This window comes from Gemmobacter sp. (assembly GCF_046292685.1).
In the GTDB taxonomy this organism is placed as follows: domain Bacteria; phylum Pseudomonadota; class Alphaproteobacteria; order Rhodobacterales; family Rhodobacteraceae; genus Wagnerdoeblera.
The window spans coordinates 1-52263 of the sequence record NZ_JBKBQM010000018.1; the positions used below are offsets into that span (position 1 = coordinate 1).

Here is a 52263-nt window from a genome sequence, read left to right on the forward strand (position 1 = left end):
ACACGATGCCGAACCCGCACAGCGCCGGGTTCTCGCCCGTGACCGTCACCACTGGAATGACACCGGCGGCGAAGGGGCTGGGGAAGGTCCAGGTGATGTCGCCGCTGCGGAACATCTGCCCCTCGGCGGTCGAGACGCTGGCGGCCGACAGGTCGGTGCGGATGCATTCCTGCCAGCCCGAGGCGCGCCGCTCGAACGCGCCGTTCGCGTTCGCGCCGAACTGCATCAATGCCCCGGTGGGTTGCCCGCCGGACTGGCTGACGGTGCCCAGCGCGTTGCCGGTGCCATAGGCGGTTTGCCAGGCGCCCCAGGTGCCGGCCTGGCTGGTGCGCCACGCCAGCCGCCCGCCGGCGCTGGAGGTGCGCTCAATGGCAATCTGCTGCGGCGCGCGCGTGCCCGCACCAAGCGCATGCACCACGATCACCGCGCCCTGGCTGAACCCCGGCCCGGTGCCGCTGGTGCCCCCCGTCATGTTGAAGCGGTAAAGCCCCGCCGGGGTCAGGGTATCGTCGAGGTTGGCCAGCAGCGGGGCATAGCTGCCCCCCAGCCCGAAGGCGCCGGTGGTGCCCGCCAGCGCCAGCAACCGGCCCGCCGTGCTGTCGGTCGAATTGGCGATCACCTCGCCCGACCGCAGCGCGCGGCCCTGATCCAGCATGGCGCCCATCACGAAGGTGCGCCAGCGCGCCGCGCTCCAGGTCAGCAGCACGGCCGAACCGGGCGGCAGGCTGCCGGTGGCGACATAGTCGATCAGGTCGCCCCCTTGGGGTTGCAGCGTGATCGTACCGGCGCCCTCGTTGCGGATCAGCACCGACCAGCCGGCATCGAGCGACGACAGCGCCGGCAGTGTCAGCGTCCAGCTGCCGGACAGGGCGTGCACGGTGCGCCCGCGGTCGGCCGCGGTCAACGTCGTCGCCACGCTGCGGAATAGCGCGCCGGCCTGCCCGACGCTGCCCAGCGCGGCCAGCGCGGCGGCCGGCGTGCCGTCGGCGCCCAGCAGGTCGGCGAGGAACGCCCGCAGGTCAGCGAACGTGGTTTTCATCTGCGCATTGGTGCGGGTCGATCCGGTGAAATCGGAACTCGGGGGCAGCGCGGGCATCAGGTTCTCCAGTAGGGGTCGGGGTCGGCGCCCCAGTGGGTTGCGGCTTCGGCCAGCCAGAACAGCCCGACCAGCGCGCCGACCGAGGCGACGGCCCAGGGCCCGGGGGCGAGGCCAAGGCCCCGCACGCGCACCAGCGTGCTGGCCGCATCGCCCACGGTCACCACCTGCTGGCTCGCGGTGGTATCGGCAACGCGGGTCCAGCTGACGGTGGTGTCGGCGAGGTCGAAGCCGTCGGCCAGCTCCACCTGATAGCTGTCGGCCCCCGGGGCCGGGCGCCAGGCCAGAACGGTCAGCCCCGGCCCGTCCGGCAGGCTGCGGGCCATCAGCTGGCCCACCACCGGCTGCACCGGCACGCGCGGCAGCGCCGAATAGCTGACCGGCTCGGCCACCGCGCCGGTTTCGGCGGTGTGCACGGCAGGATCCTCGACCACCGCTTCGATCAGCACGCGGTAATGCGTGCGCGGCGTGACGCTGGCCACCTTGGCCAGCGCGCGCCAGGTCTCGGCCTGCCCGAAGGCAACATGGGTGCGCTCGGCGTCGGGGCCGGTGAACGGGGCCGGGTCCGGCGCCTCGGCGAATTGCAGCACGTCGTCGGCGCCGCCGCGGGTGACGGGGTATGCACCTTGCACGCTGCCGTCGCGGGCGCGCAGGCCGGCAACGTGGCCGGTGCCCGACCAGTCCAGCGGCTCGGTGACGCGCAGGCGCAGGGTGGCGGCGTCCCAGGCGACGGCCTCGGCCTGCTGGCCCCAGCCGGGCATCGAATGCTGCACCGCGATCAGGTCGCCGATGGAGGGGATGAACCCCTCCATCTCGGTCTCGAACCGCACGGTCTCGCGGCGGTAGCGGTTGGCGGCGGCCTGATACAGCCCCTCGCGCAAGGCCTGGGCTGCGCTGGTCACGCCGAACAGGTCCATCGGTGCGGGGCGGGCAGCCGTGCTGCCGGGCAACCGCGCCTTGATCCGGCGCGGCTGCCAGACCTGACCGTCGAAAATCTGCACGTCCACCGCGTCGGCGGTTTCCGGGCCAGGCATCGCGAAATCCAGCGCGAAAGTGCCCTTCAGGATGTTCCGCTCCGAGAACATCTGCACCGGAACGCTGGCCGGGCCGTCGCGGGCGATCCTGAGCTTGCCGCCTTGCATGAAGATCCGCGACCGGCCTGCCATGGCAATCTTGCTGGCCGAGTCCCACCAGGTGCCGGCGCTGTCGAACCGACCGTTGAACGTGTCGCCGCGTTCGGCCCAGATCGCGTCCAGCGCCAGCAGCGCCGGCAGGTCAAGCCGGCTGTCCGGCAGGCGCGCGCCGTAGTCGGCGTTCCGCGCCGCGTCGGCCAGCGCCCAGGCGATGGACCGGGTGGCCTGCGGCGCCGTCCACGTGCTGCCGGTCCAGACCGGCAATTTGCGGGTGGCCAGAACCGCGATTTTTCGGCTGGCCTGCGCGCTGAGGTTGTTCGAGGCGCGCATGCGCAGCGCGATCAGCGTCACCGGGCCGAAATCCGCCGGCTCGGCCAGATAGGCGCGCAGGCCCGCCCAGATCACCTCGTGCCCGTCGGCGTCGACGGTCGATTTCTCGTCCAGCCGCCAGGCGCGCACGCGGTATCGGCCCGGCGTGGCCAGATCGTAGGTGAAGGTGCGCCGCTGCGGCGTGTTGGTGCGGTCGGTGATCGTCTCCTCGCCCAGCAGCACCCACCCCCCGATCGGCAGGCCGATGTCGTCGACCCGCTGCGCCTCGATGCGCACCGACAGGCTGATCGTGGCAAGACCGCCGCCGCTGGATTTGTAGATCCCGCGCGGCATCACCAGATCGATTCCGATGCGGTGCGCCACCGACTCCGGCGCCGATGCGACGAATCCGCTGGCGTTGCCCATCACGCTGGCGACCACAGCCTTGCCGGCCGCGGTCAGGCTGCCCGGGCTGGTGACGGTGTAGCTGTCGGCGCCCGGCACCGTGGCGATCTGGTAGACGCCTGACGGGTGCAGCGCGCTGCGCACCTCCAGCATGCCGCTGCCCGATCCGCTGCTGCCCAGCGTCACCGTCCACGACCCTGCTGCCACCGTCGCAATCGTGCCGGTGGTGTAAGGCAGTTCGCCGTTGGGAAAACTCAGGAACACCGTCTGCCCGGCGGTGCGGGTGTGGCTGGCCTCGGTCACGGTCAGCGTCGTGCCGGATCGCGTGAATGCCGCCTCGACGAACAGGTCGAGATGCACCGCCTGCCCGGTCGCGCGGTTGTGGGCGGTCTCGGTCACGGTGATCGTGGTGGCCGACTGCGCCCAGGTGCCCAGCGCGCGCCCGCGCAGCTCCTGCCCGGACACCTCGACCGAGGTCACGACCGCGGTCGGGAACAGGGTCACCTGCCCACCCGGCCCGACAACCTCGACCGTGATCTCGTCGAAAGCGCTGATCGGGGTGTCCTCGATCCGCAACTGTTCGATCTCGAATTCGCCGGCGCCCAGGCACAGCAGCTGGTAGAGGTATTGTTCGTTGCCGGCATACTCGGCATAGGGCTGTGCGGCGAAATCCGGGTAGCTCAGGACACGGCCGTATTGCACCGGGATCGGCGCATCCAGCCGGCCGACGTTGCCCTGGGCCTGCAGGTTGTAGGTCGGCGACGGGTTCGGCATCACCGCCTGTTTCGGCGGCGGCAACAAAGCGTTGATCAGCGCGTTCCCGGCCATGTAGATGCCAAGCGTTGTAATCTGGCCGAGAAAGGTCTTGCCGACAAGCGCGGTCGTTGTCCCTAGTAGGCCCGCAGCCGCCCAAGGCGCAAAGGCCATCAACGCCAAGCTCAGGACCAGACGCAGCGGGTTCGACCCGCCCTTGCTGCTGCCACCGCCGCGCGGCAGCACGATCACCGCCAGCCGGTCGCCGTCGCGCAGGCGCCGCCGCCAGCCGGCGCGCAGGACGGGGCGGCCGTTCAACACCGCCACGGCCGGGCGCCCCTGCGGCATCAGACGGCGGATGCGCAGCGGCCGGCGCAGGACGGCAACCGCGCGGCTGCCGATCGGGTCGAACGGGTTGCGGATCGCAACGACCTCGGCCCTCACGCTGCCACCCTCCGGTAAATCCCCGCGATCCGGTAGCCAAGGTCGGCCAGCCGCGGCAGCGGCGTCACGATCACGCCCGCCCCCTCCACGCTGTGCAGGCAGGCAGGCCCTTCGGGCAGCAGCACCAGCACGCCGACGTGGCAGGGCCATCGGCCTTTGGCCATCAGCACCGCATCTCCCTCGGCCAGCGGGGCGACGGCAGGTGCCCAGCCGGTGGCCTGATAATCGACAGCGAAGGCCCGGCGCGCGGCGCGCGGGTCGGCGGCATCGACCGGCACCGGCGGCACATCCCAGCCCCACCGCTCGCGCCAGACCGCGCGCGCGAAATTCCAGCAGTCGGAAACCCCGGCCACCCAGGGCCGACCGACCAGCTCTGCCGCCCAGTGACTCACGGCAACAGCCCCTTGAATTTGTCCAGATCGTAGACCAGCCGCGGGAACGCCTCGTTCAGCAGGTCCGGGAAGCCGGCCGTGGCGCGGATGCGCTGCGGCGTGGCGCTGACCGATTTCAGGTGCAGCACCAGCGGGGGGTCGTTTTCCGGCCCCGACAGCGGGTCGGACGACAGGTAGGCGCGATAGATCAGCTGCACGGGGTCGCCGGCCAGAACGGCCGCGCGCACCTGCGCCAGGATTTCCGGCGAGACGTTGTCGATCTCCAGCACGCACTGCGGCGCCCCGGCGCTGGTCTGATCCGGCGGCACCAGGTCGAACGCATAGGCCGCGAACTCGACCACCTGGCCGGCGTCGATCGGCGCCGACGCTTCCAGCCGCGCCGACAGCGACACGCGGTCGCGCACCACGCGCACCGGCACGGCGAATGCCGGGTGGTGCAGCTCGACCGTGTGCAGGATCACCTCGTCCACCGGCGCGCTGGCGTAGGCTTCGGCAATCGCGGCCGACAGGGCGGGGTCAGGCATAGCGCACCTCGACAGGGGCGGTCACGTGCACGTTGAGGCCGGACAGGATTTCCGTTTCGAACATTCCCTCGAATCGCGCTTCGACCGGCGCAATCGCGCCGCCGGTCCACAGCGGGATCAGCGCCCAGGCGCCGCCGCGACCGGCGCCGGTGACCGATCCGTCGGCGCCGGTGGGCAGAAACAGGTTGAAATCATTGGCCAGCGCGGCGTTGACCTCGCAGATTTCCACGCCCTTCGAGATATCGCCGGCGTAGCTCTGGTTGCCGGAATCGTCCAGCGCCAGCACCCGCAGCGCCGCCGCCGCGCCGCCGGCGCCTACGGGCGCGCGCAGGTCGACCCTGTGCCAGCCCGACGCCAGCGGCCGGACCGCGGCCGACACGACCCCGGACTGCCCCAGCACAACGCCCGCGGCGAGGTCGATATTGGCAAACCGGCTGGTTCCGTCACGGCCCACCAGCGCGACCCTGGCCCGGTTGCGCCCCGCTGCGCGCAGCGCGATGGTGACAAAAGCTGTCACCCCGGACACCAGCGCGGGCAGCGACCTGTCGACCCGGTGATCCCCCGTGGTTGCGGTTTCGGCCAGTTTTCCGGTGATCTGGCCGCCGGGGCCGACCCCGGCCGATGGGGCCCAGGAGGCGCCGGTCAGCGCCCAGGCTGACAGGTCGTCGGAATCGCCGGCCAGAGACCAGGGCAAATCCTCGAACCAGGCCCGAAACCCGTGGAACTGCAACGCGGTCATGCGCCAGACCGCCTGCACCCGGTCGCGGCGGGCGCGGGTCAGCACCCGGTTGCGGGATGCGCCGACCTCCATGTCGCTGCGCAGGAACGGATCGGCGGGGCTCAGCTGGTAGCCAGGGCCAATCGGCGACGGCAATGTTTCGGGCCAGTAGCGCGTCATCGGCCGACCCGCGCCAGGCCGTAACGGTCGCCCAGCATTCCGGCCAAAGACCCGACACCGCGGGCGGCGCGCTCGGTGATTGCGGATTCCACCTGTTCGATCATCACGTCCATCGTCATGGTCTGCCCGTCTGCCCGCTCGCGCCGCTCGATCCGGGCGTTCGGGTGGTTGTTGATGATGTTGACGATCTGGCGCGGCGGCGTGCCGGCGGGTTCGGCAGCGAGGGCGGCGTTCTCTGCCACGCGCGGCGCCTCGGCCATGCGGCCGATCACGCCGCCTTGCGCAAAAGCCTGCGGCGGGCGCATCCGCTCGCGCAGGTCGGGCAGCGCCACGCCCAGGGCCCCGCCGGGCGCGCGCTGCAGCGGCAGCACCGTCGCCCCGCCGGGGCCGGTGGCCAGCACGCCGGGCCCCTGCGGACCGGGGCGCAGCGGCAGGATGGCCTCGGGTCCGGCCTCGCCCATCAGCCCGGTGTCGGCGCCGCCGCGGATCGCGAACAGCGTCGGGCGGCCGACCACCTGGTTGCGGTGCGCGGCCAGCGGCGGCAGGTCGGGAACCCCGCCGGTGGCAAAGGGGATCACCCCGCGCGCGCCGACCACGCCGCCTTGCGCGAAGGGGAACAGGCTCATCAACCCGTCGATCAGCGGCGTAATGAACGGCGTCAGGTATTTCCTGGTAAACGCTCGCGTCAGCTCCATCAGCACGTGGTCGGCAAACGCGGTCATCGCGCTTTTGCCGCTGGCGATGCTGCGCGCAAAGTTCTCCTCGAAATTCTCGATCAGCGAGCGGCGTAGCTCCTCGCCCACGGTCTGCGCCTGAACGCCGAGGTCGGCCAGCGCCTGGCGCGCGGTTTCCGCCGCCGCTTTCCCCGCGGGCCCGAGGCGATCGAGCCGCGCAATCAGCTCGGCCAGCTGGTCGGCCGCGCGGGCCTTGGCATCGGCCACCGCATCCGAACCCTCGGCCACCGACAGCAGGCCCGCGCGCACCTTTTCGGCCACGGCCGCCTGCGCCAGCGACAGCTCGCCCAGGATTTCCGTGCCCTGCGCGGCCAAGCCGGCCACGGTGACGCGCGATGCCCCGCCGCCAACGGCGCCGCTGCCAACGGCGCGCCTGGACGGCGGCGGGGCGTTGCGGGTGGCAATCGCCTGCTGCGCCGGCGTCGGCTGCGGCGAGCGGCTGCCGTAGGCCACCATCGCCTGACCGCCCGGGCTGAATTCCACCTTCATCGCGTCCAGCGCGGCCTGAGCCCTGATCTGGACGGCGACGTCCAGGGCCACGCCCAGTTGCCGAGCCAGCCCAACCGCCTCGGCACGGGCGGCGGCGATTCCGGCGGCGATATCGACGTTGCTCAGTTTGACCTTGGCATCGTAGGCGTCGAGGATGGCGCGGGCCAGATCGGCGGAATAGTTGGCGGCCTTGATCTGCTCCTCCAGCGCGGCGCGCTCGTGGGCGGCGCGCAACGCGGCGACCTGGGCGCTGGCTTCGCCGTGGGTTGCGATGGCGCGCCGCAGCTCTGCCTCGCGCTCCAGCTCGCCCAGCAGCTTTTCGCCGCCGGCCTGCGCGCGCGCGGCGGCAATCTGACGCTGCAGATCGAGGATTTCCTGATACCGCGCGACGTTGCCGGGCAAAGACGGGTCCACGCCGGCCTCGCGCGCGCGGTTCAACGCGTCAAGTTCGACCTTGGTCAGGCCGGCCTGCTCGGCCTCGCGCTGCAACGCTGTGATGACGCCCTGATAGCGCTCCTCGGCAATCCGGGCCTGTTCCTCGGCCGAGCGGCGTGCAATCTCCTCCTGCTCGGCCAGACGCCGCGCGCTGATGGCGCGGAGTTCCGCCTCCATCTCCTCGATGTCGCTCAGGATCGTGGCACGCTGGCCCGGCGTCAGGCGGAACGGGTGCCAGGCGGCCCGGGCGTCGTCCTGCGCCAGCTGGTCGCGCGCGTCGTTGATCTGCCGCACCAGATCGGTGACCGCAGCAAAATCAGCGTCCTCTGGCGCCAGCGCCTCGCTGATCCTGCGCGCACCGTTCGCAATCGTGCCGACCACATATTCGAGCCTGGTGAGTTCCGCCACGCGGCTGCCGAGCACCTCGAACAGCCGGCCCGAGTTTTCGGCCAGCGTGTCAAAGGCCCCGGCCAGGCCCCCGCCGGCGGCAGCCCCGGCGCCGCCGACCTGCGCCTCGATCTGCTGCAGGATCAGCCCCTGCGCCTGCGCCGCCTGTCCGGTGGCCATCAGCTGTTTGATGACCTCTTTCTGCGCGGCGCTGAACGAAACTCCGACTTTGGTCAGCGCCGACAACCCCTGCTCGGGGTTTTCCAGCGCCTTGCCCAGCTGCACCGCGGCGCTTTCGATCGTGCCGAATCCGACGGCGGCCAGATCCTGCGCGGCGCGGATCGTGCGGTCGAACGTCTCTCCGGCGATGCTGCGGAACGTCAGCAGTTGCGTCGCGGCGGCGCGCACTCCGGTCGTGCTGGCCAGCGTGTTGCGGCCCAAATCCAGCGCCAGCCGGTTGATATCCTCCCACGTTCGGCCGGCCGCGCCGCCGGTGGCGCGGATCACCTGTTCCGTGGTCAGCATCTGCGTTTCCATCGCGGCAAAAGCCGCGACGGATTTCGCGCCGACCGCGGCCAGCGCCGCGCCAAGCGCCGCGCCTGCCAGCGCGGCGGCCCCCATCAGCGGCGGCAACCCGGCGGTCACGCCGCCGATCTGCTGCAGCTGCTGCGCTGCCCCGCCGATGGCCGGCACCGAACTGGCCAGGTTGGCCCCGAACAGCTGCGCCGCGCGCGCGGCCTGCTGGCCCGCGCTGCCTGTCTGGCTGAGGCCCGCGCCCAGATCGCGCAGGCCGCCGGCACCGCTGCGCCCCGCATTGCCCAGGCCGCGCAGGTCGTCGGCCACGCGCCGGATATCGTCGCGGGCGCGGCCGGTGTCGGCGGTGATGCGGAACGAGAGGTCTTGCGCGGTCATGGAGATTCTTTCAGGCCAAATCCGGCCAGCGCGGCCGCCAGGGCCGCGCCGTCATCGTCGCCGTCGTCGTCGTCTGAAACCGGACGTTCGGCCGGGGCGAGCCAGGCGTCGATCTCCTCGGCCGTGCCGGCCTGCGCCAGCCGGATCGTGGTGATCCGCTGGCGCGCTTCCATCGCATCGACCGCCAATGCCCCGTCGATCAGCGCCGAAACCTGCACCATCGTCAGGTCGAGCACGTCGTTCAGGGCGTAGCCGCGTCGTCCGAGCCAGGCGAAGACGACGCTCCAGCGCTGGAAACCAGCGCCGCCATCGCCGCGCGCGCCGCCTCGATCTGCGGACGCACGCGGGCGACGAAAAAATCCGCATTCACCTCGACCACGGCCCTCGCCAGCTGAATGAACTCGTCGGCCCACAGCTCGGCCAAATCGGCCTCGGGCAGGCCGCTGCCGATCGACACCGCGCGCAGCATCGCCGCCTCGTGGTCGACCGCTGCGGCCAACAGGTCGCCGGCCAGCACCAGCGGCAACGCCGGCTCGATCGCGCGCAGGAACCCGGCGTATTGGCGCAGGCGCAGCGGCAGCAGGTCGACGTGCCGCCCCCCGACCGTCACGCGGCGAGGGGCGGGGGCGAAAATCTCCAGATCCTGCATCACGAGAACGCGATCCTGATTTCGTCGTTGCCAGCGACGGGCAGGAACCGCAGGTCGGGTGCCACCAGGTGCCGGCCCTCGTAATCGACGATCTCGGGCGTGATCCGCTGGACCGCGCCGGCATGGATGGCCACGCGGCTCCCCGCAGCCGATCCGTGTCGGAAAGACATGGAGGTCAGCTCGTTGGCGTTCAGCGCCGTGCGCCATGCCACCTCGTCGTCCGCGGTCAGCGCGCCGGTGAATTTGCCGGTGGTCTCGCGCGCCGTGATGTCGATCGACTCGCCACCCAGCAGCTTGATGTGGCTGACGGTGTTGCCGAGGTCGATCTGCAACCCGCGCGACGGCAGGATCGTGCCGCCGCTGACCCAGCCGCCGGAGTAGGTGCCGCCGATGGAAATATCTCCGCTGTTCTCGTCGCTGATCACGAGCGGGCGCTGCCAGGCCGAGAAGTTCGTGTTGGGCGTGGACTGGGTGAAGGCGTTGGTGTCGAACCCGTGGAACGTGAAGTTCAGCATCGGCCGCTCATAGGCGGTCATGTCGATCTGCACCGTGCCGCGGCATCCGCGCGACACATACATCACGCCGTCGACGAAGTAGCGCAGCGTCACCGACTCCTGCGCCGTGGTGATCGGGTTGTAGCTGACGTTCGCCGGCGGGCCGACCGTGATGGTCTCGGCCATGCCGCAGGCCCGCAGCAATTTTCCGAAAGCGGGCGGCGTGGCAGCCGCGCCGCTGCCGGCCAGTTCCACAGAAAACTCGATCACGGCCTTGCGGCTGGCGATCAGATGTTCCGACCCGCCGAAGTAGTTGCGGATCAGGTCGCGCGGAACGGTATCGCGCTCGATCCGGTGGCGCGGCGTGCCGGCGATCAGGATTGCCGAGGATCCGTTCCAGGTGATGCCGGCGCTCGACCCGTAGGTCGTTTCCAGCTCGGCCTGGATCACGGTGTTGCGGACGTGACGGCTCATTGGTCAGGCTCCTGTGTGGCAGCGCGCAGCGCGCCGGTGGCGGGGTTGAAGACGTAACTGCCGCCCTGCGACGGCAGCGGCGGGTCGACGATCGGCGCCGCCACCGGCGGCTTTTCCGACACGGTTTCGGGCGCCGCGGGCGAGGGCCCGGGCGCAGCTTGGGTCTTGACCATTGGCACCTCTCAGATTTTCAGGATTTCGTGGGTGGTCGAAAAATCCTCGCGCCAGCCGGCGATCCCTGGGCGCCACTGGTCGAGCCTCCCGCCAGCCGCGGCCAGCGCGGTGAACTCTGCCGCCGGCGTCCAGCCGATCAGCGCGGCGCGCAACTCGGCGCGCAGATCGTCCAGGTCGTCGGCGGCGCCGGCATCGGTGTCGCCGTCGCGGCGGCGCTGCAGCAGGATGAACACGCCGAAGGTCAGCACCTCCTCCTGGCTGTGCACCCCCAGCAGCCTGGGCGGCTGCGGCGTGGCCAGAACGGGCGAAACCAGCGCGGCCGGATAATCCAACTCCTCGGCACTGCTCAGCGCGTGATCGACCTGGGCGAACCCCGGGCATTCGCTGCGGACGCGGGAAATCACGTCGCGCAGCCTCACGGCAGTTCCTCCAGTTCGAACGCGACGAACGCATCGGCGGCCGGCGACCCGCTCGGGATCGGCCGCAGCAGCCGGAAAGTGCGGCCCGAAACGGCGCAAAGCGCGCCTTTCCCGACCAGCGCCGCATCGGGCGCCCGCAATCGCAGAACGGGCAGGATCGCCAGCCCCGGCCTGCCGTCGCCAACGGGATCGTCCACCGGGATTTCCCGGAACACGCCCCGAACGGCAACAGGCGCTCCGCCGACCGGGGTCAGCGTGACCGGGCCACCGAACACACCGTTCAGCAGCCCGGTCAGACCGTCGAACGGGCTCGTCACAGCGTGAACGCGCCCGTCAGCAGCACGCGGCCGGTCGTCTCGCCAGCGCCGGAACCGACCACGGCAACCGCCACCCCGATCAGCTTGTTGGTGCTGGCGGTCGTGGTGCAGGCGCTGCCGTCCCAGTAGATGCGCGCGCCGACCGTCCAGGCTTGCGAGCCAACCTTAGGCAGGTCGAACACGCCGTTGGTGGCAATCTCCACGGGCTCGCCGCTCAGCGCGTCGTGCACGGCAACACCGAACAGGCTGCCGACCAGGACGCCGGCGCCGGATGCGACGTTGGCAGGGGCGGCGACCGAGATGCGGTCGCCGGGTTGAACGTAGTTTTTCATCTTGAACTCCCGAGGGGTTGAAACGCGAAGGGGCGCCCGGTGGGCGCCCCTTCGGTCAGGTCACGTTGTCAGGCGAGCGGTCAGGCGCCGGCGTTCTTGAAACCGCCGCGGAAGTCGATCGCGCCGCAGCCGAAATCGTGTTCCAGGCTCAGCTGGGTGCCCTGCACGCCGAACACCTCCTCGATGCGGAACCGCGGCGCGTCGTAGCCCTCCAGCAGACCCCACTCGAAACAGGGTGCATCGTTCGGGCTGGCGAACAGATACCAGGCGTTGCCGGTGATCCAGGGCGTGGACAGCGTGGTCATGATTCCCGAGAACGGGTTGACCTCGGTTGCGGCCGAAGGCGTGGTGCTGGTCGCCAGCTGCTGGGCTTCCAGCCACTTGGCCGGGCCGGTCAGCAGAACGGCCGGGAACAGGCCCAGCTTTTCGCCATCCTTGCTGGTCTTTTCCATCAGCGCCTTGGTGCCGATCCCGACCGAGGCGACGGTGATCGCCGCGTTGGCGCTGGCCTTGGTGCCGTCGGTGGTGTTGAACACCTGCCGCGTGGTTTCCAGCAGCGTCGGCCCGTCGGCGTTCGCGCCGCCCAGCATCATGGCATAGAACACCCGCTCCTCGAACCGCGCCACGGCGGCGGCACGGTCGTTCAGCACCTGCGTGATCGCGTCGAGCGAATCGTTGACCAGCATCTGCCGGCTGATGCCGACGCGGACCCCGTAGGGCTTGACCGAGGTGGTTTCCCTGGCCTCGCCGAACGTGCCGGATTTCAGCTCGCCTCCCTCGGGGCTCACCTCCTGCATCAGCGGGAAATCGCCGGCGCGCACGGTGGTGTGCGGGCGGAAATCGGCATAGGACCGCTGGCGCGCAATCGCGCGATAGGTCGGCGTTGCCATCCGGTAGCGCGCGGCCAGCGAACGGTTCAGCGCGTTCTCGAAAATCGCCGGGAAATCGCTGGTGGAATGGAACGCCATCCGCACCAGCTCCTCGCGGCCGGCGAACGTCGACGGCACCCGGCGCTGCCCGGTCAGGTCGGCGGCCATATCCACCAGACTGTGGCCCATGAACTCGCGCGCCTGATCCTCGGGCGCCACGCGCGACAGCCGGGCGTAAAGCGCGCCGGTCATCCGCTCGCGGCGGGTTTCGGCCTCGTCGCGCACGATCCGCACGCCGCTGCCAACCGGCGGCTCACCGGCTGCCATCAGCGCCAGCATACGCTGCGCGGCGGATTCCGCCGTCGCGCCGCTGGCGATCATTTCGTTGACGGCCGAGGGCGTCAGGCGACCCGACGCGACGAACGGTTGCGCGGCCTCCATGATCGCCGTCACGCGCTGGCGCTCGGCCTGCACGGCGGTGGCCTGCATTTCGGCAGGGGTCTGGGTCGGGGCGGCCGGTTGCTCGGCCGGGGTCGTGGGGGTGGCAGTCATGCTGCTCTCCTCTGCAATGGCCGAACGGGCCGGGGCACCGCGGAACGCGGCAGGTTCGCGCGCCGGAACATGGTTCTGGTCGCGCGGTTCGGGTCTGCGGCTCAGCACACGCCGGGCCGCTGCCGTCATCGCGGCCAGGGCCGCCTGACGGGTATTCGGGCGCGCCATGCGCGCCGCCATTTGCGGATCCTGCTCCTCGGGGTCAGTCACGACCTCGGTCGCGAAACCGGCCGCCAGCGCCTCGGCAGCCGTCAGGAACGTTTCCGCGGCCATCATCTCGCGCACCGCGTCGACGGTCTGGCCGGACGCGCGCGCGTAAACCTGCGCCGCAACCGCGCTGATCTTTTCCAGCACGTCGGCCTCGCGGCGCAGGTCGTCCTGAGTCCCCCAGGCACCGCCGCGCGGGTCGTGGATCATCAGCAGCGAACCTTCCGACATGGCGCGCTCTCGCGCCCCCATCAGGATCAGCGAGGCCGCCGACATGGCGACACCCTCGACCACGATCCGCACCCCGCCCGGGTGCGCGGCAAACTGCGCCCGGATCGCCTCCCCCGCCTCGACGTGCCCGCCGTAGGACGACAGCCGCACCGTCACCCGACCCGGGCCGATCTCGGCCAGCGCCTCGCGCACCATCCGGGGGCAGAAAAACACGTCCTCTGCCCACATATACCCGGCCCAGGTGTCGCTCAGCACCTCGCCGGCCAGAACGATCTCGCCGTTCAGGATCAGTTCCCGCCCGTGCCTCATCGCGTTTTTCCCTTCGCTGTTGCAGGCCGCGCCGCTGCACCAGGGCGCGGCGCCGGCTCGGGCAGCTTCGCTGCCGCATCCTCGTCGATATCCTCGACCCGCTCCTCGCGGATCACGTCCGGGTCGTATCCCAACGCGCGCTGCACCCGCTGGCGGCTGGTCAGGCCGGCGTCGATCTGCGTGATCGCCGCCGAAATTTCGCCCTCCGGGTCGATCAGCGGCCGACGCGGCGGCGTCCATTCGATCACGAAATCCGGGCGCGGGATCGGCAACAGGCCCGGGTTGGCCTGCGCCTGCATCGCCCAGGATTCCGAAATCCAGCGCTCCAGCCCCGCCCCCAGCTGCGCCACCATCAGCGTCTGCTGCCAGGTCTCGACGTTGCGGTCGAATTCCATGCGGCCCATGCGCGCGCTGCTGAAATTCACCCCCGACAGATCGCCCGAAAGCGACTCGTAGGACAGCCCGATTCCCATTGCGCAGGCGCGCAACCCGGCCGCCATGAAATCGGCGTAGCCCTCCACCGCCGGCGGGTGGGTCCAGTTGATTTTCGTGCCCGGCGGCGCCGTGACGATTGCGCCCGGCTCCAGCGCCTCCAGCCCGGTTGGCGCATCTTTCGACGTCTCGACACCCTCCTCGCGCTCGATCACGCCAGCCATCAGCGACGACACGCGCTGTTTCAGGATCTGCGCTTCCTGGTAGTCGGACAGCTCGCCCATCGTCATCAGCACCGGCGCCAGCCAGGGCACGCCGCGCAGCTGCCCGGGCCGGTCGAACCGGCGCAGGTGGATCACGTCTGCCGCCACAACGCGGGTCGAGGTCGGATCGCGCGCCACGCTGACCGCGCCGGGGTGGCGGTCGAACAGGTGATAGGCCACGATGCGGCCCGTGACCTGATCGTATTCCACACCGTCGATCACCTCGTTGCCGTTGAACGACTGGATCGAGTCGTTCAGGTGGTCTGCCTCCAGCACCTCGATCTGCCAGGGCAGCATCAGTCCGGCGCCATAGACCCCGCGGCGAGACCTGCGGCGGATCAGGCATTCGCCGTCGCTGAACACCGCCCGCATCGCCACCGCTTGCACCTGCGGCAGGTCCAGCTCGCCGCGCGTGTCCAGCGCGCGCGTCATCAGATGGCGCCACAGCACCGCTTCGATCCGCTGCCGTATCTCCCTGTCGTCGTGCGTCACCGAAAACTGCACCCCGGTCCCGACGACGTGCGCAACCACCACCTCGCGCGCCCGCACCGCGTAGGGCCGGTTGCGCAGGAAATCCCGGCTCAGCTGGCGCAGCTGGCGCAGGCTGCCATGCGCCGCCGCATCGGCACTGGTGCCTGGCGATTTCCAGCCATAGGTGCGCCGCCCGCGGCTCGCCGCATCGAAATTCATCAGCGCCTGCGCGCGCAGCCGTTCCTGAATCCGGCGCCGCCCCGCGCCAGGTGCCAGCGCGAGGATGATGCGGTCCAGCGCATTCGCCACGTCAGAGGCCCCGGCCCGTCGTCGGATAGATCACGCCGAACTGGTGGCGCGTGGCGGCGGTGCCGCTCAACTCGGCATCCATCAGCGCGAGGATCTGGCGCATCTCGGCCAGGCTGCGGTATTTCACCCGCTCCTGCCCCATCTGCACCTCCAGCGCGCCGCGCGCGATCGCCTCGGCCAAGGCCGTGCGCTGCTCCACGGTGAATGCCATCAGCGTCTCCTCAGCCAGTTGATCTTGGTCTTTTTCGGGGGCTCCGGCGCCGCCCACGTTACCGGCGGTGCTACGGGTTCTGCGCCAACGCCCTGCGTGCTCGGGTCGTCTACCGCCGCCGCAGGTTGCGCCGCTTTCGGTGCCACTGGCGCCGCCGCGAACAGATCGCCTTGCGCATCCTCCGGCGCCCCCCCGCGTTCGGCCTCGATCTCGGCCCACCGCTCGGCGGGCAGCCAGTGCCAATCTTTCAGCCGTGCGGCCGCCTCGGCCATCAGCATGGTGTCCAGCGCCTCGTTGCGCCGGCCGGCCTCGGCAATCCGCCACCGGCTGACCATCACGCCAGACGGGCTGCGCTTCAGCTCGCGCACCTCGGCGGTGATCTGGCGGTAGTATTCGTCGCCCAGGCCGGCTGCGAACCGGATATGCCCGCGCGCCGTGGGGTCGGTGACTGCCAACCGCGTGTAGAACTCGCCTTTCATGCCCGACACGCCGAGTATCCAGCCCTGCCGCATCCGGCGCTTCGCGCGCCGGTCGCTGGCCTTGTCGAACGTCATGCGCTTCATCGGCGGGGCGGTCTGGCTGCCGCTGCCCTTGGTCACGATCACCCGCGTGGGCTGGTGGCGCATCGCCCATTCCCAGACGTCGTCGGTATAGGCGCCGCCGTCGATTGCCAGCGCGTCGATCTGAACCTTGCGTCCGAGCGTGGTCTGGAACCGCGCTGTCAGCAGGCTGTCCAGCGCAGCGCGGGCTTCGTCCGACCGGATGTGATACTGGATCACGATGTTGTCGATCACCCAGCGGGTGAAGTTCGGCCCGAAGGCGACGATCTGGACCTCTGTCCTGTCCTCCTGGCAATCGACCCCGGCCGCCAGAATGAACGCAGCGGCCGGCAGGATGCCGCGCGGCAGGGGCTTCGGCGCGGGCGGCGCCGGCCGCTCGGCCCGGTCGCGCAACTTCTCCCAATCCGGCCCCGCCACGGCCATCTTGAACGGCTCGCCCAGAACGTCGTTCCAGAACGTCTGTTCCGTCTCCTCGCGCGCCGCCGCCCTGGCCTGCTGGCGGTCGGCCTCGTCCGCGTCGTCGGAGGTCGCCGCGGCCCAGCCGACCACGCGGGCATATTCCACCGCGATGGATGCCCAGTCCCGCGTCGGACTGTAGGCGCGCCAGATGTGAAACGACGGATGGTCGCCCCGCGGGTTCTGTGCCACCCAGCGCCCACGCTGCAACATCGCCATCTTGTGGCGATGCTCGATCACGCAACCGCATGCGTCGCAGGTGAAATGCGCCTCGGCCAGCCGGTCTGGGTGCAGGCTGCGCTTGAAATTCTCCCAGGTCAGGGGCGCGAAGTGGTCGCAGTGCGGGCACGGCACATGGAACAGCCGCTGGTCGCCGCGCTCGTAGGCTTTGGTGACCCGGCAGGTGCCGTCGATCTGCGGCGTGCTGTTGCGCACGATCTTCGCATCCTCGAAGGCGCTGGCGCGCGAAACCGCCAGCTGCTCCGGGTCGCCTTTCGGTGTCATCTCGTATTTGGAAACCTCGTCCATCAGGACAAGGCGCCGGGTCGTCGTGGCCAGGTCGTCGGGCGACCCGGCGGATACCACCTTCAGGCTGCCATCCCGCCGCAGGGTTTCCTGATCGGTCAGCGTATCGGTCTGGTCGCCCTGCCCGGTTCCGAAGATGCGCCGCAGGCTCGGCGCCTGGCGGCGCATCGGCATCCACTTCGTCCGCATGAATTCGCGGGCGGTGTTTGCCGTCGGCAGCACCACCAGCGAATCCACCGGCCCGTATTCGTGCCAGGCCGCCACCGTCGGCAACAGCAGCGACACCGTGCCGCCGATCTGCGCCGATTTGCGGATCGTCACCTCGCGCGCCGGGTGTTCCGGGCTCAGCACCTCGTGGATTTCCCGCAGGAACGGGAAGTTGCGGATGTCGAACGGTCCAGGCAGCGGGCTGCGTGCGTCGAACACCACGTTGCGCTCGCACCAGGCGGTGATGTCGGGCGGCGGCGGCGGCGTCAGCGCCAGGGCAACGGCGCGCGCCACCACCCGCTCGGCCGGGGCGATGAACCCCATTTCAGAAATCCGCCTCCTGTTCGGCCGCGGTCAGTTTCGCCGCATCCGCCCGCATCGCAGCCGCTGCGGCGCGCTCGCCCCGGTGCCGGCGCCACGCGGCATTCAGGATCGCCCGCACCTGCTGGCGCTGGGCGCCCAGCGCCTCGGCCAGTTCGACCGAAACCTGCCGCAGGAAACCGTCGATCTGCGCCAGCTCCTGCCCGATCTGCGCCAGCACCTGCGCCTGCACCTCGGAGGCCAGCACCAGTGTTGCCTCGCGCTGGTCGTTGTCGTAGCGCGCGGCCCTTGCCTGCTCCTCGATGCGCATGGCGCGGGCGATGTCGTAACGCCGCTTGATGTCGGCATCCATGCCGGCCGTGTCGTCGGCATCGTCTGCCGGGGGGGGCGGCGCAGAGATCGCCCCGATCCGCTCCAGCGTCTGCCGGCCGTTGCCCAGCGCCTGCGCGACGTCGAGCGAACGGTTCAGCGCGACCTGCACGGCGGCCAGGTCGAACCGCCGCGCCCGCCCGTCGCCCGTGAAGGTGCCCCGCAGTTTACCCTCGGACACCCACTGGCTGACACGCCCCTTGCTCACGCCCAGTTCGGCGGCAAGGTCGGTCGTGCTGAGATGCGGCATCGGACCTCGGTTCAGGCGCTGGGCGGTGTGGTTTAGCCCGCGCCGGTTTAGGCTGGTTTAGTCGTTTATCCCACCAAACACATCGGGGTGCGAATTACCCGCGCGCGGTGGGTGGTCGGGAAGGACCCAAGGGGGTGGTCACCTGGCGGTGGCGATGGCCTGGGCAAAGCGGCGGGCGAAGTGTGCCGGGAACTTCTCTTGCGCTTCGGCCTTGGCAGTTTCGTAGAAGCCGAGGCGCGGCTTGTAGCTGGGCATCGACTCCGTGAACAGCGCAATCTTGTCGATAGAGCCGTCGGTGTTGCGCCGCCAGATGCCAGGCGACAGCTCGCCCTCATCCGGGACAAAAAACGTCGCCCGGTTCCTGTTGCGGCGCGCCGATGCGGCAGTCGTATTCGCGGCGCGGTCGCGCTGGGCGCCGAGGCCGGACAGCGCCTGATTGCGTTCGCCAGACGACCAGTTGCCGAACGCATCGCGCTTGGCCCTGGCGGCGGGGATCACAGCCGCGATGATGCCCGAGTAGGCAAGGCGGGTGGACAGAAGCTTTTCGACGCCGGTCTGCGGGCGCACGCCACCGCGTTCCTGAACCTTGAGGTAATGCCGGGGGCCGACGCTCGGCCTCTCCTTCACCTCTGCAACGAGGGCATCCTTCGTCGCGCGCCAGACGTGGAACGCGTTCTTGGTGAACCGCGTCGGGCGGTCGAACACCACATCCATCTGCCGCTGGATCAGCGCCAGCGCGTCGGCGGCCGTGTCGTTCAGCGCCAGCATGGTCGCATAGGGCAGCTGTCGCGCTTCGATGTTCGACATTTTCCGGCCAATGGCCGCGTCGTCCATCTGGAACCGCAGCATGGTGCCCCCGCCCAAGCAAAAGGCGCCGCAGGTTTCCCCCCGGCGCCTTGCCCGCAGTTTCCTGCGATGATGCATTTCTGCGCGCGTTCGCGGCGCCTGTCAAGGGATTGCGTCCAGACCCTCCCTCAACCGCTGCATGTAGCGTTCGCGCTGGGCGGTGTTGCCGTGCCAGATCGGCTGATCGTCGATCGCCACGCGCTCGACCACGGCGCGCGAGGCGGGCGGAACGGCCGCCCATAGCCGGCGGAACCAGGCGCGCGCGTCCACTCTGGCCGCCTCGGGGTCGGCATGGCCCGTGCGGTCGATCCGCAGCGCGGCCAGCGGGTCGCGCTCGCGCATCCCCTCGGCCGCCATCCTGAGCCGTTCCGCTGCGGCCAGCTGCTGCGCGCTGAGGCGACCCTGGACGTGGTAGACGCGCACCCAGGGCAGGCGACGGCGCCGGCGCACGCCGTTCGGGTTCGGCGTCTCGCGCCCCGTGCGCGGATCGAACTCGGCGGCAGGTTCATCGATCAGCCGGTCCTGGTTGGCCGGGCCGTCCGCGCCTTTGTCCCATGAAGTCGGCGTGGCCGGCAGGGAAACCGGCCGCGGCCGGCGATTGCGCCCCTTGCGGGTGACGGGCTTCATTCTTTCACCTCGTCGAACAGGCCTGCTTCGAGACCCCGGCAGTCCCGGCCCGACGCGGCGCAGGCGCGCAAGCGTTCCGGCGGGCGCCGAGTTTCAGGCTCCGTCATGCGCGGCCCCCTTGCTGACCGGCAGGCGCAGCTGGTGCCAACGCTGCTGGGCCTGGCGAAAGCTCAGCCCGTTCCGATCAGCCCAGGCACACAGATCGGCGTAGCGCCCGCCGGTGCTGGCCAAGCTGGCGGCGCGGTCGTCGATGAAGGCGGTGTCCCGGCCGACCGGCAAGGCGGGGGGTTTCGGCGCATCCTTGCGCGGTTTGGAGTGCAGCCCGGCGCCCGCGCCGGCGGGGCGGCTGACCCGCGGCAGGCCGCGCGCGGTCGGGCTGAGGATCTGCATTTCCCGCATCACCCGGCGCAAGCTGCTTTCGTGCAGGCCAAGGGCCTCGGCCGCGGCCACGGTGCTGCCGTGCAGGTCCAGGGCCGCGACAATGGCGGCACGAGGCGGGCGGGAAACGCGGGGGCGGCTCATCAAAACCTCCGGTCGGGAAACAGGCGGGCGGTGTCGGTCGGGCCAATCATGCGTTCGCCTTGTTTGCTGCAATGAACTTGTCCAGGCAGTCCTGAAGCGCCCGTCTCAGTGCCGTCACCGGGTGATCCTGGGTGATAACCACCCCCGCAGGCAGGACCACATAGAGTTCGACCTGCACCAATCCGAATTCGGTGTGCCGACGAAGATGAATGGCGTAGGTCTTGAGACCTTCGTTCATGCCGCCTCTCCATCGAATTTGCCAGATTCCAGACCGCAGGCATCCCAGCCCGGGCGGAAAACGCGGGAACGGCTCATCGAAACCTCCAGTCGGGAAACAGGCGGGCGCACAGCGATCCGGGGCCGGTGGCAAACACCACCGAGGCGCGGCGCAATTGGTCGGGCGTGCACAGCCCTTCGTGCATCAGCTCGTCGGCCTCGGCGCGGGTGATCGTGGCGGCCAGGGTCGAGCACGACTTGACCCACTCGGCCGATTTCCGCAGGTTCGCCATCCGCAATTCGGCGGCGCGTTCCGGCGTCAGCACCGGCGATTTCCCGGCGCGTCTGGCCAGCCCGTCGGCAAAGCGCTGCATCGCCCGGTCCACCGCCCGCGGCCCATCGGGCGGCGTAGGGTTGCTGTTCCGCGTCTCGGCGGCGCAGGCCACGATCTGATCGTCGCTGAGGCCGAAGTTGCGCCAGCGTTCCAGGTAGGTCAGCGCGCCCTGCCCTTGCCACCAGTGCGGCAGGTCGGGGTTGGCGGGGTCGTGGTTGACCGCGACGAGGACGCGGCGCAGCAGCGACAGCAGGGCCGAGGCGGGCGGTTCGGTGTTGCCCTTCGAACGATCCGAACGCATCGCGCGCGCCTGCGCGCCCTCCTCCTCCTCTGATGGATCCTCTGATGGATCCTCTGATGGTTCCTGCCTTATAGTAACCGGCAAAATCTGCCGGTTGGTCGTGCAGATTTTGCCGGTTGCAGCGGAAAAATCTGCCGGTTGGTCGGTCGGAAAATCCGCGTCTTCAACCGGCAGATTTTGCCGGTTGCTGCTGTCGGAGACGGTCATTTCCGACACATCCTGCGGCGTCAGAATCGGGTGATCGTCGGATTTCAGGATCGGCCTGCGGCCGGAAAACCCGACCAGCAGGATCACGTCCGACCGCCGGCTGCCGTCCTTGCGGCGGCGGCCCAAACGCGCGATCAGGCCGGCCTCCTCCAGCGCGCCCAGCGCGCTGCGGATCGTGCGTTCGGAACAGGCGCAGTCGGCTGCCAGCGTTTCCTGATCGGGCCAGCAGACGCCGCAATCGTCGGCGTAGTTCGCCAGCATCACCAGCGCGAATTTCGGCGCCATCGCCAGCCCCGGAACGCTGCGCGCCCAGTTCATCGCCTGGATGCTCACAGCCGCCCTCCCTCGATCGCGGCCAGCACGTCCAGGATCGCGCCCAGCACGCTGGCCGGCGCGTCCTCTGGCGGCGACAGGCGGCGCGGGGTCTCACCGGCCAGGCAGACACCCAGCCGGCCGTAGGGGTCCGGCTCGCGGGCGTAGGACCGCCCCATGTCCACCACGCGGTGGCCGGCCTGCAGCTGGAGGCTGAACGTCACGCAGGCGTCGGCGACGGTGGCGGCCATGTCGCCGCCCTTGAGCGTGCTGGCGAACACCTCGCGCAGCGCGCCCGTCGACGGGTCGAACCCCGCGCAAAGCACGAAGCGGTGGCCGCGCCATTCAAGGTCGAGGCTCAGGTTCGGTCGCCGGTCCGGCAGGCGCGCGCGGGTCACAGCCAGACCCTCGCGCGCATCGGCACACCGGCGGCCTGCACCGCGGCCAGCGCCTCATCCACGGAGCGGACCACGAAATACCGGTGGCGCATCCCCTCGACCGCGGCGGCAAACCGCTGCTGGCGCTCGGTCGGACGGCCAGTCCCGGATTTCACCTCGAAGAAAAGCACCGCGCCCGGGCGCCCGTCCACCGAGGGCAACAGCGCGATCAGGTCGGAAAACCCCGGGTGCGCGCCCATCGAGGCCGCCATCGCCTGCTGCCGGCGCGCCCAGTCGCTCGACCCGCGAACCTCGTGGTTGCAGGCCTGCACGATCGAGCCGAAGGGCAGCACCGCGCGGAGCAGGTGCACCACCGCGCGCTGGATGTCTGCCTCGGGGTGGCATCTGTGTTCGGTCATGCAACCTCTCTCTCGTCATACAGGCGACTGCGGGCGAACACGGTGCGGAACGCGGCGGTGACAGCCTCCTCGACCTCGCGTTCGGTCACCCCCCGACAGGGCGCGCGCGCGGGGGCGACGAACCCGGCCAAAATCGTCCTAAAAGCGGCTTCGATGGCGTGGTCGATCTGGGCGGCGGTCGGGCCGACGGCGGCATCCACGGCCCGCATCTCAACCCATCCCCAGCGCGGACAGATACATCGCCAGCACCGCCTTCTCCTCGGCGATCTCGTCGGGCTTGCGCTTGCGCAAGGCGATGACCTTGAGCATGATCTTGCCGTCGTAGCCGCGGCCCTTGGCCTCGGCCATCAGTTCCTTCTGCTGCTCGGCGACGTCCTTCTTTTCCGCCTCCAGCTGTTCGTAGCGTTCGATGAACTGGCGCAGCTCGTCGGCGGTGACGGCGTAGGCATCGGGTGTTGCGGTCATGGGAATCCTCGGTCAGTCGAAAAGCCCGGGCTGTGGCGGGGCGGAAATTGTCAGCGCCGCATCGCGCCGCGCTTCGGCGGCGCTGCGGTGAGCGGCACAGGCCCACAGATAGCCGCGCCGACCCGGCGGCAGGGCGGCGCGCGGGCCCGGCAGGCGGTAGCCGAACGGCGCGGGGCCGGCGCCGCAGATCGTGCAGGGGTGTGCGGCGGCCGTCATGCCGCCGCCTTTCCGAACTGCATCAGCCGCGCGACAAAGGCATCGCGCCGCGCCACGGTCAGCGGGATGCGGTGTCCGGCTGCCGCCTTGTCGGCCGACTGGATCACCAGCCATGGCGAATGGCGCCGCAGGAACGCGGCCAGGTCCAGCGCCTGCGCCGCAGGATGCAGGGCCAGCGCGTTCAGCCAGGGCGTCAGGATCATGTCGGTGTAAAGCTCGGTCTTGCGGCCCTCGTCCACCGCGCGGATCGCGCGCAGCCCGGCGGTCAGGGCGCCGGAATGCCCGGCCTCGACCAGCCGCCGCACCAGCCCGATGCAGTAGACCTGGCCCGGCCGTTTGTCGGCGGCCTTGACGTTGTTCCACTCCATCAGCACGCAATCCGCCGCAGCGACGGCGTTGCGCGCGCGGATCGCCCAGGCCTCGCCCGCGACCAGCGCCGCGCGATAAAGGTGGTGGCCGGAGACCTTGATCGCCTTGGAATTGATGTCGATGAATGCCTGCGCCTGCGCCTGCGGCGCGATCAGCGCCACCATCGCCGGCACACGCTCGACCCCGCACAGCGCGGCGGCGTGGACGCGGTGCTGCCCGTCGATCACGGCGAAGCGCCCGCCCTCGACCGGCGCGACGACAACCGGGGTGAAACGCGACCAGTCGAACGCGGCAGCGATGCGGCGGATCGCAGCCCAGTTGATCTCGCACAGCGGGCGCTGATAGCGTTCGTCGATCACCAGCTCGGCCAGCGTCAGCCATTGCAGCACCGGCGCGGGCTGGTCGCGCAGCGGCACGGTGCCGAACGCGGATCGGTCGATTTCACGGTATGTCACGTCACCCTCGCAGAAATGCGGTGGCCGGTCACGCCCGGCCACCAGTCACCAACCGAGTAGGAGGACGGGGCGCCTTCGCAGCACGCAGCCGCGCCCCCGGTAGCCGCCCTGCGCGTTGCCCGCGCCGGATCGTGTGCGAATGGGTTGCCCGCCGCCGGGTTCAGGAATGTGGCGCATTCGGTCAGCGCGGCGGCGGGCCTTGGGTGCGGGACCAGCGCCGAAACGCGCGGTTCCACGGCTGCGCCGGGCACCTGCCGCGGCGGTCGGGCGACATGCCCGGACGGGTCGAACGCGGCTTCGGCTTTCTCCGGCTGGGTCTCGCAGACTTGTGGGGCGAATGCGCGCGCGCCCCCCGCGCCGGAATCCCGCCCGCCGCGCTTTGTGGTCACGGGCTGCCTACACAGGCTCACAGCCGCGCTCGGTGCGCCAGCCCCACCCGCCGCGTTGCCGGTCAGCCTCGCGGGGCTGTGGACGTTTGCTCGCTGCGCGAATTGACCAGTCAAGCATTCCTTGACACCTGCCAGAAAAGCGCCCCCGGCCGAAACCGGGGGCAGTTGCAGGGAGACAGGAACCGCCGCGATTACCCGCGCGGCGCGGGATCGGGGGCGGCGGGGCTGTTTGTCACGCCACCCCGCCGCCGTCCCCGGCTCGACCGCCGGGGCAGGTCCGCGCGCCGACCTGGGGGAAAAACGCGCGGATTTCCGGTGCAGGCGGGCCATCACATGCCCACCCTGTTCAGGTCGATCAGCCACAGCATGCCGCTGCTGCCTTCGGGCACGGTCAACGTGCAGTCCGGGTCGCAGGTGATGCCGGGCGGCGGCAACACCTCGATCCGGTCGTCGTCGCCGTCGGCGTTCCAGCGGAACCGCGCGTCGATCTCCAACCCGCCGTGCGCCAGCAGGTAAAGCCCGTCGTCGCCCGAGCCGTTCGAAGGGTCGTTGACGAACTCCACCTCGGCCAGCGCGCCGGGCCGGTCGGTCGCGCGCAGCGTCACGCTGCTGCCCATGATCCGCGCGGTATCCGCCAGCGCCAGCGCCGGCGCAGCGCCCAGCGCCAGGCACAGCGCCAGCACCGCGACGGCCTCGGATTGCGCCAGTTCGGCCTCGATCCGCTCGAACAGCCGCAGCACGGCCTTGCGCGTGCGCCCGATCCGCGCCGCGATCCTGGCGGCGCTCATCCCCGCATCGCGCAGCGCCAGGGCGCGCAGCATCTCGGCATCGGTCCAGGGCTGGCGCGCGCCGCTCATGCCGCCCTCAGCAGGAACGCCCGCGCCGACGGAATCGCCAGCACCGCGAAAGACGCCGCCCATCCGCGCGGGGCAGTCACCCCCTCGATCCACTGGCGGGCGGTTTTCTCGTCGACCGAGAAGAACACCGCCACCTCCAGCGCGTTGCGGAAATTGGCGCGCAGGAACGCCGCCCAACGGTCGGGGTAAACCCGCTGGAACGCGCGCGGGTCGCAGGGGCGGCCGGACAAAAGCCCGGCCAGATCACCGGGCACAACCCCGGAGGACACGCCATCCGCCGCCGCGGCATTGTCGGCAGGCGCAACAGAGGAGGCGGGACGTGGCATCAGGCAACATCCTTTTCGGAGTCGGTGGCGGAAACGGGCGCGGCAGCGAAATGCGCGGCCACGAGCCCCTGGTCGGGGAAAAAATCCTCCGGCCGCAGCGCAAGACCCAGCCGCAGCGCCAACCGCAAGACCTCGACCTTTTGCGGGTCGGGCATGGCGCCGCGATCCACCCAGGAGCGAACCGTTGATTCAGGATACCCAAGCTGCCGCGCCAGATGACGCGGCCCCCCGAAGCGATCTGCAATTTTCGAAACGTAGCTCATGCGCAAATCATGCGCGCAATGCGCACGACTCGTCAAGCGCAAATTGCGCAATACCCGCGGCGCCGGAAAGCGCGCAAGCTGCGCGAATGCACCAGGATTCGCCGCAGAACAAACCAGCACCGCAGGAAACCGCCGCAGCGCGGCTTCGTGCCTTGCGCGAGGAGGCCGGCCTGTCGTTACAGGCGATGGCTGACCGCATGGGGATCCCGCTCGGCACCTATCGGCACTACGAGGAGCGGTTGAAGGGCCCCTTCATGCCGCAGGATCGCCTGTTGCAGCTGCTGAGGGCGTTCGATGGCACGTCGATCACGCCGGATCGCGTGCGCGCCTTGGGCGATCTGGCCGCCGGAGGTTCGGGTTTCAGCGACACGCCGCCTGGGGCGTCCTACAACCCGCAACCGCATCGCGGCGCCGCATTGTTGCGCGCACTCGACAGCGCCGAGGCACCGGAACAGCAGCAGGCGTTGAAGATCGGCACCGACGGGCGCTATGTGCAGGTGATCGCCACGGTGGACCGCGAGGGGCTCGACCGGCTGATTCGCAGGCTGGAGGCGATGCGCGAGGTTCTGGACTAGCCCTGCGCGTCACCGCGCCGCGCCGCCACGGCCAGCAGGCGGGCGATTTCGGCAGTGTTTTCCGCCGTCGCAACCTGGGCGCGACCGATCTGCGCCACCGCCACCACCAGAAACCCGGCCAGCGCAACACCGCCCACCAGCACCAGCGGGCCGACGATAGCCGCGCGCAGCCCAGCCGTGCCCAGCGCGTAGGCTGCCAGAACGGCGCCCGCCGCGACGGCCGTCCAGCCGACCCCCTCGATCAGCGTCAGTATCGTGTGCGCGATGCCGTAATCTCTCAACGTGCGCCCCTTCTGTTCGTGGCCGAGGAATGATGCTCGCAAACTCAGACAACGTCCAGTCATCCGATCTCGTCCCGAATTAAGCCGACAATTTGCCGGTGCCTGTGCTTTGCGCATTTTGCGCTTGTCTTGATCTGCGCAATATGCGCATACTTCCTCCACACCGCGCCATCCCGGCGCAGCGACCGGAGGACCGCATGACCACCAGACACCCGATCACGAAATCCGACGAGGCGATGCTGACCGAGGCCGTCGCCGCCTACACCCCGCGCCGCGATCGGCTGGTGCAGGTGCTGGCGTGCATCCTGCTCGACCGCTACGGCTACGCGCAGGCGGTGGCGCTGACCGACCAGATGTCGGGCGCCGTCAGCGCGCTGCACGCCGCCCGCAGCGCGGGGCGCCCCGACCCCGGCCTGTCGCGCCGGGCCGAGGTCCGGCCTGCGCCGGCCCCGCCGCGCCCCGACTACGCGCCGCTGCACCACGCGCTGACGACCGAGGGGCCCGACCCCTGGCGCGACGACCTGCCCACCGCGCTGGTGACGGTCGGCCTCGGCGCCGCGCTGGCTTTGGCGCTGGTCGCCGGCCTCGCCGTCGCCGCCTTTGCCGCCGTCGACGGCGTGCAGGCGCAGCTGCTGCGTGGGGCGGTGGAATGGTGATCGCGCCAACCCCCGGCGCAACCGCCCTCGTCCAGGCCGCACAACGCCGCCAGGCAGAGCAGCAGCGCAACTGGCGCTCCCTGCGCGACCTGCGTGCGCTGGCACCCGAGGACTGCCCCACCTGCGGCGGCAAGGGCTGGACGCTGGCGCGCGTGGAATGCGGCGCCTTTACCGGCCACGAGGCGCGCGCCTGCCACTGTGTCGGGGAGGCGCAGCCGTGAGCGATCAGCTCGACCTGTTCTCGTGGGCCGCGCTGCCCCCGCCGCCAGAGTGGCAGCGGTGGCGCAACCATCCCCGCTACGGGTTCCGCCAATACTGGCCCTGCGCCTGCGGGCGCACCCACAGCGGAATCGTTCTGAGTTACCCCTGGTCGCCGCTGGTCAGCCTGCGGCACTGGCGCATCAGCGAGGCGCACGCATGAAAGACCCGGACATTGCCAACCTCCTCCATCGCCTGGACGAAGCGGCGGAGGAAACCCGCCACATCGACCATTCGACCGCCCGCGAAGCGGCAACCCTGATCCGCCGCCTGATGCAGCCGGACCTGTTCTGGGACGACGACGGCGAAACTGGATACGGGGCGCCTGTCGAGGCATGGGACAGCATCGACCCGGACCCTGACGGCGTATTGCAGCTGCGATGCGCCGTGAACTTGCCGGATATCTGGGTCGCGCAGGCTGTGCTGACCGTGGACGAAGCCGGCGACCCCGACGAAACCGAACTGCGGCAGTTCCAGACCAAGGCCGATGCGCTGTCCTGCTGGCCATCCACCCTGGCCGCTGCGCGTGAAGCCGCAAGCAGAAAGGGACAGCCCAATGCAAACCTGTGACGAGGCCATCCGCGACCTTGCGGACCGCGCGGCCGAACAGTGCGAGGCGCTGGCGGACAAGCTGACCGCCGTGATCGACGGCGAAGACGACGACGGCGAAGCCGAGCCAGAACGCCTCTGCGGGATCAGCAAGGACAGCAAAGGCCGCGCCTGCCTGATCTTCGCCGAACACGATCCGCACCAGAGCCCGCGCACCGTGGTCTACGTGGATGCCATCCTCGCGCTGGCCAAATTTCTGCGCGGCGAAGTGCAGGTGCAATATGACTGACCTGTCCCGCCTGCTGGCCGAGGTTTCCGCCGACCGCGAGGCCGGGACGGAAGATGCGTGGTGGCGCGACCGGATCGGCAATTTCGCGCTGGACGAAAGCTATGGCCGGGACGAGGCCATCAACGGGGGACAGGATGCCGCCGACCGTCGCCGCATCCTGCGCGTGCCGAAGCTCGAACGCGCGCTGGCCGAGGCAATCCGCCAGCGCAACGACTTCGCGCAGGACCGCGAACGTCACGCCGCCATGCTCGTCGCCGCGATGAAGCGACTGACCGAAGCCCGCGATGCGTGGGCGGCGTTCAAAGGCGCCACCGTGTCGGACGAGCATTTCGAGGCCGTCGCGCGGATGGACGCGGCACTCATTCCACCCAAGGAGGACACCACATGCTGACGAGCAATACCGACCTGATGCGCGCTGAAATCGCGCGCCACATCGAAGCCGACGCCGTGCGCGGCGGGCACTACTGGAACGGGCGCACCGGCTGCTTCATCGGTTGCCTTGCGCACTCGTCGGACGCGACCGAACTTGGCCGACGCTACGGCCTGCCCTTGCCGCTCGTGAGGATTTGCGAGGACATTTTCAAGCGCCTGCCGCAAGCGGAACGCCCGGTGTTTTTCCGTGAGGTCGGCGAGGCCGTCGGCGGCGACGGGCGCGACCTGACGCGCGTGCACTGGCTTTTCCTTGCGGACACGCTGCGGCACCTGCCCGACACCGCCGCGCGCGATGTCGTCGCGCAGGTGATCGACGGAATGGAAAAGCTGGCGCGCGGCGAAGACTGGATCGAGGCAGAGGCGTGGGCGCATGAGGCGGATGCGGCGGGGGCGGCGGCGGATGCGGCGTGGGCGGCGGCGCGGGCGGCGTGGGCGGCGGCGGATGCGGCGAGGGCGGCGGATGCGGCGTGGGCGGCGGCGTGGGTGGCGGCGCGGGCGGCTTGGGAGGCGGATGCGGAAACTCAGCGCCAGCGCGCTGCGATGCTGCGGATCATCAAGGAGGCATAGGGATGGACGAGGCATCAGACCTGCGGCCGTGCCCGTTTTGCGGAAACGCTGACCTGCGGCACTCGACACTCACCGGCGCCGTGTTCTGTGAGGAATGCGGCTGCGAAGGCCCGTGGTCGCCGGCTTTTCATGGCGACTGGAACACGCGGGCCGATTTGGGGCCTGGTGATGCCGATTTGGGGCCTGGTGATGCCAATCCGCGCTGAAAACCGCACTCGATACCCGGCAGACTGGAAGGATGTCCGCGCGAGGATCGCGGAACGCTCCGGCAACCGCTGCGAGTGGTGCGGTGTTCCGAATGGGGTGCTGATCCGTCGCGGGAACTGGAAGGGGCGGGCGGTATGGTCCGAGTCTGCGTCGGCTTATGGCGATGTGTTCTGTGCCGACACCGGCGAGAGGCTGGCCTATGCCGATCAGGACACATGCAGCCTTGGCCCATCTGTCCTTGTTGTGCTGACGGTCGCACATCTGGACCATCAGCCCGAGAACTGCGCCGATGAAAACCTGCGGCATCTCTGCCAGCGATGCCATAACTGCTACGACGCACCAATGCGCGCAGCAGGGAGAGTTGCGAGGCGCCATGCCTAAGACCTTGGAGATGACTTGGCGTGACGCCATCGAAACTGCGGTGCAGCGACTGGCCGGCGATACAGAGCACCAGCGCCTGTTGCGGGTCTTTGTCGATCACTTCGGCATGGATTCCTACACGCCGCCGCCGCAAGTCGAGGAATCGGTGAGGAACATCGTCCACGGGCTCTTGGCCTGCGCCGCTGCGCTGAACAAGGAAAGTGGGCGGGGATGACGCAGAACACGAGCAGCGCCGTGATGCAGCGCAGGTCTGATCCGCACGACAGCCTGGATGATTTTCCTACGCCGCCTTGGGCCACGCGGGCACTTTGCGAACGGCTGCCGATCTGGAATTTCCCTTGGCGCACGGCGCATCAGGTTGTGCGCGAGCCTGCCGCAAATCGCGGGCACATGGTGCGCCCGCTGTCCGAATATTTCGGACAGGTCGAGGCGGCCGACGTTCACGATTACGGCGCCGGGTTTCCGGTGCGGGACTACCTGTTCGGCGCTGATCCGGCTCCGGCAGACTGGACCATCACCAACCCGCCTTTCCGGCTGGCCGAGCAATTCATCGAGCGGGCCCTTCGCACGTCCCGCGTGGGCGTTGCGGTCATCGTGCGGTCTGCGTTCCTTGAAGGGGTCGGCCGACACAAGCGGCTTTTCGATTTACACCCGCCAGTCGCCATCCTGCAATTCACCGAGCGGGTCGTGATGCACAAAGGCAGGCTGTCGCCGAACGGCAGCACGGCGACAGCCTACTGCTGGATCGTCTGGAAGACCAACCAGGCTTGGCTCGCCACCGGAGAATTTCCGCGTCCAGAGGCAACCATGTTCGACTGGATACCGCCGTCCAGAAAAGCGCTGGAAAAGCCCGGAGACTACCAGTGACCCGCCGCGCCACCTTCACCCAGGCCGAGATTACCCGCCGGACGGCGGAACGTGCGCGCCAGCACCACTGGCCGAGATTCGACGGCCGCAACCGTATCTGACCAGATCAGGAGACACGCATGACCAAATCCGCCACCGAATATCTTACCGTCGAACAGGCGGCGGAGTTTCTCACGGTTCACCGCCAGACGATCCACACCTACGTGCGCAAGGGCCTGTTGCCAGCGTCGAAGCTCGGCCGGCGCACGCTGATCCACCCCGACGATCTGCGCGCTTTGCTGCGCCCGGTGGTCAATCGGGCCACGCCTGGGGGGCTGGCTGGAGGGCTGAAAGCGACCGTTCGAATCGGGCCGTTGATTTGAAACGAAAAACACTTGCCAGATGGTGCGGATGAAAGGACTCGAACCTTCACGGGAGTTACCCCACAGCGACCTCAACGCTGCGCGTCTACCAATTCCGCCACATCCGCCCATTCCGGCAAGTGTGTCGGCGTTCTAGCGAAGCGCTTGGCCGAAGGAAAGGGGGATTTTCGCCCCCCTTGCCGGATTCCCGCCGTCAGTTTCCGAAGACAAGGAACGGCAACCGCGCCGCCAGCGGCAGCGCCTCGACCCCGCTGCGCACCGGGGTCGGGGCGGCCTCGGCCCGGACTTCGGCGGCGGTGCGTTCCGGCGCCGCGGCCGGGGCGGCGGGCACGGCAAAGACCGGCACCGCCGGGGGCGGCGCGGCCTCGGCCTTGTCGGCCTTGCCACCCAGGGTAAAGGCCGCCTTGCGGATCAGCGCCGGGCGATCCGGCATGCCAGGCGCGAACACGCTGGTCGCGCCCGCGGCCTCCAGGCTCATCTCGTACCAGCCCAACGCCAGGTCGGGGCGTTGGCTGGCGCCGAACCCTTGCGACAGGTGGTGTCCGATCAGTTCGGCATAGCCCTTTTCGCCCAGAACGGTCAGCAACAGCGCCGAGCCGATGGCCACATCCATGCTGTCGGTCGTGTAACCCGACCCGAGGCAGATGCGCGCCGTCGCCGACAGTTGCGCCGGCTGCATGCCCGCCGACAACACGAAACCCGACACGCCTTGCAGCACCGTGTCGCGGTCCTGCAACGACAGCGCCGCGACGTGCTCCTGCAAGGCCGGGCCCAGGCCCTTGCACTGTTCGGCGGCCTGCTGCGGCGTCATGCCGGGCACCTTGGCCACCAGATCCTCGCCTTGCGACATGGCATAGGCGCGCGCCAGGCAGAACTGTTCGGACAGCGCAAAGGCCGGGTCGGTCATGCTGGCGGCGGTGACGAAGCCGCCGTTGGTGTTGGTCAGCAGGCTGACCTTGTTGCAATGCGAGGCCAGCGACGCCATCGTCACCGCCCCGCCGAAGAAATTGGGCAAGCCGGGCGCGGCCGGGGCGGCGGGCGCCGGCGTGGCGGCCGGCTGGGTTACCTGCTGCTGCGGGGCGGCGCCAAAGGCCGGCGCCGTCTGCGGCGGCACAAAGCCGCCCGCCATGCTGCCCGCGCCGAAACCGGCACCGGGCAGGCCCGCCATCTCGTCGCGCTGCATCAGCAGCAGCCCGCGCGTGCCCATCGGGTGGCTGGCCGCCACCTGCATCGTCGCGGCACCGCCGACAATGGCACGCTGATAGGCGGTGGTCAGGATCGCCCGTTCGAAATCGGTCAGCTGCCCGGTCGGCGGGTAGCCCATCAGCGCCTGATACTGGCTGATCGCCGCGCGCGACTTCGGCCCAAGCGCGCCGTCCGGGGTGCCCACGGGATAGCCGAAGTAGTTCAGCGCCGTCTGCACCTCGCGGTTGGCCTCGCGCTGGCTGGTGGACACGGTGGACTTGCTGCTCGTGGCACCGGCCGAACTGCGCGCCTTGTTCTTGTGCATCTCGTGCACGATCAGGCCGCCGATCACGGCGCCCACGATGCCGCCGGCCAGCGCGTCGCCCGCGCTGGATTGCACCGGGGCCAGGGCGATGGCGGCGGCAACGGCGGTGGTGGCAATGCGTTTGGCCTTCATGGTGGAATCCTCTGCGATGCTTCAATACAACTGGCCCCAGTCTAGCACGGCTTCGCGCGGCACAAAGCGCCTTGTGCGGCCGAAAGGGGTAAGGAATGCCGATCGACGGGGTGGAATGGCAGGTGCTGCCGGGCCTGGCGCCCTATGCCGAAACGCTGGCCGCGATGGAGGAACGCGCAGCCGCCATTCGCGCCGGCACCGCGCCCGAAGCGGTCTGGCTGCTGGAACACCCCCCGCTTTATACCGCCGGCACCTCGGCCCGGGCCGAGGATCTGATGCAACCCGACCGCTTTCCCGTGCATGCCACGGGGCGCGGCGGGCAATACACCTATCACGGTCCGGGGCAACGCGTGGTCTACACGATGCTGGATGTCGCCGCCCGCGGGCAGGACGTGCGCTGTTTCGTGCGCGCGCTGGAACACTGGGTCATCGCCGCGCTGGCCGAATTCGGCGTGCGGGGCGAAATCCGCCCCGGACGGGTGGGGGTCTGGGTGCTGCGCCCCGACAAGGCCCCCGCGCCCGACGGCACCCCGCGCGAAGACAAGATCGCCGCCATCGGCATCAAGCTGCGCCGCTGGGTCAGCTTTCACGGCATCTCGATCAACGTGGAGCCGGAGCTGGATCACTTCGCCGGGATCGTGCCTTGCGGCATCCGCGATCATGGCGTGACCTCGCTGGTGGACCTCGGCCTGCCGGTGACCATGGCCGACCTGGACGCGGCGCTGATGCGCACCTTTGCGCCGGCGATGGCGCGGCTTGGAAGCTCTTGCGCAGCATCCTGAGCACTTTCTTGTGAATTGACGCAGCGACAACGCTTGCGCCGCCGTGAGCAGGCGCAAGCGCGGCAAAGGCATTGCCTTTGGGCGGCGCCTACCTGCCGTCAAGGCACTCACGAAATTGCGTTTTCCGCACGAGCGCAGAGCGACCAACGCATCAGCGCACAGGTCTTGCGGTTGAACCCGGGGCCCGGGTGGACCATCTCTTGCTCACGATCTTGAACGATCCAGACGCAGGCCACAGGGGCCTGCCCACCAAGGAGAAGACCATGAACCGCATTGCTGCCACCCTCGCCGTTGTCCTGCTGTCGACCGGCGCCGCCGTCGCCCAGGATGTTGGCGTGACCCGCGCCGAACCGGCGGAACTGTTCGTCGCCCCCGCCGACCTCGCGCTGCTGCCGGCCGAAACCGTGACGCTGACCACCAGCGGCAGCATCGACCTGAACGCCGCCGAAGTGCTGACCCCGCGCGACCGCGCGCTGAACGGCATCGAGTCGGGCGAGACCGTCGCCGTGACCGTGTTCCAGGGCACCGGCAGCACCATCTCGGTGCGCTGATCGCACGAAACCGCTGGCGCGCGCCCCACAAGCGGGCGCGCGCCCGACTGACGCGCAAGCCGCAGTTGGAAATCACAGATGCTTGCCCCATGCGGCGGGCAGGCAGATGTGGAATGTCCTTGCGTATGCCGCGCACAGGCCTTGCCGCACTTTGCCTTGCCGCGCCGGCCCTCGGCCAGGGCGACCCTGCCCGGGGCGCGGATGGAACTGCCCACGGTGACCGAAGCGCCGTGGCGGTTGCACGGCGCCCTTGAAGATAGGCCGCCGGAGGGCGCGACAGCCGCCCCGGCCTTGCCACCCGCTGCCCCGCTGCTGGCCTGACCGGCCGGCAGCGATCGCGGCCGCAGGCGCGCGGTCGCGCCGAAGCGCCCCCTGGGTGCCCTTGCCGCCCGTCTGGCGCAGCGCCGCAGCCCCGCGCCGGCGGCGCCGAAGGTGCCGGGACGCCTGGCGCCCGCCCCGCCGGCGCAACCCCTGCGACAGAATGACGCTGCCAACCGCCTGCTTCGGTGTGCAAAATTTGACATGCATCAAAGTCCGGCATTGCCCCGGAAACGGTCACATTCTAGAACCGGATGCGGGAACCGGCGCGCGCGGGGGGGATTCCCCGACGCATCGACACAACGGAACGGGAGCAACCAATGGCCGACGCAGCCATCCACGGTCACGGGGACCATGACACCCGCGGGTTCTTCACCCGCTGGTTCATGTCCACCAACCACAAGGACATCGGGATACTTTATCTGTTCACCGCGGGCCTCGTCGGCCTGATCTCGGTGGCCTTCACCGTCTACATGCGGATGGAGCTGATGCACCCCGGCGTCCAGTACATGTGCGCCGAAGGCGCGCGGCTGACGGCGGCGGCAACGGCCGACTGCACGCCCAACGGGCACATCTGGAACGTGATGATCACCGCGCACGGCATCCTGATGATGTTCTTCGTGGTGATTCCGGCGCTGTTCGGCGGTTTCGGCAACTACTTCATGCCGCTGCAGATCGGCGCGCCGGACATGGCCTTCCCGCGGCTCAACAACCTGTCCTACTGGCTTTACGTCGCCGGCACCTCGCTGGCCGTGGCCTCGGTGCTGGCGCCGGGCGGCAACGGGCAGATGGGTTCGGGCGTGGGCTGGGTGCTCTATCCGCCGCTGTCGACGCGCGAGGACGGGTTCTCGATGGACCTTGCGATTTTTGCGGTGCACGTCTCGGGCGCCTCGTCGATCCTCGGGGCGATCAACATGATCACCACCTTCCTGAACATGCGCGCGCCGGGCATGACCCTGCACAAGGTGCCGCTGTTCGCCTGGTCGATCTTTGTCACCGCCTGGCTGATCCTCTTGTCGCTGCCCGTGCTGGCCGGCGCCATCACCATGCTGCTGACCGACCGCAACTTTGGCACCACCTTCTTCGACCCCTCGGGCGGTGGCGACCCGATCCTGTATCAGCACATCCTGTGGTTCTTCGGCCACCCGGAAGTGTACATCATCATCCTGCCGGGCTTCGGCATCATCAGCCACGTCATCGCCACCTTCAGCCGCAAGCCGGTGTTCGGCTACCTGCCGATGGTCTATGCGATGGTCGCCATCGGGGTGCTGGGCTTTGTCGTGTGGGCGCACCACATGTACACGGTGGGTATGTCGCTGACGCAGCAAAGCTACTTCATGCTGGCCACGATGGTCATCGCGGTGCCGACCGGGGTCAAGGTGTTCAGCTGGATCGCCACCATGTGGAAGGGGTCGGTCAGCTTCGAAACCCCGATGCTGTGGGCCTTCGGCTTTCTGTTCCTGTTCACCGTGGGCGGCGTCACCGGCATCGTGCTCAGCCAGGCCGGCATCGACCGCGCCTACCATGACACCTACTATGTCGTGGCGCACTTCCACTATGTGATGAGCCTGGGCGCGGTGTTTGCGATCTTTGCCGGGGTCTACTACTGGATGGCCAAGATGTCGGGCCGCCAATACCCGGAATGGGCCGGCAAGCTGCACTTCTGGATGATGTTCATCGGGTCCAACCTGACGTTCTTCCCGCAGCACTTCCTCGGCCGTCAGGGCATGCCGCGCCGCTACATCGACTATCCCGAGGCCTTCGCGCACTGGAACTACATCTCGTCGATCGGCGCCTTCATCGCCTTCGCCTCGTTCCTGCTGTTCCTCGGCATCGTGTTCTACACCCTGTTCGCCGGCAAGCGTGAATCCCGGGCGAACTACTGGAACGAACACGCCGACACCCTGGAATGGACCCTGCCGAGCCCGCCGCCCGAGCATACGTTCGAGCAGCTGCCCAAGCAGTCCGACTGGGACAAGAGCCACGCCCACTGAGGCATCGGCACCCGATCGAAGGCCCCGGAGCAATCCGGGGCCTTTTCCCTTTCGTATAGGGTGGAGGAGGGATCGATGCCTTACACCTGGACTGCTGCCACCGCCGATACGCCCGAAACCCTGCGGGCCTGGCCTTATCGTTCCTTGCCGCGCAAGGGGTTCGTCCTGACTATCGGGTTCGCGGCGGCGATGCTGCTGGTGCCCTTGCTGCCGGTGATCGGCTCGCCGGTGCTATGGGGGCTCTTGCCGTTCTTCGTGCTGGCGGTCTGGGGGTTGTGGGTCGGACTGATGCGCAGCTACCGCGATGCCGCCGACCTGACCGAGGAACTGCGCCTGTCGCCCGACAAGCTGGAACTGGTGCACCGCGCACCGCGCAAGCCGCCGCAAAGCTGGCAGGCCAACCCCTATTGGGTGCAGGTCCGCCTGCACCCCGAAGGCGGCCCGGTGCCCGATTATCTGACGCTGAAAGGCGGCCCGCGCGAGGTGGAGCTGGGCGCCTTTCTCAGCCCCGAAGAACGCGTCGCCCTGGCGGCCGAGCTGAGGCAGCGCCTTCAGGCGCTGCGCTGAGCGCGCCGGGGCGGCGCGTCAGGCCAGACGATCCTTGACCATCGGCCCGACCGCGCCGAAATCCATCTGCCCGGTGTGGCGCGCCTTCAACGCCGCCATCACCCGCCCCATGTCGCGGATCGAACCTGCGCCGGTTTCGGCGATGGCGGCATCGATCGCGGCGGCGATTTCGGCCGCCGTCAGTTGCCGGGGCAGGAATTCCTCGATCACGCGCACCTCGGCCAGTTCCTTTTCCGCCAGTTCCAGCCGCCCGCCTTCCTCGTAGATGCGCGCGCTTTCCTGGCGTTGCTTTACCATCTTGCCCAGGATCGCCATGATCTCGGCATCGCCGACACCGTCTTCGGCCCCGCCATCGGCGCTGCGGGCAGCGATGTCGCGGTCCTTGATCGCGGCATTGATCAGCCGCAAGGTCGAGGTGCGCTCGGCCTCGCGCGCCTTCATGGCATCCTTCAAGGCGGCACTCAGGCGGTCGCGCAGGGGCATGGGTCGTCTCCGGTCGGTTGTGCAGGCAGAATAGCCCGTCGCCGCCTTTCCGGCAACCTTGGCAACCCGTTGATCTGCATGGAAAACGCATTTGACGCCAGGGCTTGACCCCAGACGGCGGCAAGCATAGGTTCCGCCCGTTTATCCCGGAGTCGCCCATGCCCAACGCTGCCCCCCGCCCGACCGCCTGCCTGGCGCTTGCCGACGGAACGCTGTTCTTCGGACATGGCTTCGGCGCCACAGGCGAATGCGTGGCAGAACTGGTGTTCAACACCGCGATGACCGGGTATCAGGAAATCATGACCGACCCGAGCTATGCCGGCCAGGTCGTGACCTTCACCTTTCCGCATGTCGGCAACGTCGGCGTCACCCCCGAAGACGACGAAAGCGCCGAAACCCCGGCCGCGGCCGGCCTGGTGGTGAAGTGGGATCCGACCGAGCCGTCGAACTGGCGCAGCACCGGCGACCTGCCCGGCTGGCTGGCGCGCCACGGCCGCATCGGCATCGGCGGCATCGACACCCGCCGCCTGACCCGGGCGATCCGTCAGCAGGGGGCGCCGCATGTGGCGCTGGCGCACGACCCCTCGGGCAATTTCGATATCGAGGCGCTGGTGGCCCGGGCCCGGGCCTGGAAGGGGCTGGTCGGGCTCGACCTGGCCAGGGATGTGACCTGCGGCCAGTCCTATCGCTGGGACGAGATGCGTTGGGCCTGGCCTGCCGGCTACAGCCGCCGCGAGGGCCCCGGCCTGCGGGTGGTGGCGGTGGATTACGGCGCCAAGCGCAACATCCTGCGCTGCCTTGCCAGCGCCGGCTGCGAGGTGACGGTGCTGCCGGCCTCGGCCACGGCGGCCGATGTGCTGGCGCTGAACCCCGAAGGCGTGTTCCTTTCGAACGGGCCCGGCGACCCGGCCGCAACCGGCGCCTATGCCGTGCCGATGATCCGGGGCGTGCTGGCGGCCGACCTGCCGCTGTTCGGCATCTGCCTTGGCCATCAGATGCTGGCGCTGGCGCTGGGGGCGCGCACGGTCAAGATGAACCACGGCCACCACGGCGCCAACCATCCGGTCAAGGACGTCGAAACCGGCAAGGTGGAAATCACCTCGATGAACCACGGCTTCACGGTCGATAGCCAGACCCTTCCCGCCGGCGTGCTGGAAACGCATGTCTCGCTGTTCGACGGGTCGAACTGCGGCATCCGCATGGCCGACCGGCCGGTGTTCAGCGTGCAGTATCACCCCGAGGCCAGCCCCGGCCCGCAGGACAGCTACTACCTGTTCGAACGGTTTGCTGCCGCGATGCGGGCGCGCCGCGCCGCCTGAGCCTTGGCGCGCGCGGCCGTGCCGTTAACGCGCCATTAACCTCGTGCCGCGATGCTGCCCGGAACAGGGGGCAGCATGCTGGCGACGGACTGGCGATCAGTGGTAACACGACGGGCGCCGCCGGTGCGGCCAGAGGGCGACGCAGCGCTTTCGGCCCGCCTGCTGGCCATCGGCGCCTTGCGCCCGCCGGACCTGCACCTGTTGCAGGCCGAGGCCGCCGCGGCGCGCCTGCCGCTGCTCGAGGTGCTGGACCGTTCGCCCCAGGTCGCCCCGGCGGTCCTGGCGCAGGCGGTGGCGCAAGGGGCCGGTTGGCCGGTGGCCGACCCCCTGGCACATCCGCCCGATCCGCGGCTGATCGACCGGCTGGGCGCCCGCCGGTGCCTGGCGCTGGGGGTGGTGCCGTTGCGCCGGGTGGCCGGGGCGGTGCAGGTGGCCGTCGCGCGCCCCGACACCTGGCCGCGCATCGCCGCCGAACTCGAATCCGCCTTCGGCCCGCTGGTCCCGGCCCATGCGCCCCTGGCCGCGGTTCAGGCAGCGTTGGCGCAGGCCCGCAGCCTGCCCTTGCGCCTTGCCGCCGAGGCCTGCGTGCCCCGCCACCTCAGCGCGCGCAGCTGGCCCGACAGCCTCAAGGGGCCGGTCCTGCCGCTGATGCTGGGGGCGGCGGCGGTTCTGGTGGTGGCGGCACCGCAAGCGATGCTGGCGCTGCTGCTGGTCTGGCTGGTGCTGACGCTGCTGGCCACCACGGCGGTGCGCGCGCTGGCGCTGGCCGGGGCCTGGGCCGACCGGCGCCGCCGGGCCGACGCCCCGTCCGCGGCCTTGCCCTTGCGCTTGCCGGTGGTGTCGATCCTGGTGCCGCTTTACGGCGAACCCGGCATCGCGCCGCGGCTGCTGCAGCGGCTTGGTCGGCTCGACTATCCGCGGGCGCTGCTCGATGTGATGATCGTGCTGGAGGCGAAGGATGCCGAAACCCGCGCGGCACTGGCCGAATGCCGCTTGCCCCCCTGGATGCGGGTGGTCACCGTGCCGGACGGGCCGATCACCACCAAACCGCGGGCGATGAACTATGCGCTGGATTTCGCCCGCGGCTCGATCATCGGCATCTACGATGCCGAGGATGCGCCCGACCCCGACCAGATCCGCAAGGTTGTGCAGCGCTTTGCCGAACGCGGCCCGGACGTGGCCTGCCTGCAGGGCTGCCTCGACTATTACAACCCGCGCACCAACCTGATTGCCCGGCTGTTCACTGCCGAATACGCCAGCTGGTTCCGCGTGGTGATGCCCGCCTTGCAGCGCCTGGGCTGGCCCATGCCGCTGGGGGGCACCACGCTGTTCCTGCGGCGCGACGCGATCGAGCGGGTGGGCGCCTGGGATGCCCACAACGTGACCGAGGATGCCGACCTGGGCGTGCGGCTGGCACGCCACGGCTTGCGCACCGAAATGCTGCCCACCACCACGCACGAGGAAGCCAACTGCCGCCTGCGCCCTTGGGTCAGGCAGCGCTCGCGCTGGATCAAGGGCCATATCCTGACCTGGTTCGTCCACATGCGGGCGCCGCGCGCCTTGTGGCGCGATCTGGGGTGGCGCGGGTTCCTCGGCTATCAGGTGGTGTTTCTGGGCGCGCAAAGCCAGGTGCTGCTGGCCCCGGTGATGTGGAGCTTCTGGGCCATTCTGGCCGGCCTGCCGCATCCGGCGCGGGCCGTGCTGCCCGACTGGGCGCTGCCGGCGCTGATCGGGCTGTTCCTGCTGGCAGAGGCGCTGGTGGTGGCCTGCGCCGTGGTCGGGCTGGCCCGCACCCGGCACAAGGGGCTGTGGCTCTGGGCGCCCTTGCTGCACATCTATCATCCGCTGGGCGCCATCGCCGGCTGGCGCGCGATATTTGAGGCGTTCACGAACCCGTTCTACTGGGCCAAGACCAGCCACGGCCATTTCGACCTGGCCGAGGCCGCGGCAGACCCCGCAGACCCTGCGCCGGCCCCCGTCGCACCCGCCATCCCGGCCGAAGCGGCGGGCCCGGCCGCAGCGCCCGTCGCAACCGCAAGCCCCCTGCCGCATTGGCCCTTCCGCGGCGCGCCGCCGGGCGAAACCGCCGCCGCCCGCATCGCCCGGACGCTGGCGCAGACCGACCCTGCGCTGCTGGCCGCCGACGCCGCGCGCGGGCGCGGTCAGCGGGTGCGCACCTCGCCCGCGTCGATCTTCAGGCGCGTCTCGAAGGCGCGCGAAATATGGGTGCGCAACGCCTCGTAGGCCGCATCGCCATCGCGGGCGGCAATCGCGGCGATGATCGCCTCGTGTTCGGCCAGTGCCGCCGAATCGCGCCCTTCCGCCGCCAGCGAGGTCGAGGCCAGAAGCGCCATCGACCGATGCACGAGGTCCAGTTGCTGCACCAGGTAGCGGTTGTGCGACGCAAGGTGGATCTGCTTGTGAAACCGCCGGTTGGCGCGCGACAGCGCGCCCGGGTCGCCCAGCAGCTTGCGGTCCTCCTCGACCATGCTGCGCAGCACGCGGATTTCCTCGGCGCTGGCGTGCTGAGCGGCCAGCCGGGCCGCGAGGCCTTCCAGCTCGGCGCGCACGACATAAAGTTCGGCCAGCTGGTTGTGATCCAGCGAAGCGACGATCAGGCTGCGCCCGTCGCGCGCCAGCATCGACTGGGTTTCCAGCCGCTGCAGCGCCTCGCGCACCGGCGTGCGCGACACGCCGAACCTGTCGGCCAGCTCGGATTCGACCAGGCGGTCGCCGGGCCGATAGGTTCCGCTGTCGATCGCCTCCAGAATCAAGGCGTAGGCATCCTTCTGGGGCGGTGGCGGGGGTTTCTTGTCCTGTGCGCTCATGATCGGGCACGCTAACCGCGCAAGGGGGCCGGTTCAAGCCGCAGCATTGCGTTTCGCGCAGACCGGGCCTATGCCTGCGGCATGACCGCGCAGGATTTTCACCACGTCCGGGCCTGGGTCTTTGACCTGGACAACACGCTTTACCCGCCTTCGGCGCGGCTGTTCGACCATATCGAGCGGCGGATGACCGCCTGGGTCCAGCAGACCCTGGGCGTCGCCCGGGCCGAGGCCGACCGCCTGCGCCGCCACTACTGGCGCACCTACGGCACCACGCTGGCCGGGCTGATGGCCGAACACGGTGCCGACCCGGGGCCCTATCTGGTCGAGGTGCACGACATCCCTATGGATGCGCTGACGCCCGATCCGGTGCTGGCCGCGCGCATCCGGGCCTTGCCGGGCCGGCGGATCGTCTACACCAACGGCAGCGCCCCCTACGCCGAACGGGTGCTTGCCGCGCGCGGCCTTTCGGGGCTGTTCGATGCGGTCTACGGCGTGGAACATGCCGCGTTCCGCCCCAAGCCCGAACGCAGCGCCTTCGAAACGGTGTTCGCGCTTGACGGTCTGGTGCCTGCCGCCGCCGCGATGTTCGAGGACGACCCGCGCAACCTGGCCGTGCCGCATGCCCTGGGCATGCGCACCGTCCATGTGGCGCCCAAGCCCGAGCCTGCGCCGCATATCCACCACCATACCGACGACCTGTCTGGCTTTCTCGGCCGGCTCAGCGCCTGAGCCCTGCGGCGGCCTGCCGCACTGCGGCATCGGGTCCGATGGCGGTTGCGGCGCATAAGCGCCATCTGGGAATCATCTTTTCCAAGGAGGTGCCGATGGCCCTGACCGACATCCCCGCCCGCCCGCCGCTGCTGTTCCGCCTGCCGGTGCTGCGAACGATCTTTACCGACATCCAGCGCGAACCCGACTCGATCTTCTACCTGATCGTCGGCGTGCTCAGCCTGCTCATCATCGCCACGGTGAACTGGGGCCTTGCGGTGCTGTCGATGGCGGCGCTGGCGATGGTGCCGGTGATGTTCGTGCTTCTGATCCTCATCACCCGGGGCTGACCTGCGGCAAGCGGGCCGGTTTTCCTTTTGCCGCGCGTGACCTAGACTGACGCACAGCAAGCAGGAGAGCGACGGATGACCCGGAACGAAACGGATGTGCTGGTATCGGGTGGCGGCGTGGCGGGCCTGACCGCGGCCGCCGCCTTCGGGGCGGCCGGATTCCGGGTGCTGGTGGTGGACCCTGCCCCGCCCGTCACCGACGAAGGCGCCGAGGGCGCCGACTTGCGCACCACGGCCTTCCTGCAACCCTCGGTCGCCGTGCTGCAGGCCGCAGGGTTGTGGGGCAGGCTGTTACCCCATGCCATGCCCTTGCAGGTGATGCGGATCGTCGATGCCGGCGGCCCGGTGCCCGAGCCGCGCGTGGTCAAGGATTTCGACGCCGCCGACATTTCGGACCAGCCCTTCGGCTGGAACCTTCCCAACTGGCTCCTGCGGCGCGAGATGGTGGCACGTCTGGCCGAAATGCCGGGGGTGGAGTTCCGCCCCGGCGTGGGCACCGCCGGTGTCGTCGCGCGCGAGGATGCGGCACTGGTGCGCCTGTCCGATGGCAGCCAGTGGGCCGCGCGCCTGCTGGTGGGGGCCGATGGGCGCAACTCGGCCGTGCGCGCGGCGCTTGGCATCGGGGCGCGCACCACGCGCTACGGGCAGAAGGCGGTGGTCTTTGCCGTCACCCACCCGATCCCGCACGGCAATGTCTCGACCGAGATTCACCGGTCGGGCGGGCCCTTCACGCTGGTGCCGCTGCCCGACCGCGACGGCCGCCCGGCCTCGGCCGTGGTCTGGATGGAACGCGGCCCCGAGGCCGAACGCCTTGCCGCCCTGCCCGTCCCGGATTTCGAGGCGGCCATGTCCGAACGGTCGTGCCACCTGTTCGGGCCGCTGCGGCTGGCCACGCGCCGCACGGTCTGGCCGATCATCAGCCAGGTGGCCGAGCGCGTGACCGCGCCGCATGTGGCGCTGGTGGCCGAGGCCGCGCATGTGGTGCCGCCGATCGGTGCGCAGGGGCTGAACATGAGCCTCGCGGACCTGCGCGTGTTGCTGGACCTGGCGCAGACCCACCGCGACGATCCGGGTGGCGCGGCGATGCTGGCGGCCTATGCCCGGTCGCGGCACTGGGATGTGCTGGCCCGCGTCGCCGGCATCGACTTGTTGAACCGCGCTTCGATGCTGGCGCCGCAACCCTTGCGCGACCTGCGCGCCGGCCTGCTGAACGCGATGTATTCGCTGGCGCCGGTGCGGCGCACGCTGATGAAGGCGGGCCTCGGCCTGCGCTGAGGGCCACCCCGCGGCGCCGGCCCGGGCGCTACAGCTTGCCGGCGTTGGCCGGCGGCGTCAGCCCGGCGCGCTTGATCTGCGCCTCGCGCCAGGTGATGTAGCTGACCGCCCCGATGATCAGCGCCCCCCCCAGCAGCACGAAGGGGTCCACCGCCTCGCCAAAGGCCAGGGCGCCCAGCAGCGTTGCCCACAGCAGCTGCAGAAAGGTCACCGGCTGGGTCACCGCGATGGGCGCACAGGCAAAGGCGCGCGTCATGCAATAATGCCCGGCGGTGGCGAACATCGCCACCAGCCCCAGCCACAGCACCTGTTCCAGCGATACCGGCACCCAGACCGCCAGCGCAAAGGGCGCCAGCCCGAGGGTGACCGTGGCCGACATCAGCGCCACGATGGCCCCGGCCGGCAGCATCTGGCTCAGCCGCTTGGCCAGCAGGTAGCTGCCCGCAAAACAGATTGCCGCCCCGATCTGCGCCAGGTGACCGGGCGATACCTCGCGCAAGCCGGGGCGCAGCACGATCAGCGCCCCCACGATCGCCAGCCCGATCGCCGCCAGCCGCCGCAGCGCCAGCCTTTCGCCAAAGAACAGCGCCGCCCCCAGCGTGACGCCCACCGGATTCAGGTATCCGATGGCCGTTACCTCGGCCACGGGCAACCGGGCCATGGCATAGAACCACAGGATCACCGCCACCGTATGCACCGCGCCGCGCCAGCCGATCAGCGGCAAGGCCCCGCCCGGCAACCCGCCACGCAAGAGCAGCACCAGCGATGGCAGCAGAAACACGAACGACCAGGCAAAGCGCAGAAAGGCCGACTGCGCCGCCGGCAGGTCGGTGCCCAGATAGCGCACGATGCCGGTGACACCCACGAAGCTCAGCCCCGAGGCCAGCATCCACAGCACGCCCGCAACGGGCCGGTTCAAGGCAGATTCGGTCATGCCTTGCACAAGGCCGCAACAGGGTGGCAGGCACAAGAGCGAACCACCGTCATTTTCTGTCTGCAAATATCCACGGGGTTTCTCAAGGGGGGCGTGCCCCCCTTGAGGCGGGGGGTGCCATTGGTTCGCCCTCGGTTCGAGAACCGATGGCAACGGCGGCCGCGGCCCCCCGGTTCCCCTCAGGCGGGAAAGCCGTCTGCCAGCCGCACCAACCCGGTTTCCAAGCCGCGCCAGTTGGTCTGCACCGCGTCCAGCCGCTTGCGCGTGGCGGGGTGGCCGGGGTCCAGCACGCCCAGCCGCACCAGCAAGGCGCAGATTGCCGCCTCGGAGGCGCGCGTGCCGCCATCGGCGATCTTCAGCGCAATGCCCACCCGCCGCTCGGGCACGATGGCGACGAACACCGCCTCGGCCCCGGTCTTGATCGCCACCCGGCCGCCCATCGCGCGCATCAGTTCGGTGCAGGCGCGCCCTTCGCCGGCGACGTATTCGGGGTGTGCCGCCATCGCCTCGCGCAGCGCCACCATCGCGCGGTCGCGCGCGCTGCCCCCGCCCCCCGCCCCGGCAAAGGCGGCCATGGCGCGCGCGAGCCCTGTCACCGAGGTGGCAAAGTTCGGCGCCGAACAGCCGTCGATCCCGTAGCCGGGCGAGGTCTCGCCCGTCACCTCCTCGAAGGCCTGCAGGATCGCGCGCTGCAAGGGGTGGTCGGGCGCCACGTATTCGGCATCGCCTTTCAGGTGGCGGTTCATCGTCAGAAAGCCGGTGTGCTTGCCCGAACAGTTGTTGTGGCACTGGCACGGTGCCTCGTGGGCGCAGATCAGCCGGTCGCGTTCGGCCCGGTCGCCTGGTTCGTGCGCGCCGCAGCGCAGGTCGGATTCGGACATGCCCATGTCGGCCAGCCAGCGCTGCACCGCGCCGACGTGCAGCGCGGCGCCCTGGTGGCTGGCACAGGCCAGCGCCAGCTGTTCGGGGCGCAAGCCCGCGCCCGCGCCGCTTTCCATCAGGGGCAGCGCCTGAATCATCTTGCACGACGAGCGCGGAAAGATCGCCTCGGCCGGGTTGCCCCAGCTTTCCACCAGCCCGGCATCGGCATGCCAGATCACCGCATGGCCCAGATGGCGGCTTTCCATCCGCCCGCCCCGCCACAATTCCACCATCGGCACCGCGTTCATCCGCCCCCTCCTGCCATAACAGATGCGCGATTTTGCGCCCAAAGGGGTTTTCCCGCCCGGCGGTTTCGCGCTAAGACACGGCATATCGGGTTGCAATGTCCCTCGCCAAGCGGAAAAGGTCGTGCCGAGAACGACGTGGCAGGGATCGGCTGGAGGCACTGGGCACATGAAAATCGGGATCACGACTGCGCTGGCGGCGGCGGGGCTGGCCTGGGGCCTGATGGCCGACCCGGCAGCGGCGCAGACCCAACCGCAAACCAAGTGCGTGTCGGCGAAAACGGCCTGGAGCGTCTGCGTCTGGGACAACCCCAAGGAATGCTGGGGCGTTTCGGTGCCGACCGAGTCGGTGAACACCCGCGGCGGTCGCCCGGCGCAGGTGCGGCGCGGCGACACGATGCTGTTCGTCACCTTCCGCCCCGGCACCGGCGCGCGGGGCGAGGTGTCGTTTACCCCCGGCTATGCCTATGCCAAGGGCGCCCAGGTGACGATGGAAATCGGGTCCGACAAGTTCACCCTGTTCACCGATGGCGAATGGGCCTGGCCGGCCAATGCCAACGACGACGCCGCCTTGCTGGCCGCTATGAAACGCGGCGCGACCGCCACGCTGACCGGGTCTTCGGCGCGCGGCACCGACACCAAGGACACGTTCTCGCTGCAAGGCTTCACCGCTGCGATGACCGAGGCGGAAGCCCGCTGCAAGTAACCCCGGCGCGCCCGGCGCCGCGCGCGGGCGCGGCTCAGTCCGGCAAGGCGCCGGCCCAGTCGGCCAGCCCGCGGCGGCCTTCGGGCGTCAGGTCGTAAACCCCGCGCGCCACGCGGACGAACCAGCCGTAATGGTTGTCGGCCAGTATCCGGGTGGCCATCGGCACGCCGGTATCGCGCGCCGCGGCCGCGCCGCTGGCGGCGCCGTATTCGGCCAGAAAGGCCGCGATCCGCAGCGCATCCTGCCGATAGCCGGTGACCAGCCCGTACCGCGTGGCGCCGCCATCGTTCGGGTCGCCGCGCCGGCGAGCGAATTCGGCCTCCAGCCGCTTGCGGCGGGCAGGCTGGCGGCGCGGTGAGGCCGCCCCGGGTTCGCACAGTACCTGCACGAAACCGTCGCGCGCCCGCACCGTCATCAGCCCCAGCCCCAGCCGCCGGCACAAGGCGGCATTGTCGCGCAAGGCGCGGGCCGCGTCGCGGCCTTCGGGGTGCAGCACGGCCAGCCACACCGCCGGCGTCAGCGCCAGCCGCGCGACCGCCTGATGATACAGCGTCAGCGAGAACCGCAGCTTCAATTCCACGATCACCGGGTCGGGCCCGCCCATCGCCACCACATCGGCCGCGCCGATTTCCGCCTTGACGGTCAGCCCCTGGCGTTCGAGATGCGCCTTGACCGCAGGGTAAAGCTCGGCCTCGCGCTGCATCGCACCTCCTGCATCGATCGAATGCCTCAGGCATATCGGCAGAGCGCCAGAGAGGGAACCCGATGCGTGATCGCACCCGTCACCCTGCGGCGCTGTGCAGGGCGCTCGGCATGGCCTTTCATTTCCGCCTCATCCGGCCTATATCCTGCGCTTGCCCTGCCAGGATCCGCCGCCATGACCAACGCCACCGCCCCCATCACGCAAGATGTGCTGACCCTGCCGCGCAAGCTGCCGGACACCGGGCGCATCAACCTGGTCGGCCTGACGCGCGACCAGCTGCGCGATGCGCTGATCGCCGCCGGCACGCCGGAAAAGCAGGCCAGGATGCGCGTGGGCCAGATCTGGCAATGGGTCTATCACTGGGGCGTGCGCGAGTTCGGCGCCATGACCAACCTAGCCAAGGATTACCGCGCCCTGCTGGATCGGCACTTTGCCATCGAACGGCCCGAAGTGGTGACGCGCCAGATTTCCGCCGACGGGACGCGCAAATACCTGCTGCGCATCGCCGGCGGGCACGAGGTCGAGGCCGTCTACATCCCCGAGGAAGGGCGCGGCACGCTGTGCATCTCCTCTCAGGTCGGCTGCACGCTGACGTGTTCCTTCTGCCACACCGGCACGCAGAAACTGGTGCGCAACCTGACGGCGGGCGAAATCGTCGGCCAGGTCATGGTGGCGCGCGACGACCTGGGCGAATGGCCCGAACCGGGCGAGGGGTCGATCCAGGATCGGCTGGTCAGCAACATCGTGCTGATGGGCATGGGCGAGCCGCTTTACAACTTCGAAAACGTGCGCGACGCGATGCGCGTGGTGATGGACGGCGAAGGCATCGCGCTGGGGCGGCGGCGGATCACGCTGTCGACCAGCGGCGTGGTGCCCGAAATCGCCCGCACCGCCGAGGAAATCGGTTGCCAGCTGGCCATCAGCTTTCACGCCACCACCGACGAGGTGCGCGACCGGCTGGTGCCGATCAACAGGAAATGGAACATCGCCACCCTGCTGGCGGCGCTGCGCGATTATCCCAGGCTGTCGAACAGCGAACGCATCACCTTCGAATACGTCATGCTCAAGGGCGTGAACGACAGCGACGCCGATGCACGGCGGCTGGTGAAGCTGATCGCGGGCATTCCGGCCAAGATCAACCTGATCCCGTTCAACGAATGGCCCGGCGCCCCCTACCAGCGCAGCGACTGGGAGCGGATCGAGGCCTTTGCCGACATCGTCTACAAGGCCGGTTACGCCAGCCCCATCCGCACCCCGCGCGGCGAAGACATCATGGCCGCTTGCGGGCAACTGAAATCGGCCACCGAACGCGCACGCAAGAGCCGCGCCGAAATCGCGGCGGAAACCGGGCTCTGAGCGTTCAGCGGCAACGGCCGACCTCGGCAATGGCATAACGGACGGCACCTGAGCCTTGCGCCGGGCTGGCCTTCGGCACGAGATCGGCTTCGCAATCGTTGCTTTCGATCTCCCAGCGCAGGCCGCCATCGGCGCCTGTGCCTTCGAACTCCGGGGATTTCACCGGCGCCTGCCGCAACGCCTCGGCCACCGCGTCCGGGCCGAGGATGACGCCGATCTGCGCCGCGCGGTCGTGAAAGCCCGAAACGGTCGCGCGCGCGCAGCAGCGGGCATCAGGCCGGCGGCCGACAGCGCCAGGGCGCAGACGACCGGGGTGGGAAACGACATCGGGCCACATTCTGGCCAGACGTGGCGGTGGCGCGGCCGTCGGGGCGCATCGGCGCATCGCTGCCGAGAGGGGAAAAGTGCAGGTTTCTGTTGCCAGGCACCTGCGAGCCCCGCCTTAAGCGGCTAAGCCCAAGGACTTGAGGTTTCGGTACCCGAGCTGCTTACGCAGCCAGAGCCACCGGAGCACGGTTGTCGTTGGCAACTGTACTTTTGCACCGATAACGGTGGTAGCTCACCGAGGCAAAGCAAACACCTTTGGACGTCCGTCGATCCTGTTTCGGCCCCAGGCCCCCGCAACGAACGGGTGGTATGGTGGAGCCGCCGGGTACCGCCCCCGGGTCCGATCCGCTTATTCCGTGCGCGTTTATGCCCATAGTCGCCCGGGGTTGCCCCCGACCGACACGCCCAACATAGGCGCCCGGCCGCAGGGTTGCAAGAGGCGGCCCCGCGCGCCCGGGCGGCCTTGGCGCCCCCTCGCGTCTGGACGGCTTTCGCGCCTTGAGCTAGACAGCCGGCATGACCGCCTCCGACCCCCCTTCCCCCGGCAAACGGCCGCCCCCCCTCAGCCGCGATGCGCGGTTGAAGGCGGCGCTCAAGGCCAATCTGGCGCGGCGCAAGGCGCAGGCGCGCGGCCGGGCGGCCGGACTGGACGAGGACGATGGCGAAAGCCGCGCTGCAAACGACACCGACAACGGGCAGGACAAGGGATAACCGGCATGGATGCGATCCTCGTGCGCGGCGGCGCGGAACTGAATGGCGAAATCCCGATTGCCGGGGCCAAGAACGCCTGCCTGACGCTGATGCCGGCCACGCTGCTTTCCGACCAGCCGCTGACGCTGACCAACGCACCGCGACTGAGCGACATCCGCACCATGACGCAGCTGCTGCAATCGCTGGGGGCCGAGGTGCAGGCGCTGCAAGGCGGGCGTGTGCTGGCGCTGTCGTCGCACGATGTGACCAGCCAGCACGCCGACTATGACATCGTGCGCAAGATGCGCGCGTCCATCCTGGTGCTGGGGCCGCTGCTGGCGCGGTTCGGGCGGGCCGAGGTGTCGTTGCCGGGGGGCTGCGCCATCGGCGCGCGGCCCGTGGACCTGCACCTGAAGGCGATGGAGGCGATGGGCGCGGAAATGGACTTGCGCGACGGCTATGTCCACGCCACCGCCCCTGCCGGGGGGCTGCGCAGCGCGGTCATCGACTTTCCCTTCGTGTCGGTGGGGGCCACGGAGAACGCGCTGATGGCGGCCACGCTGGCGCGCGGCACCACCGAAATCCGCAACGCGGCGCGCGAACCCGAAATCGTCGATCTGGCGCAATGCCTGCGCCGCATGGGCGCGCGGATCGAAGGCGAGGGGACATCGACCATCGTCGTCGAAGGCGTGGACAGCCTGTCGGGCGCCACCCACCCCGTGGTGACCGACCGGATCGAGCTGGGCACCTACATGCTCGCGCCGGCGATCTGCGGCGGCAGCGTGGAATGCATCGGCGGGCGGCTGGACCTGGTGGCGGCTTTCGCCGAAAGGCTGGATGCCGCCGGAATCGCAGTCGAGGAAACGGCCCGCGGCCTGCGCGTGAGCCGCCGCAATGGCCGGGTGACGGCGGTGGATGTGGTGACCGAGCCCTTCCCCGGCTTTCCCACCGACCTGCAGGCGCAGTTCATGGCGCTGATGTGCACCGCCGACGGCGTCTCGGTGCTGGAGGAACGAATCTTCGAAAACCGCTTCATGCACGCGCCCGAACTGATGCGGATGGGTGCGCGGATCGACGTGCACGGCGGCACGGCGCGGGTGACCGGGGTGGACCGGCTGCGCGGCGCGCCGGTGATGGCAACCGACCTGCGCGCTTCGGTGTCGCTGATCCTTGCAGGGCTGGCGGCGCAAGGCGAAACGCTGGTCAAGCGCGTCTATCACCTCGACCGCGGCTACGAGCGGGTGGAGGAAAAGCTGCGCGCCTGCGGCGCGGTGATCGAACGGGTGCAGGAATGACCGATGCGCGATTCGAAGACGGGGCCGAGCGGCCCTTGCGGCTGGTGGCGCTGGCGCCCGACGACCTGCCGGTGATTTCGGCGCTGGTGCAGGACGCGGTGTTCACCGCCGCCGATCTGCGCTGGTCGCGCAAGGGGCGCCGGGTGGATGTGCTGCTGAACCGCTTTCGCTGGGAAGACCGCGCCGCCGCCGAACGCGCCGGCCGCCCATACGAGCGCGTCCGCGCCGTGCTGACCGTGCAGGACGTGACCGGCCTGGCCGCGCAAGGCGTCGTCCCCGGCGACAAGGATACCGTGCTGTCGGTGCTGGCGCTGGAGTTCACCCCAGGTGCCGATGGAACCGGGGTGCTGGTCGTGGTGCTGGCCGGCGACGGCGCGCTGCGGATGGAGGTGGAATGCGTCAACCTGATGCTGTCGGACGTGACGCGGCCCTACCGCGCGCCGTCGGGAAAGGCACCGCACCACCCCGAGGGTTGAGGGACTGGTTTCGCGCCCGGCCGCTGCCTATGTTGCGAGGGCCGGAGCGGGGGCTCTGCCCCCGCACCCCCGGGATATTTCGAGACAGAAAATGAGGGCGCCGGCAGGCCGGACGCAACGTGAATGGGCGTGACCGAACTGGCGCAGGATCTGGCGCATGAGGTGGAAACGCGGTTTTCGGCCGTATCGGGGGCGCTGTTCGACCCGGTGATCCGGCTGGGGGTGACGGGGCTGGCGCGGGCGGGCAAGACGGTGTTCATCACCTCGCTGGTGTCGAACCTGCTGGACCGCGACCGCATGGTGCAGATGCGCGCGGCGGCCGAAGGCCGGATCGAGGCAGCCTGGTTGCAGCCGCAGCCCGACGACACCGTGCCGCGCTTCGACTACGAGGGCCACCGCGCGGCGCTGACCGGCCCGGCGCCGCGCTGGCCCGAATCGACCCGGGCGATTTCGGAGCTGCGGCTGTCGTTCCGGTTGCGGCCTTCGGGGTTTCTGGGCCTGACGGGCGCGCGGCGCGTGCATCTGGACATCATCGACTACCCCGGCGAATGGCTGC

General features: G+C 69.7%; 64 protein-coding genes, 1 tRNA gene, 1 other RNA gene and 1 pseudogene. 25 read left to right on the forward strand and 42 right to left on the reverse strand.

Going from position 1 to position 52263, the window contains the following annotated elements:
- The 32 genes and pseudogenes from ACK4S2_RS06915 to ACK4S2_RS07070 all read right to left on the reverse strand — a co-directional run.
- Positions 1-1096 (reverse strand): annotated as a pseudogene (locus ACK4S2_RS06915) (hypothetical protein); the annotation flags it as partial.
- The gene (locus ACK4S2_RS06920; RefSeq protein WP_409622036.1) at positions 1096-4140 is read right to left on the reverse strand and encodes a host specificity factor TipJ family phage tail protein; all 3045 of its coding nucleotides are present in this window, start codon (positions 4138-4140) and stop codon (positions 1096-1098) included. The pseudogene ACK4S2_RS06915 and the gene ACK4S2_RS06920, both read right to left, overlap by 1 nt.
- Positions 4137-4532 carry a hypothetical protein gene (locus tag ACK4S2_RS06925; protein WP_409622038.1) on the reverse strand — a complete coding sequence of 132 codons (396 nt, stop codon included), beginning with the start codon at positions 4530-4532 and terminating at the stop codon, positions 4137-4139. Before ACK4S2_RS06925 ends, ACK4S2_RS06920 begins: the two co-directional genes overlap by 4 nt.
- Positions 4529-5056 carry a DUF1833 family protein gene (locus tag ACK4S2_RS06930; RefSeq protein WP_409622041.1) on the reverse strand — a complete coding sequence of 176 codons (528 nt, stop codon included), beginning with the start codon at positions 5054-5056 and terminating at the stop codon, positions 4529-4531. Before ACK4S2_RS06930 ends, ACK4S2_RS06925 begins: the two co-directional genes overlap by 4 nt.
- The gene (locus tag ACK4S2_RS06935) at positions 5049-5954 is read right to left on the reverse strand and encodes a hypothetical protein (protein ID WP_409622044.1); all 906 of its coding nucleotides are present in this window, start codon (positions 5952-5954) and stop codon (positions 5049-5051) included. The genes ACK4S2_RS06930 and ACK4S2_RS06935 overlap by 8 nt, the downstream gene beginning before the upstream one ends.
- Entirely contained in the window at positions 5951-8911 is a 2961-nt protein-coding gene (locus tag ACK4S2_RS06940) for a hypothetical protein (protein WP_409622047.1), read from the reverse strand. The genes ACK4S2_RS06935 and ACK4S2_RS06940 overlap by 4 nt, the downstream gene beginning before the upstream one ends.
- A complete protein-coding gene (locus ACK4S2_RS06945) occupies positions 8908-9147 on the reverse strand; it encodes a hypothetical protein (protein WP_409622050.1) in 240 nt (79 codons plus the stop codon). Before ACK4S2_RS06945 ends, ACK4S2_RS06940 begins: the two co-directional genes overlap by 4 nt.
- A gap of 5 nt (positions 9148-9152) precedes the next feature.
- A complete protein-coding gene (locus ACK4S2_RS06950; protein WP_409622053.1) occupies positions 9153-9563 on the reverse strand; it encodes a hypothetical protein in 411 nt (136 codons plus the stop codon).
- Positions 9560-10528 carry a phage tail tube protein gene (locus ACK4S2_RS06955; protein WP_409622056.1) on the reverse strand — a complete coding sequence of 323 codons (969 nt, stop codon included), beginning with the start codon at positions 10526-10528 and terminating at the stop codon, positions 9560-9562. Before ACK4S2_RS06955 ends, ACK4S2_RS06950 begins: the two co-directional genes overlap by 4 nt.
- A complete protein-coding gene (locus ACK4S2_RS06960) occupies positions 10525-10701 on the reverse strand; it encodes a hypothetical protein (protein ID WP_409622058.1) in 177 nt (58 codons plus the stop codon). Before ACK4S2_RS06960 ends, ACK4S2_RS06955 begins: the two co-directional genes overlap by 4 nt.
- A 9-nt stretch (positions 10702-10710) precedes the next feature.
- Positions 10711-11121, reverse strand: a complete 411-nt coding sequence (locus ACK4S2_RS06965; RefSeq protein ID WP_409622061.1) for a hypothetical protein — start codon at positions 11119-11121, stop codon at positions 10711-10713.
- The gene (locus tag ACK4S2_RS06970) at positions 11118-11438 is read right to left on the reverse strand and encodes a hypothetical protein (protein ID WP_409622064.1); all 321 of its coding nucleotides are present in this window, start codon (positions 11436-11438) and stop codon (positions 11118-11120) included. Before ACK4S2_RS06970 ends, ACK4S2_RS06965 begins: the two co-directional genes overlap by 4 nt.
- A complete protein-coding gene (locus ACK4S2_RS06975) occupies positions 11435-11770 on the reverse strand; it encodes a DUF2190 family protein (protein ID WP_409622067.1) in 336 nt (111 codons plus the stop codon). Before ACK4S2_RS06975 ends, ACK4S2_RS06970 begins: the two co-directional genes overlap by 4 nt.
- An 80-nt stretch (positions 11771-11850) precedes the next feature.
- The gene (locus ACK4S2_RS06980; protein WP_409622070.1) at positions 11851-13938 is read right to left on the reverse strand and encodes a head maturation protease, ClpP-related; all 2088 of its coding nucleotides are present in this window, start codon (positions 13936-13938) and stop codon (positions 11851-11853) included.
- Entirely contained in the window at positions 13935-15413 is a 1479-nt protein-coding gene (locus tag ACK4S2_RS06985) for a phage portal protein (protein WP_409622073.1), read from the reverse strand. The genes ACK4S2_RS06980 and ACK4S2_RS06985 overlap by 4 nt, the downstream gene beginning before the upstream one ends.
- A gap of 1 nt (position 15414) precedes the next feature.
- Positions 15415-15624 (reverse strand): phage head-tail joining protein, encoded by a 210-nt coding sequence (locus ACK4S2_RS06990; protein ID WP_409622076.1) that lies wholly within the window; start codon positions 15622-15624, stop codon positions 15415-15417.
- Complete coding sequence (locus ACK4S2_RS06995) at positions 15624-17696, reverse strand: phage terminase large subunit family protein (RefSeq protein ID WP_409622079.1); 2073 nt, start codon at positions 17694-17696, stop codon at positions 15624-15626. The genes ACK4S2_RS06990 and ACK4S2_RS06995 overlap by 1 nt, the downstream gene beginning before the upstream one ends.
- A 1-nt stretch (position 17697) precedes the next feature.
- The gene (locus ACK4S2_RS07000; protein ID WP_409622082.1) at positions 17698-18312 is read right to left on the reverse strand and encodes an excisionase family DNA-binding protein; all 615 of its coding nucleotides are present in this window, start codon (positions 18310-18312) and stop codon (positions 17698-17700) included.
- 138 nt (positions 18313-18450) lie between these two features.
- Positions 18451-19161 (reverse strand): hypothetical protein, encoded by a 711-nt coding sequence (locus ACK4S2_RS07005; protein ID WP_409622085.1) that lies wholly within the window; start codon positions 19159-19161, stop codon positions 18451-18453.
- 99 nt (positions 19162-19260) lie between these two features.
- Positions 19261-19785: a hypothetical protein gene (locus ACK4S2_RS07010; protein WP_409622087.1), complete on the reverse strand. Its 525-nt coding sequence runs from the start codon at positions 19783-19785 to the stop codon at positions 19261-19263.
- A gap of 93 nt (positions 19786-19878) precedes the next feature.
- Positions 19879-20307, reverse strand: a complete 429-nt coding sequence (locus tag ACK4S2_RS07015) for a hypothetical protein (protein WP_409622090.1) — start codon at positions 20305-20307, stop codon at positions 19879-19881.
- 46 nt (positions 20308-20353) lie between these two features.
- On the reverse strand, positions 20354-20545 hold the full coding sequence (locus ACK4S2_RS07020) for a hypothetical protein (protein ID WP_409622093.1): 192 nt from the start codon (positions 20543-20545) through the stop codon (positions 20354-20356).
- A gap of 73 nt (positions 20546-20618) precedes the next feature.
- Positions 20619-21698 (reverse strand): helix-turn-helix domain-containing protein, encoded by a 1080-nt coding sequence (locus ACK4S2_RS07025; protein ID WP_409622096.1) that lies wholly within the window; start codon positions 21696-21698, stop codon positions 20619-20621.
- Entirely contained in the window at positions 21695-22075 is a 381-nt protein-coding gene (locus ACK4S2_RS07030; protein WP_409622098.1) for a hypothetical protein, read from the reverse strand. Before ACK4S2_RS07030 ends, ACK4S2_RS07025 begins: the two co-directional genes overlap by 4 nt.
- Positions 22072-22473 carry a VRR-NUC domain-containing protein gene (locus tag ACK4S2_RS07035; protein WP_409622101.1) on the reverse strand — a complete coding sequence of 134 codons (402 nt, stop codon included), beginning with the start codon at positions 22471-22473 and terminating at the stop codon, positions 22072-22074. The genes ACK4S2_RS07030 and ACK4S2_RS07035 overlap by 4 nt, the downstream gene beginning before the upstream one ends.
- Positions 22470-22682, reverse strand: coding sequence for a hypothetical protein (locus ACK4S2_RS07040; protein ID WP_409622104.1), 213 nt, complete (start codon positions 22680-22682; stop codon positions 22470-22472). Before ACK4S2_RS07040 ends, ACK4S2_RS07035 begins: the two co-directional genes overlap by 4 nt.
- 1 nt (position 22683) lies before the next feature.
- Positions 22684-22938 (reverse strand): DUF2312 domain-containing protein, encoded by a 255-nt coding sequence (locus ACK4S2_RS07045; RefSeq protein WP_409622107.1) that lies wholly within the window; start codon positions 22936-22938, stop codon positions 22684-22686.
- 12 nt (positions 22939-22950) lie between these two features.
- Entirely contained in the window at positions 22951-23154 is a 204-nt protein-coding gene (locus tag ACK4S2_RS07050; protein ID WP_409622109.1) for a hypothetical protein, read from the reverse strand.
- A complete protein-coding gene (locus ACK4S2_RS07055; protein WP_409622112.1) occupies positions 23151-23978 on the reverse strand; it encodes a ParB N-terminal domain-containing protein in 828 nt (275 codons plus the stop codon). The genes ACK4S2_RS07050 and ACK4S2_RS07055 overlap by 4 nt, the downstream gene beginning before the upstream one ends.
- 718 nt (positions 23979-24696) lie before the next feature.
- Positions 24697-25224 carry a hypothetical protein gene (locus ACK4S2_RS07060; RefSeq protein ID WP_409622115.1) on the reverse strand — a complete coding sequence of 176 codons (528 nt, stop codon included), beginning with the start codon at positions 25222-25224 and terminating at the stop codon, positions 24697-24699.
- A complete protein-coding gene (locus tag ACK4S2_RS07065) occupies positions 25221-25550 on the reverse strand; it encodes a hypothetical protein (RefSeq protein ID WP_409622118.1) in 330 nt (109 codons plus the stop codon). The genes ACK4S2_RS07060 and ACK4S2_RS07065 overlap by 4 nt, the downstream gene beginning before the upstream one ends.
- Entirely contained in the window at positions 25550-25813 is a 264-nt protein-coding gene (locus tag ACK4S2_RS07070) for a carph-isopro domain-containing protein (protein ID WP_409622120.1), read from the reverse strand. The genes ACK4S2_RS07065 and ACK4S2_RS07070 overlap by 1 nt, the downstream gene beginning before the upstream one ends.
- A gap of 86 nt (positions 25814-25899) precedes the next feature.
- Between ACK4S2_RS07070 and ACK4S2_RS07075 the strand changes: the two genes are divergently transcribed.
- Positions 25900-26388: a helix-turn-helix domain-containing protein gene (locus ACK4S2_RS07075; RefSeq protein WP_409622123.1), complete on the forward strand. Its 489-nt coding sequence runs from the start codon at positions 25900-25902 to the stop codon at positions 26386-26388.
- Here ACK4S2_RS07075 and ACK4S2_RS07080 read toward each other — a convergent pair.
- Positions 26385-26669 carry a hypothetical protein gene (locus ACK4S2_RS07080; protein WP_409622126.1) on the reverse strand — a complete coding sequence of 95 codons (285 nt, stop codon included), beginning with the start codon at positions 26667-26669 and terminating at the stop codon, positions 26385-26387. The two genes, ACK4S2_RS07075 and ACK4S2_RS07080, sit on opposite strands and share 4 nt — an antisense overlap.
- Before the next feature lie 197 nt (positions 26670-26866).
- On the opposite strand from ACK4S2_RS07080, the gene ACK4S2_RS07085 reads away from it, so the two are divergent.
- The 9 genes from ACK4S2_RS07085 to ACK4S2_RS07125 all read left to right on the forward strand — a co-directional run bounded on the left by ACK4S2_RS07085 (position 26867) and on the right by ACK4S2_RS07125 (position 31237).
- Entirely contained in the window at positions 26867-27325 is a 459-nt protein-coding gene (locus tag ACK4S2_RS07085; RefSeq protein WP_409622129.1) for a hypothetical protein, read from the forward strand.
- Positions 27319-27546, forward strand: a complete 228-nt coding sequence (locus ACK4S2_RS07090; RefSeq protein ID WP_409622132.1) for a hypothetical protein — start codon at positions 27319-27321, stop codon at positions 27544-27546. The genes ACK4S2_RS07085 and ACK4S2_RS07090 overlap by 7 nt, the downstream gene beginning before the upstream one ends.
- 196 nt (positions 27547-27742) lie before the next feature.
- Complete coding sequence (locus ACK4S2_RS07095; protein ID WP_409622134.1) at positions 27743-28153, forward strand: hypothetical protein; 411 nt, start codon at positions 27743-27745, stop codon at positions 28151-28153.
- A complete protein-coding gene (locus tag ACK4S2_RS07100; protein WP_409622137.1) occupies positions 28140-28421 on the forward strand; it encodes a hypothetical protein in 282 nt (93 codons plus the stop codon). Before ACK4S2_RS07095 ends, ACK4S2_RS07100 begins: the two co-directional genes overlap by 14 nt.
- Positions 28414-28812: a hypothetical protein gene (locus ACK4S2_RS07105; protein ID WP_409622140.1), complete on the forward strand. Its 399-nt coding sequence runs from the start codon at positions 28414-28416 to the stop codon at positions 28810-28812. Before ACK4S2_RS07100 ends, ACK4S2_RS07105 begins: the two co-directional genes overlap by 8 nt.
- Positions 28806-29420 carry a hypothetical protein gene (locus tag ACK4S2_RS07110; protein ID WP_409622143.1) on the forward strand — a complete coding sequence of 205 codons (615 nt, stop codon included), beginning with the start codon at positions 28806-28808 and terminating at the stop codon, positions 29418-29420. Before ACK4S2_RS07105 ends, ACK4S2_RS07110 begins: the two co-directional genes overlap by 7 nt.
- Positions 29421-30018: 598 nt before the next feature.
- Positions 30019-30222 carry a hypothetical protein gene (locus tag ACK4S2_RS07115; RefSeq protein WP_409622145.1) on the forward strand — a complete coding sequence of 68 codons (204 nt, stop codon included), beginning with the start codon at positions 30019-30021 and terminating at the stop codon, positions 30220-30222.
- Positions 30219-30875, forward strand: coding sequence for a hypothetical protein (locus ACK4S2_RS07120; RefSeq protein ID WP_409622148.1), 657 nt, complete (start codon positions 30219-30221; stop codon positions 30873-30875). Before ACK4S2_RS07115 ends, ACK4S2_RS07120 begins: the two co-directional genes overlap by 4 nt.
- Before the next feature lie 119 nt (positions 30876-30994).
- A complete protein-coding gene (locus ACK4S2_RS07125) occupies positions 30995-31237 on the forward strand; it encodes a helix-turn-helix domain-containing protein (protein WP_409622151.1) in 243 nt (80 codons plus the stop codon).
- A 20-nt stretch (positions 31238-31257) separates the two neighbouring features.
- On the opposite strand, the gene ACK4S2_RS07130 is transcribed toward ACK4S2_RS07125, so the two are convergent.
- A tRNA-Leu gene (locus tag ACK4S2_RS07130) sits at positions 31258-31344 on the reverse strand.
- 86 nt (positions 31345-31430) lie between these two features.
- Positions 31431-32879: a peptidoglycan-binding domain-containing protein gene (locus tag ACK4S2_RS07135; protein WP_409622154.1), complete on the reverse strand. Its 1449-nt coding sequence runs from the start codon at positions 32877-32879 to the stop codon at positions 31431-31433.
- Positions 32880-32974: 95 nt separating this feature from the next.
- Here ACK4S2_RS07135 and lipB point away from each other — a divergent pair, with 95 nt between their 5' ends.
- The 4 genes from lipB (at position 32975) to ACK4S2_RS07155 (ending at position 37091) form a co-directional block, all read left to right on the forward strand.
- Positions 32975-33661, forward strand: a complete 687-nt coding sequence (gene lipB / locus ACK4S2_RS07140) for a lipoyl(octanoyl) transferase LipB (RefSeq protein WP_409622157.1) — start codon at positions 32975-32977, stop codon at positions 33659-33661.
- A gap of 263 nt (positions 33662-33924) precedes the next feature.
- Complete coding sequence (locus ACK4S2_RS07145; RefSeq protein ID WP_409622160.1) at positions 33925-34212, forward strand: hypothetical protein; 288 nt, start codon at positions 33925-33927, stop codon at positions 34210-34212.
- Between the two features lie 638 nt (positions 34213-34850).
- On the forward strand, positions 34851-36524 hold the full coding sequence (gene ctaD, locus ACK4S2_RS07150; RefSeq protein ID WP_409622163.1) for a cytochrome c oxidase subunit I: 1674 nt from the start codon (positions 34851-34853) through the stop codon (positions 36522-36524).
- A 75-nt stretch (positions 36525-36599) separates the two neighbouring features.
- Positions 36600-37091 (forward strand): DUF2244 domain-containing protein, encoded by a 492-nt coding sequence (locus tag ACK4S2_RS07155; RefSeq protein WP_409622166.1) that lies wholly within the window; start codon positions 36600-36602, stop codon positions 37089-37091.
- Positions 37092-37109: 18 nt separating this feature from the next.
- Here the strand turns inward: ACK4S2_RS07155 and ACK4S2_RS07160 are convergent, their stop codons facing one another.
- Positions 37110-37574 carry a GatB/YqeY domain-containing protein gene (locus ACK4S2_RS07160; protein WP_409622170.1) on the reverse strand — a complete coding sequence of 155 codons (465 nt, stop codon included), beginning with the start codon at positions 37572-37574 and terminating at the stop codon, positions 37110-37112.
- A gap of 158 nt (positions 37575-37732) precedes the next feature.
- On the opposite strand from ACK4S2_RS07160, the gene carA reads away from it, so the two are divergent.
- Positions 37733-38893 (forward strand): glutamine-hydrolyzing carbamoyl-phosphate synthase small subunit, encoded by a 1161-nt coding sequence (carA, locus tag ACK4S2_RS07165; RefSeq protein WP_409622173.1) that lies wholly within the window; start codon positions 37733-37735, stop codon positions 38891-38893.
- Positions 38894-38968: 75 nt separating this feature from the next.
- A complete protein-coding gene (locus tag ACK4S2_RS07170) occupies positions 38969-41137 on the forward strand; it encodes a glycosyltransferase (protein ID WP_409622176.1) in 2169 nt (722 codons plus the stop codon).
- On the opposite strand, the gene ACK4S2_RS07175 is transcribed toward ACK4S2_RS07170, so the two are convergent.
- Positions 41056-41721 (reverse strand): GntR family transcriptional regulator, encoded by a 666-nt coding sequence (locus ACK4S2_RS07175; RefSeq protein ID WP_409622179.1) that lies wholly within the window; start codon positions 41719-41721, stop codon positions 41056-41058. The two genes, ACK4S2_RS07170 and ACK4S2_RS07175, sit on opposite strands and share 82 nt — an antisense overlap.
- 81 nt (positions 41722-41802) lie before the next feature.
- On the opposite strand from ACK4S2_RS07175, the gene ACK4S2_RS07180 reads away from it, so the two are divergent.
- From ACK4S2_RS07180 to ACK4S2_RS07190, 3 genes are all read left to right on the forward strand, one after another.
- A complete protein-coding gene (locus tag ACK4S2_RS07180) occupies positions 41803-42450 on the forward strand; it encodes a pyrimidine 5'-nucleotidase (protein ID WP_409622182.1) in 648 nt (215 codons plus the stop codon).
- Positions 42451-42545: 95 nt separating this feature from the next.
- Positions 42546-42779, forward strand: a complete 234-nt coding sequence (locus ACK4S2_RS07185; protein ID WP_409622185.1) for a hypothetical protein — start codon at positions 42546-42548, stop codon at positions 42777-42779.
- A gap of 75 nt (positions 42780-42854) precedes the next feature.
- Positions 42855-44054, forward strand: a complete 1200-nt coding sequence (locus tag ACK4S2_RS07190; protein WP_409622188.1) for a UbiH/UbiF family hydroxylase — start codon at positions 42855-42857, stop codon at positions 44052-44054.
- 28 nt (positions 44055-44082) lie between these two features.
- On the opposite strand, the gene ACK4S2_RS07195 is transcribed toward ACK4S2_RS07190, so the two are convergent.
- Together ACK4S2_RS07195 and ACK4S2_RS07200 are read right to left on the reverse strand one after the other, a co-directional pair.
- Positions 44083-44988, reverse strand: coding sequence for a DMT family transporter (locus ACK4S2_RS07195; protein WP_409622191.1), 906 nt, complete (start codon positions 44986-44988; stop codon positions 44083-44085).
- 179 nt (positions 44989-45167) lie between these two features.
- Positions 45168-46157, reverse strand: a complete 990-nt coding sequence (locus ACK4S2_RS07200; RefSeq protein WP_409622194.1) for an asparaginase — start codon at positions 46155-46157, stop codon at positions 45168-45170.
- Positions 46158-46323: 166 nt separating this feature from the next.
- Between ACK4S2_RS07200 and ACK4S2_RS07205 the strand changes: the two genes are divergently transcribed.
- Positions 46324-46860 (forward strand): invasion associated locus B family protein, encoded by a 537-nt coding sequence (locus tag ACK4S2_RS07205; protein ID WP_409622197.1) that lies wholly within the window; start codon positions 46324-46326, stop codon positions 46858-46860.
- A 34-nt stretch (positions 46861-46894) separates the two neighbouring features.
- On the opposite strand, the gene ACK4S2_RS07210 is transcribed toward ACK4S2_RS07205, so the two are convergent.
- Entirely contained in the window at positions 46895-47563 is a 669-nt protein-coding gene (locus tag ACK4S2_RS07210; RefSeq protein ID WP_409622200.1) for a DUF2161 domain-containing phosphodiesterase, read from the reverse strand.
- Between the two features lie 174 nt (positions 47564-47737).
- On the opposite strand from ACK4S2_RS07210, the gene rlmN reads away from it, so the two are divergent.
- A complete protein-coding gene (rlmN, locus tag ACK4S2_RS07215; protein ID WP_409622203.1) occupies positions 47738-48919 on the forward strand; it encodes a 23S rRNA (adenine(2503)-C(2))-methyltransferase RlmN in 1182 nt (393 codons plus the stop codon).
- 4 nt (positions 48920-48923) lie between these two features.
- On the opposite strand, the gene ACK4S2_RS07220 is transcribed toward rlmN, so the two are convergent.
- Both ACK4S2_RS07220 and ssrA read right to left on the reverse strand, forming a co-directional pair.
- Positions 48924-49256 (reverse strand): hypothetical protein, encoded by a 333-nt coding sequence (locus ACK4S2_RS07220; protein ID WP_409622206.1) that lies wholly within the window; start codon positions 49254-49256, stop codon positions 48924-48926.
- Positions 49257-49322: 66 nt separating this feature from the next.
- Positions 49323-49686: a transfer-messenger RNA gene (ssrA, locus tag ACK4S2_RS07225) on the reverse strand.
- 76 nt (positions 49687-49762) lie between these two features.
- Here ssrA and ACK4S2_RS07230 point away from each other — a divergent pair.
- From ACK4S2_RS07230 to ACK4S2_RS07245, 4 genes are all read left to right on the forward strand, one after another.
- Complete coding sequence (locus tag ACK4S2_RS07230; protein ID WP_409622209.1) at positions 49763-49957, forward strand: hypothetical protein; 195 nt, start codon at positions 49763-49765, stop codon at positions 49955-49957.
- Between the two features lie 5 nt (positions 49958-49962).
- Positions 49963-51231: a UDP-N-acetylglucosamine 1-carboxyvinyltransferase gene (gene murA / locus ACK4S2_RS07235; protein ID WP_409622212.1), complete on the forward strand. Its 1269-nt coding sequence runs from the start codon at positions 49963-49965 to the stop codon at positions 51229-51231.
- Positions 51228-51707 carry a DUF2948 family protein gene (locus tag ACK4S2_RS07240; RefSeq protein ID WP_409622215.1) on the forward strand — a complete coding sequence of 160 codons (480 nt, stop codon included), beginning with the start codon at positions 51228-51230 and terminating at the stop codon, positions 51705-51707. The genes murA and ACK4S2_RS07240 overlap by 4 nt, the downstream gene beginning before the upstream one ends.
- A gap of 123 nt (positions 51708-51830) precedes the next feature.
- Positions 51831-52263, forward strand: a 433-nt coding sequence (locus ACK4S2_RS07245) for a YcjX family protein (RefSeq protein WP_409622218.1), incomplete at its 3' end; no start/stop codon positions are given.

Bases quoted from the DNA above. Each gene is read 5' to 3' on its own strand.
- ACK4S2_RS06930 (WP_409622041.1), bottom strand. From the start codon at position 5,056: ATGCCTGACCCCGCCCTGTCGGCCGCGATTGCCGAAGCCTACGCCAGC.
- ACK4S2_RS06935 (WP_409622044.1), bottom strand. From the start codon at position 5,954: ATGACGCGCTACTGGCCCGAAACATTGCCGTCGCCGATTGGCCCTGGC.
- ACK4S2_RS06940 (WP_409622047.1), bottom strand. From the start codon at position 8,911: ATGACCGCGCAAGACCTCTCGTTCCGCATCACCGCCGACACCGGCCGC.
- ACK4S2_RS06955 (WP_409622056.1), bottom strand. From the start codon at position 10,528: ATGAGCCGTCACGTCCGCAACACCGTGATCCAGGCCGAGCTGGAAACG.
- ACK4S2_RS06960 (WP_409622058.1), bottom strand. From the start codon at position 10,701: ATGGTCAAGACCCAAGCTGCGCCCGGGCCCTCGCCCGCGGCGCCCGAA.
- ACK4S2_RS06975 (WP_409622067.1), bottom strand. From the start codon at position 11,770: ATGAAAAACTACGTTCAACCCGGCGACCGCATCTCGGTCGCCGCCCCT.
- ACK4S2_RS06980 (WP_409622070.1), bottom strand. From the start codon at position 13,938: ATGAGGCACGGGCGGGAACTGATCCTGAACGGCGAGATCGTTCTGGCC.
- ACK4S2_RS06990 (WP_409622076.1), bottom strand. From the start codon at position 15,624: ATGGCATTCACCGTGGAGCAGCGCACGGCCTTGGCCGAGGCGATCGCG.
- ACK4S2_RS06995 (WP_409622079.1), bottom strand. From the start codon at position 17,696: ATGGGGTTCATCGCCCCGGCCGAGCGGGTGGTGGCGCGCGCCGTTGCC.
- ACK4S2_RS07000 (WP_409622082.1), bottom strand. From the start codon at position 18,312: ATGCCGCATCTCAGCACGACCGACCTTGCCGCCGAACTGGGCGTGAGC.
- ACK4S2_RS07005 (WP_409622085.1), bottom strand. From the start codon at position 19,161: ATGCTGCGGTTCCAGATGGACGACGCGGCCATTGGCCGGAAAATGTCG.
- ACK4S2_RS07010 (WP_409622087.1), bottom strand. From the start codon at position 19,785: ATGAAGCCCGTCACCCGCAAGGGGCGCAATCGCCGGCCGCGGCCGGTT.
- ACK4S2_RS07015 (WP_409622090.1), bottom strand. From the start codon at position 20,307: ATGAGCCGCCCCCGCGTTTCCCGCCCGCCTCGTGCCGCCATTGTCGCG.
- ACK4S2_RS07020 (WP_409622093.1), bottom strand. From the start codon at position 20,545: ATGAACGAAGGTCTCAAGACCTACGCCATTCATCTTCGTCGGCACACC.
- ACK4S2_RS07035 (WP_409622101.1), bottom strand. From the start codon at position 22,473: ATGACCGAACACAGATGCCACCCCGAGGCAGACATCCAGCGCGCGGTG.
- ACK4S2_RS07040 (WP_409622104.1), bottom strand. From the start codon at position 22,682: ATGCGGGCCGTGGATGCCGCCGTCGGCCCGACCGCCGCCCAGATCGAC.
- ACK4S2_RS07045 (WP_409622107.1), bottom strand. From the start codon at position 22,938: ATGACCGCAACACCCGATGCCTACGCCGTCACCGCCGACGAGCTGCGC.
- ACK4S2_RS07050 (WP_409622109.1), bottom strand. From the start codon at position 23,154: ATGACGGCCGCCGCACACCCCTGCACGATCTGCGGCGCCGGCCCCGCG.
- ACK4S2_RS07060 (WP_409622115.1), bottom strand. From the start codon at position 25,224: ATGAGCGGCGCGCGCCAGCCCTGGACCGATGCCGAGATGCTGCGCGCC.
- ACK4S2_RS07065 (WP_409622118.1), bottom strand. From the start codon at position 25,550: ATGCCACGTCCCGCCTCCTCTGTTGCGCCTGCCGACAATGCCGCGGCG.
- ACK4S2_RS07070 (WP_409622120.1), bottom strand. From the start codon at position 25,813: ATGAGCTACGTTTCGAAAATTGCAGATCGCTTCGGGGGGCCGCGTCAT.
- ACK4S2_RS07075 (WP_409622123.1), top strand. From the start codon at position 25,900: ATGCACCAGGATTCGCCGCAGAACAAACCAGCACCGCAGGAAACCGCC.
- ACK4S2_RS07085 (WP_409622129.1), top strand. From the start codon at position 26,867: ATGACCACCAGACACCCGATCACGAAATCCGACGAGGCGATGCTGACC.
- ACK4S2_RS07090 (WP_409622132.1), top strand. From the start codon at position 27,319: ATGGTGATCGCGCCAACCCCCGGCGCAACCGCCCTCGTCCAGGCCGCA.
- ACK4S2_RS07095 (WP_409622134.1), top strand. From the start codon at position 27,743: ATGAAAGACCCGGACATTGCCAACCTCCTCCATCGCCTGGACGAAGCG.
- ACK4S2_RS07100 (WP_409622137.1), top strand. From the start codon at position 28,140: ATGCAAACCTGTGACGAGGCCATCCGCGACCTTGCGGACCGCGCGGCC.
- ACK4S2_RS07105 (WP_409622140.1), top strand. From the start codon at position 28,414: ATGACTGACCTGTCCCGCCTGCTGGCCGAGGTTTCCGCCGACCGCGAG.
- ACK4S2_RS07110 (WP_409622143.1), top strand. From the start codon at position 28,806: ATGCTGACGAGCAATACCGACCTGATGCGCGCTGAAATCGCGCGCCAC.
- ACK4S2_RS07115 (WP_409622145.1), top strand. From the start codon at position 30,019: ATGACTTGGCGTGACGCCATCGAAACTGCGGTGCAGCGACTGGCCGGC.
- ACK4S2_RS07120 (WP_409622148.1), top strand. From the start codon at position 30,219: ATGACGCAGAACACGAGCAGCGCCGTGATGCAGCGCAGGTCTGATCCG.
- ACK4S2_RS07125 (WP_409622151.1), top strand. From the start codon at position 30,995: ATGACCAAATCCGCCACCGAATATCTTACCGTCGAACAGGCGGCGGAG.
- ACK4S2_RS07135 (WP_409622154.1), bottom strand. From the start codon at position 32,879: ATGAAGGCCAAACGCATTGCCACCACCGCCGTTGCCGCCGCCATCGCC.
- lipB (WP_409622157.1), top strand. From the start codon at position 32,975: ATGCCGATCGACGGGGTGGAATGGCAGGTGCTGCCGGGCCTGGCGCCC.
- ACK4S2_RS07145 (WP_409622160.1), top strand. From the start codon at position 33,925: ATGAACCGCATTGCTGCCACCCTCGCCGTTGTCCTGCTGTCGACCGGC.
- ctaD (WP_409622163.1), top strand. From the start codon at position 34,851: ATGGCCGACGCAGCCATCCACGGTCACGGGGACCATGACACCCGCGGG.
- ACK4S2_RS07155 (WP_409622166.1), top strand. From the start codon at position 36,600: ATGCCTTACACCTGGACTGCTGCCACCGCCGATACGCCCGAAACCCTG.
- ACK4S2_RS07160 (WP_409622170.1), bottom strand. From the start codon at position 37,574: ATGCCCCTGCGCGACCGCCTGAGTGCCGCCTTGAAGGATGCCATGAAG.
- carA (WP_409622173.1), top strand. From the start codon at position 37,733: ATGCCCAACGCTGCCCCCCGCCCGACCGCCTGCCTGGCGCTTGCCGAC.
- ACK4S2_RS07170 (WP_409622176.1), top strand. From the start codon at position 38,969: ATGCTGGCGACGGACTGGCGATCAGTGGTAACACGACGGGCGCCGCCG.
- ACK4S2_RS07175 (WP_409622179.1), bottom strand. From the start codon at position 41,721: ATGAGCGCACAGGACAAGAAACCCCCGCCACCGCCCCAGAAGGATGCC.
- ACK4S2_RS07180 (WP_409622182.1), top strand. From the start codon at position 41,803: ATGACCGCGCAGGATTTTCACCACGTCCGGGCCTGGGTCTTTGACCTG.
- ACK4S2_RS07185 (WP_409622185.1), top strand. From the start codon at position 42,546: ATGGCCCTGACCGACATCCCCGCCCGCCCGCCGCTGCTGTTCCGCCTG.
- ACK4S2_RS07190 (WP_409622188.1), top strand. From the start codon at position 42,855: ATGACCCGGAACGAAACGGATGTGCTGGTATCGGGTGGCGGCGTGGCG.
- ACK4S2_RS07195 (WP_409622191.1), bottom strand. From the start codon at position 44,988: ATGACCGAATCTGCCTTGAACCGGCCCGTTGCGGGCGTGCTGTGGATG.
- ACK4S2_RS07200 (WP_409622194.1), bottom strand. From the start codon at position 46,157: ATGAACGCGGTGCCGATGGTGGAATTGTGGCGGGGCGGGCGGATGGAA.
- ACK4S2_RS07205 (WP_409622197.1), top strand. From the start codon at position 46,324: ATGAAAATCGGGATCACGACTGCGCTGGCGGCGGCGGGGCTGGCCTGG.
- ACK4S2_RS07210 (WP_409622200.1), bottom strand. From the start codon at position 47,563: ATGCAGCGCGAGGCCGAGCTTTACCCTGCGGTCAAGGCGCATCTCGAA.
- rlmN (WP_409622203.1), top strand. From the start codon at position 47,738: ATGACCAACGCCACCGCCCCCATCACGCAAGATGTGCTGACCCTGCCG.
- ACK4S2_RS07220 (WP_409622206.1), bottom strand. From the start codon at position 49,256: ATGTGGCCCGATGTCGTTTCCCACCCCGGTCGTCTGCGCCCTGGCGCT.
- ACK4S2_RS07230 (WP_409622209.1), top strand. From the start codon at position 49,763: ATGACCGCCTCCGACCCCCCTTCCCCCGGCAAACGGCCGCCCCCCCTC.
- murA (WP_409622212.1), top strand. From the start codon at position 49,963: ATGGATGCGATCCTCGTGCGCGGCGGCGCGGAACTGAATGGCGAAATC.
- ACK4S2_RS07240 (WP_409622215.1), top strand. From the start codon at position 51,228: ATGACCGATGCGCGATTCGAAGACGGGGCCGAGCGGCCCTTGCGGCTG.